The following is a 45,079-nucleotide window of genomic DNA, read 5'->3' as shown; positions in this document are numbered from 1 at the left end:
ATGAAGAGCACAAACTTTTTTTATTTTGCTATATTATGGTAACATTTGTTTTAGTAGCATGTAATTTTCAAAACATAGAATGTAAGAAATATAGTTTTTAGTACATGATCTTCTAGCTTGATTATCTAATTTTATCTAAAGCAGATGATAACGTACTTACTAAGAAATCTAATTCATCCTGAGTAATAGATAATGGTGGAGAAAGTGTTAGAACGTTGTTATAACCGGCTACAGTCGCTCCATTTTTACCAATGATAACCCCTTTTTGTTTACAGATGGCAATTACTTCATTTACTAGAACAACATCTAATGGCGTCTTAGTTCTTTTATCTCCAACTAATTCAATCCCTATTAGCAAACCTCTTCCCCTAACATCTCCAACGAATGGATGATCATAAAGAAGATTTGCTAAATCTCTTACAACTGCTTTTCCTAGTTGCTTTGAGCGCTCAAATAATTGCTCTTCCTCCATTATTTTTAAATTTTTCAAAGCCAAGGCACAAGCTGCAGGATTACCACCGAATGTGTTTACATGTCTAAAATAATCATACTCTTCTGTTCCCTTAAACGCTTCATATATTTCTTTTTTTACTGCCGTAGCTGATAAAGGTAAATAAGCGCTTGTAATTCCTTTGGCCATTGTAATAATGTCTGGTTTTACATCTTCATGCATAAAACCAAATGCTTTTCCAGTTCTACCAAACCCACAAATCACTTCATCAACTATTAATAGGGCTCCATGTTTTTCACAAACTTTTTTGGCTGCTTTCATATAGCCTTCAGGTGGAATCAATACACCGCCACCTGTAATAATAGGCTCCATGATCATCGCCGCTACTGTTTCACTTAACTCCCAAGTCATTACTTTATCAATTTCTTTTACAGATTGTAAATCTTCTGGATCATGACCATTGTTTTCGTCACGATAAGAATCGGGTGGCGCTATATGAACAAAACCTGGCGCTAATGGTTCATACTTATATTTTCGTTGTGCCTGACCAGTTGCTGCTAAAGTACCAATGGTACTTCCATGATACGCTCGATATCTAGAAATAATTTTATAGCGATTATGTTGACCGTTTTGTTGATGATATTGTCTTGCTATTTTAATGGCAGCTTCATTGGCTTCTGATCCACTGTTAGAAAAGAATATCACATATTCATCGTTTAATAATTTGTTTAACTTTTCCGCTAACTTTATAGCAGGTATATGACTTTGACTTAAAGGAAAGTACGCCATTTCTTTCAACTGTTCATAGGCTGCATCTGCTAATTCTGTTCTACCATAACCTACATTTACACACCAAAGTCCTGCCATTGCATCTAAATATCGATTTCCTTCAATATCCGTAATCCATGCACCCTCTGCCTTTTCGGCCACGATCGTTACCTTTGGATTATACGGTTTCATTGAATGCCAAACGTATTGATCATCTTGCTTATGCAATGAATTTTCAGAGTTATTTAATTGAACCATTACACATACCTCCTGATTAATTTTTACTCTGTTCATCATGCTAATTAAACAATAAGTTTTTGAATGACCGTTTTCGAAAACATTGCTAACTATTAACAAAGATTTCTGCATTGTGCTCTAGAATGTTCACTTTCTCTTGGGAGGCAGTGAGTCCTAGGGCACACATAGTGTAGGATCTCACCTGTATCTTGTTCTCCTTCAAGATTCTTGCCCTTTACGCCCCAATCAACCGACTCCACTATTATTATTCAAGGACCGTAAGGAACAATGATAATTTAAAAGAACACAGCCTCTCAAATAATTAAAAAGGTTTACATTTAGAAATCAAAACGTGATGTAATCATTTTCTTTCTTGTATAAAAGTTCAAGCCGTCCTTTCCATTAACGTGTAGGTCACCATAAAAAGAATTTTTCCAACCTGAGAATGGGAAAAATGCCATTGTAGCAGGAACGCCTACATTGATACCGAGCATACCTGCGTCAGCTTCCTCTCTGAATTGACGTACGGCACTTGCATTGTTCGTATAAATCGTAGCTCCATTACCAAAGCGCGATTTTCGAATAATATCTAAAGCATCATCGAGACTATCCGCATGAAGGATGCTCAATAATGGACCAAAAATTTCTTCTTTTGCAATTGTCATTTCAGGAGTTACTTTATCAAAAATAGTTGGCCCTAAAAAGTTCCCCTCCTCATGCTCAGACATTTCCATTCGACCATCTAAAAGAAGTTCTGCTCCTTCTTCTATGCCTTTTTCAATGTAATTAATGATTTTTTCACGATGGTCTTTTCTGATAACTGGCGTTAATAGTACTTCTTCATCTAATCCATTCCCAATGACAAGCTCATTAGCTTTTTGCTTTAAAGCATGTAGTAACGGATTATTTTCACCTACTACAACGACAGCACTACATGCCATACAACGCTGTCCAGCACTACCAAATGTTGAACTCATAATATTTTGAACAGATTTCTCGATATCTGCATCCGGCATGATAACATGATGATTTTTTGCTCCTGAAAGAGCTTGAACTCTTTTACCGTTTGCGGCTGCTCTCTCGTAAACATATTTAGCTACCGGCTGAGAACCAACAAAAGAAATGGCTGAAATATCTTCATGATCGAGCAATCCATTTACTACATCATGTGCACCATGAACAACATTTAATACCCCTTCAGGTGCACCTGCTTCAGTAAACAATTCTACTAATTTATTAGCTAAGATTGGCGTTTTTTCAGATGGTTTTAGTACAAAGGTGTTTCCACATGCAATGGCTAAAGGAAACATCCATAGTGGTACCATCATAGGAAAGTTAAAAGGCGTTATTCCGGCAACTACTCCTAATGGATATCGAAACATTTCTGAATCAATATCCTCAGCAATTCCTGACAAAGTCTCCCCCATCATTAATGTTGGAGCGCCTGCCGCAAATTCTACGCATTCTATTCCTCGTTGTACCTCCCCGTAAGCTTCTTTGTACGCTTTACCATTTTCTTGAACAATGAGTTTTGCTAACTCTTGATGATTTTTAGATAATAAATAGTGATATTTAAATAAAATCCTAGCTCTCTTAGGAACAGGTACTTTTTTCCACGATTTAAATGCGTTTTTAGCAGCTGAAACAGCTAAATCTACATCTTCTTTTGTAGAAACTGGTACTTGTATTAACACATTGTCAGTTGCTGGATTAGGTACTTCAATCGTTCTTTCACAACTAGAACTTACCCATTTTCCATTAATAAAATTTCGCAAAATCGTTGTTTCATTACTTGTAATACTCATTGTTTCCCCTCCATTAAAATAAGTATTCTACATGTAAAAATTCTATTGTCATACATATATTATCTCTTTGAAACACTTTACTTTCATTAGACATTATGTAAAAAATGAGCCATAACTTACTGCACATATTGAAACAGCTATTTCATTATTCTTTTCATACCTATAATCTGATTATTAGGAGTCATATAATCATTTACTAATATCATAAATTCGATTGCTACTCTTTTTTCTTGTTGCATAAAATCATCTCCGAGCAAATTTTCAAGTTTTTGCAGGCGATGATATAGTGTTTGTCTTACAATATATAGTTTTTTAGATGTCTCTTGTTTAGAACCATTACACTCCAAATATGCTTTTAAAGTTTCTAATAATTTGCCATTATATTTGGAATCATAATCTATTACAGGCTGTAAATATTCTTTTACAATTTCCTTTAAATCAATATGTTTGTTCATTAACGAGATAATCCGATATAAATGTAAATCTTCATAGAAATAATGAATTTCTTTAGTAATCAATTTTTGTTGGATACGTAATGTTTCCTTAGCAGTTTGATAACTTTTATGAATATCAGTAAGTTGTTTAACTTTCATTCCAGCCCCTATTATTAACGTAGTGGTCTTTTGTTTCTTCACAAAATCAGACTCTTTTATATTGTCTATCGCTTTACGTAGTCTCTCTTTTAAACTGCTAGAATTCCTGTTGTTTAATAAAATAAATATTAATTCATTTCGTTTTTCCATCACAAAAACTGAAAATCCCTGCTGCTCGAAAATCGAACGAAAAAACAGTTTAACAAATGTAACATCTTTTGAAATGGTATCTTTAATCGTTGGATATTTAGCTATTAATACAACGCCATGTGTTGGAATGTTTTTCATGCCTTGGATGAGCAAGTATTCTTGAATATTTTCATTTGAATGCTCTCCTTCGAGCCACCCACTTAACCATTCATACTCTTCCGCCTTCTTTTTTTCACCAACATATAAATCACGAAGCAAATGTTGAGCTAATGCTGTTGAAGTACGATCCATAATCAAAAGTTCATACTCGCTAATAGGAATTTCTTTTGAGTAAATATACAGTTCAGCGTATTCCTGACCAAATAAATGAATGGGGGCCATCGCAAACAATGACGAATGATTGATATTTTCATTTTCTAAGTGATGTATTATTTTTTCTTGTTCTTGCAGACTTATTTCAGGCACAAACTCAAAATCATGATTTTTGATTTTAAAAATGATTTGCATATCTAATGAGGAAAAGACGAATTGAAGGATGTCATTATATGAATCAATAGATAGGAGACGTTTATTTAAATTCTGTGAGTAGTTTTCTAAATTTGATATCATCTGATATTGTTGGTTAATAATCAATGAATGAATATCTTGTGTGATTTCAACAAATGGTACTTCATCTTGAAAGATTATAATGGGAAATAAATGTTCATTGGCTAATTGAATAACCTCTGTAGGTATATTTGACATATATGTATCCATTTCAATACATAAACCAGCTGCATGATGATCGATTAGTTGCTCTACTACTGAATAGAAGGATGATTCATTTTCTTTCCAAGCAACACCGGTTGATAAGATTAATTCTTGACCATTTAACAAATTTTTAATATTCGTCACTTCAACGACATGCACCCACTTAACATTTCGATGAATTCCTTGTTTTCCCGCTACAATTAACGCACTTTCAAAATGCTTCCGGTTAAGTATTTCAGCAACTGTTAAAGTGGAGCGTTCTTTCATATGGTCTAACCTCCTTATGCATCAACTCTCTTCAAAAATCTATTTGTGATTTTTGAAGAGAGAGTATCCTTTTTTATAACACACTATCACCTTTCAATGAATGCGAGGAAAGTTGGCTTGTATTTCTGCAAGCATTGTTTCAAATTGCTTTTTATCAATAAAATCTTCTGCACCCCAATTTGCCAATATCCACGCAAATAATTCCTTTGGGGAGTTAAAGACTTCACCACTTGAATCAGATTTTCTAATCATATACCTGCCGTTATCTTCATCAATAGTTACTTCACATGGGAATGCATTGTCTTTTACTTGCAATAAAAACTCCATCCTTTCCCGCTCCTTTTCTATCTTTATTTATGATGTTCTGATTTATCCTTGTATAGTAAACTCGAAAAATATTTTCTTGCGTTAGCTGTTGTAATTTGTAAACTCTCGGTTTCTTGATTAAGAGTAAACTCAACATGTGACCCGTTCAAATTTTCAGTAACTTTGGAAATAACAAATCCTTTATCCAATAAAAAATCAATTTGTTCTTTCTCAGATTGGCATTTCGCATAATCTGACATATGCTACCTCCCATATATTTTAGTCACACGAATAATAAATGGTGCAGATGCTTTTCGATTAAACAGCAGGAGGTTCTTCACTAACACTCTTTTTCATATCTTCATCATCGATAATCCAATCTCTCCCTACGGAAATGCCTAAATACTTTTCATCACTCGGATCATCAATTTCAGCTTGCTTATATTTCTTAAACCACCAAAATTTAGCAAGTACATAATACATCATTGCACCAATGACAAAACCCACAACAAAGGAATAACTTGGTGTGAAATATGATACAACTGCACCAATAATCCACGAAATAAATCCTGCTAGATTAATTCCTCCCATATATCGAAACTGTCCGTGATTTTCATATAAGTCTGGCACATTAACTCGGCGTTTTCTTATTAAATAATAATCCGCAAATAAAATTCCTACTATCGCTGATAAAATTCCACCCACTATTAAAAGGAAAGGAATAATAACGCCAAATAACTCCCACGGTCTAACAATTGTTCCAACTACCCCTGCTGTTATTACACCAGCCCAAAACGGAAATTTTGGTCCACCAACATTCGAAAAAATAGTTGCCGCAGGCACTACATTAGCAGCTGTATTTGTAGACCATTGCGCTAGCACTATCATTAAGAGAAGAATAGCTAAAAAAATACCCGTTGATGATTCTTGTAGCGCAACGACAGGATCAGCATTTAACACTGCAATATAAGATACCGCACCTATAATAATCATAAAAGTCTGAGTTAATGGCATTGCGACAAGATTGCCATAGAGCGATCCTTTGTTACGTTTAAACCAGTTTTTCTCATTTCTTGGCACTTTTATAAAACGGGAGATTGATGGAATATCTGCACCAAGTGTCGCCCAAAATCCCATATTACTAAAGATAACAACTAAAAAAGCTGTAAAAGCTGCTCCTCCTGAAACAGTATTCTCAGACCAAGTCCAAATATCTCTTCCTTGTGTTGCAGCAGTATCTGATAAAGACATGTACATCCAAATAGAGATTAATAAGATAATAGGAGCTGCTAAATCGGCAAATCGTTCAATAGATTTAATACCTAAAGCAGTATTGATTAATTGAAAGGCTGCGAATAATAAATAACAAACAAACCAGTTATCAACACCCCATAGTATATCTAAAATCCCATTAATGGCAGTTGCTCCGAAGTATGTGTTTATCCCGAACCACATGGAAGCCGAGATCCCTCGAACAATAGAAGGAATATGAGTACCAACAGTACCAAATGGAGCTCGCATATAGACAGGAAAAGATAATCCGTGCTCAATACCAATATCCGCTATTAAGGAAATAAAAAATCCAATAGCTAAACAACCAATAACCGTTGCAAGAATAACCAAAGGCAATGGTAGAGATTGAACCCCAGCTCCTCCAATAGCAAAAGTAGCTAGAACAACTACCATTCCAACCCACATAAATGAATACCCTAGGGATGTAATCGTACGGTCCTTTTGTTGAATAGGATACAAATCAGGTGATTTCAAGTGACTCTTTTTCATAATGAACACTCCTTTTTCGGTTTATTTATTTTTTTTGCATTTATTCATAACCGAATCTCTTGATGTTTTGTTATTCATTCAAAGAAGGCAATAAGCTATAGTAAAGTAAGCCATTGCAGGAGTTGTTCAGATCAATGAAACATTCCAAATAGTTTGCTGGAATGAAAAAGAGTATTAAATCGATAATGTTTCGTTTTGATCCATAACAATTTCAGTATTGTATTTCGCTCTTTTCAAAAACTTACCTGAGCCAAGATTACCGACAAACTTTTTATCACGTACAACAAATTCTCCTCTAATAAGAACGGAGATTGGTTCCCCAGTTATCTTTAGTCCTTCAAAAGCATTGTAATCCACAGCCATATGATGTGTTTTTGCAGATATGACTCTTTCTACATTCGGGTCAAATATGACTATATCGGCATCAGATCCAATAGCCAATGTACCTTTTTGTGGGAATAAGCCAAATAATTTAGCAGATCTTGTGGCTATAATATCAACAAATTGGTTCAGACTAATTCTTCCTTTTTTAACGCCTTCAGAAAACAAAATAGACACTCGATCTTCAATCATCGGACCTCCATTTGGAATCTTTGAAAAATCATCTTTTCCTAAATCTTTTTGACCATTAAAATCAAAAGAGCATTGATCTGATCCAATCGTTTGTAATTGTCCACTTTTTAATGCATTCCAAAGAATTTCTTGGTGTTTTTTCTCTCTTAATGGTGGGGACCAAACGTATTTCGCTCCTTCAAATTCTGGTTTCTCTAGTGCGGTTATATCTAAAGTTAAATATTGAGGACATGTTTCTCCCCAAACATTAATCCCTTTATTTCGTGCTTCAGCAATTTTTTCCACTGCGTCACCACATGACACATGTACAACATAAAGCTGTGAATCAGCTAATGCTGTTAATTGAGCAGCTCTACCTGTGGCTTCTCCTTCAAGCTCTGGAGGTCTAGTTAAAGCATGATAAATAGGTTCAGTCTGTCCGTTTGCTAATGCTTTTTTTGTTAAATAATCAATAACGTCACCATTTTCTGCGTGTACCATAACTAAAGCACCTAATTCTTTTGCGGCTATAAGTGTTTTAAATAATGTTTCATCATCGGCTTGTAAAACATTTTTGTAGGCCATAAATACTTTAAATGAAGAAATTCCATCTTCTTCTAGTACTTGAGGTAATTCATTTAATACCTTTTCATTTATTTCACCTATCATAAGATGGAATCCATAATCAATAACAGCTTTTCCTTTTGCTTTCTCATGCCAAGTTTGAATAGAGTCTTTTAATGGTACCCCTTTATCTGTTAAGCAAAAATCTATGATTGTTGTAGTTCCACCAAAAGCAGCAGCAATTGTACCGTATTCAAAATCATCTTTTGTTACCGTTCCACCAAACGGCATTTCTAAGTGGGTATGAGGATCGACTCCCCCAGGTAGAATATAGCAACCTTTTGCATCGATCACTTCAGCATCAGTATCTGATAACTGAACACCTATACTATTAATTTTTCCATCAATAATTAATAAATCTCCCCGAAATGTATCTGTAGCTGTAACAATCGTCCCATTCTTGATTAATTTTTTCATCCATTCGTCACTCCTTTGTTATTTTGCAACGTCTGTTTGACATTCTGTTACTTGTAATAACGCCTTTTGTCGTTCATTCCAGGTCATAGGAGGTAGATCATTTACTATTTCTATCATTTCAATAGCACCATCAACAGGACAAACAATTGAACAAAGATTGCAACCTACACAATCTTCCTCTCTAACTTTCAAAACATTTCTTCCGTTTGCATCAACAAGCATATCAATACATTGATGTGACGCGTCTTCACAAGCAATATGACATTTATTGCAATTAATGCAAATATCATTATCAATTTTTGCTACAATATTATAATTTAAATTTAAGTTACCCCAATCAGAATATTTTGGTACAGATTTACCAATTAATTCAGTAACTGAGCTTAAACCTTTATCATCTAAATAATAATTTAATCCCTCTATCATATCTTCAACAATTCGAAAACCGTGGTGCATGGCAGCTGTACATACTTGAACACCTGTAGCGCCCATTAGTAAATATTCCACAGCATCTTGCCAATTGGAAATCCCACCAATACCAGAAATGGGAACGTTAATAAATGGACTTCTCGCACAGTCTGCTACCATATTAAGAGCAATTGGCTTAACTGCAGGACCGCAATAGCCACCGTGTGCTCCTTTACCAGCAACATGAGGAATTGTATTCCATGTATCAAGATCTACTCCCGCTAAACTATTAATGGTATTTATCATACTAATAGCATCCGCACCACCTTTTACAGCTCCTTCAGCTGTTGCAGTGATGTCTGTTATATTTGGTGTTAATTTCACAATAACTGGTGTCTTTGCTGCTTCTTTTACCCAATATGTTTGCTGTTCCACTAGTGAAGGGACTTGCCCTGAAGCTGACCCCATTCCTCTTTCTGCCATTCCATGTGGGCAACCAAAGTTTAATTCTAAGCCGTCAACACCTACATCCTCAACTCTCTTCACAATTTCATGCCATTTCTCTTGCTTAGGCTCAACCATCAAGGATGCTATAATAGCATGATTTGGATATTTTTTTTTCGTCTCATATATCTCTTTAAGATTAATATCTAATGGACGATCTGTTATTAATTCAATATTGTTAAAGCCAGCTACCTTCTTTCCGCTAAAACTTACGGCTGCAAAACGCGAGGTTACATTTAATATTGGGTCACCTAGAGTTTTCCATACGGCTCCTCCCCAACCTGCTTCAAAAGCCCTCTGTACTTGATAGCCAGAATTCGTAGGAGGTGCAGAAGCTAACCAAAACGGATTAGGAGATTTAATACCTGCCAGATTAATACTTAAATCAGCCATATCATCATCTCTCTTTCTTAGAAAATATAAGACTTTATCGTACTTTACCAGTAATCCTATAACTAATGCTCTTTATACATATATCTAAGATAACACTTTCATAGTAGAAAGCTTATCAATGGCATAAGCCACTTCCTTACCTTGCTGGGCGGCAGTAACGACCATCGCATCGCCATTTCCTTTACCAAAAATGACATCACCACAAGCAAATATTTTTGAATTAGATGTTTGCATTGTTTCAGGATTGTAATGAACAACACCATTTTTATGCGTTAGGCCTAACTGCTCTATTAAATCAACGTATCTCGACTGGCCTATTGCTTTAATGACTATATCAACAGGTAAAATATGTTCGGAACCTTCAACTATTTCAGGCTTTCTTCGACCATCCTTGTCTTCTTCGCCCAATGTCATTCGTAAACATTCAATTCCAACAACTTTTCCTACTTCAACTCCAATAATTCTCTTTGGAGCTGTTAACCAACGGAATTCAACACCATCTTGCTTGGCAAACTCATATTCAAAGTCATAGGCCGTCATTTCTTCTATTGTTCTTCGATACAAGATTTTTACATTTTCAGCACCTAGACGGACTGAACAGGTTGCAGCATCGATTGCCGTATTTCCTGCTCCAATTACCACGACTTTTTTCCCTACAAAATCTTTTGGGATTTGGCCACTTTTTGTTGATTTAACAAATTCAATAGCATCATGAATTCCTTCTAGGTCCTCTCCTTCAATCTGCAATTGAGGAACCGCAGACATTCCAACAGCCAAAACAATAAAATCATAATTTTGATCTAAGAATTCAACAGAGATATCTTCTCCTACTGTTGTATTCGTTACTATTTTTACATTAAGGCTTTTGACTTGTTCAACTTCCCAAAATGAAATGTTTTGTGGCAAACGGAAGGAAACAATACCAAATGTATTTAATCCACCAGCTTGTTCTTTTGATTCATAAATCGTTACACTATAACCTAATCTAGCTAATTCACGAGCTGCAGATAATCCCGCAGGGCCACCACCTATGACCGCAATATTCTTTCCATTGTTAGAAGCTCGTTGAAACAATTGCTGTTCATTGGTAATAGCCCAATCAGTAGCATATCTTTGTAATTTTCCTATTAATATCGGTTTTGTGGAGTCATTTAACACGCAAGCACCTTCACAGAGTTCTTCAGTTGGACAAACTCGTGCACAGCTTGCACCTATTGGATTGGAGGACATAATTGTTTTTGTAGATCCTAGTAGATTTCCTGAGGAAATTTTCTTAATAAATGTCGGTATATCAATACCTGTTGGACAAGCCCGTATACATGGCGCATCATAGCAATACAAACATCTAAATGATTCTTCATAAGCTTCTTGGTCAGTTAAACCAACATCCACTTCTTGAAAATTGCTTTCAAGATTAGTCAAAGAAATTCTTGCTTGATTCTTTTTCGTCAATGAGAACCCTCCCTTGGTCACTATTAGCCAAAATAACTCATCATATAATAAAGAATGAAAGTACTAGCATTATGGAAGTAATTCTGTCATTTCATTATAGGTTTCAGGACGTCTATCACGATAAAATTGCCATACATCGCGCACTTCTCGAATCAGTTCCTTATCCATTACTCCGATGATTACTTCATCTTTATCTCGACTACCAATGGATACTATTTTACCTCTTGGATCAACTAAATAAGACTGACCATAGAATTCACCCATATTCCATGGGGCTTCAAAACCTACACGGTTAATAGCTGCTACATAATATCCATTAGCTACTGCATGCGCAGGCTGTTCAAGCTTCCATAAATATTCAGAAGTTCCTGCTGTAGTTGCGGATGGATTAAAAACAATTTCTGCACCGTTTAGACCTAATAGCCTTGCACCTTCTGGAAAGTGGCGATCATAGCATATATACACCCCGATTTTTGCAAAGGCTGTATCAAACACTTGATAGCCTAAATTTCCTGGCTTAAAATAATATTTCTCCCAAAATCCATACCCTTCTTCACCAACAGCTACATGTGGAATATGCTGTTTACGATATTTTCCTAAATAAGAGCCATCTGCATCGATTACCGCTGCCGTATTATAATAGGTGGCAATTCCTTCTCTCTCATAGATAGGTAGAATGATAACAACACCTAATTCTTTAGCAAGTTGTTGAAACAGAACGGTTGTCGGACCATTTGGTATTTCCTCGGCTGCATCATACCATTTGGTTGTTTGTTCTGAACAAAAATAGGGTCCATAGAATATTTCTTGTAAACAAATGATTTGAGCCCCTTTTTCAGCCGCTTCTCTAACCATAGTAAGATGTTTTTCTATGGCCTTTTCCTTATGAACATTTACTGCCTCCTCTCCGTTAACATCATGAGAAGCTTGAATTAAACCAATCTTTACGTGATCTGACATGAAGTTCCCCCCTCAAAAAATCTCAATAATTGTCAAGAAATCCGTTTCAAACAAGCCTTTAATAAACAAGTTTATTCTAAAGAAACAGAAATCTCTTCATCATACTTTCATTGTACAAATTGACAAAATAGAAAACATTATACATGTTGTCAAATCATCTATAAATGAATTTTACCAAACTGTAAAACATTCATTTGGATATTTACTAGTAGGAAATACAACTTACTAACTGCACATGTAAACTTGTACCTTTATTTGTTTTTTACAAATTTAACATAGATAGTCTAAAAATTTTGTAGAATACAAACGAATAACAAATTCCTTTTAGGCATATATCATTAGCTAGTAATAACTCATCTCTACTATAATGAATGAATATTTATGAAACGAATCTTATTAAAATTTCTCGACAAGCTCTATTATTTCTGTCGAATACAAGTAACCATGCCATTTTCAAGGATAGGTTGAATTCTGCACCAAGGTGCTAACAGCTTACGATCCAATCACTCAATCTTTTTCTCACCGATATTACTCACCGAACGTACTGAAATCAGTCATTTACCCCAAAAAAGAGCCTGTCCCAAAAGTAACATGTGATGGGCATCCTCTAACTTTTTATATGATTTTCATTGTCTTGCTGATCTCAGACCAATGAGTAAAATGAATCGTTGCATAGGACAAAGCACTTAGTATTAGCTTTCTTTGAAAATAAATACTTTATCAAAACGGATCAAAAAATGGCGATTACATAAAGCGTAGGGGCCTCCAAAAAGTAATTCGAAATCACTTTTTGGAGGCCCCGTTTCAGTATTATTTATTTGTTTCTAAAAATTCGATTAGATTAAACATAAATTTATAAATCAGTGTAAGAGCACCAGCTATAGATAAATCTTCTTTAAAATCCTTCATATAGTCTAAAGTAATATTTAAATCCCATAATCCATCATTTTGACTGAATATTAAACCAAACATAGGTGCATCTCCGTGAAGGTTCGAAGATAAGTACTCTTTAATTTGCGTTTCCCATTTTTTAGGGAGCTTTAAACCAATCATGATGTTATATGTGCCAAACACATCATCCACTTCCAAAGAAACAGACTCAACGTTTACCATTTCCCACCAAATGGATTCTGTATATAAAAACTCTTTCTTATTTTGTTTAAAATAAGAAATTGGCTCTTGTAAAAATGATTTACCTTCTTCTGATAGAAAATTCTCTGATTCTTTATCACATCGTTCCATATAAGATTCTAAGAAACGAGTATTATCATCTAATTCTATTAACTTCATTTCATCGTGACCAATTTCACACATTAATTGATGATTTAATACGTAATCTTTTTCAATACTATATAGCTCAATAGAAGTAGGATTGCTATCTTCTTGCTTAGAAATGTTCAATTCGATGTATTTAAGTAATTTATCTTGTAGCATTCTTTATTTCCTCCAATATGTCTCATCTTTCAAAAGTGTTACCTAATTATTTATTCAACACCATCCTATAGCGTAATTTCAATATAAACTGGACAATGGTCGCTTCCTAAAATTTCAGAATGTATTTCTGCAGCAACTATCGTTGACTTTAGTCTTTCGGACAGAATAAAGTAGTCAATTCTCCAACCAATATTACGTTCACGAACCTTATTCATATAAGACCACCAAGAATAACATTCGATTTTTTCAGGATACAACGTACGAAAACTATCAATAAAACCTGAGGCCAACAAATTTGTCATCTTTTCTCTTTCTTCATCAGTGAAACCAGAATTCCCACGATTCGTTTTAGCATTTTTTAGATCTATATCTTGATGAGCAACATTTAAATCCCCACATAATATGACTGGTTTGACTCGATCCAACTTTACCATATATTCTCTTAATTGGTCTTCCCAATTTAATCGATCATGTAAACGTGATAAATCACGTTTTGAATTTGGTGTGTACACATTAATTAAATAAAATGTCTCAAATTCTAATGTAATAATCCTACCTTCAGGTTCATCTTCATAATCACCAACACCATATGAAACAGATAATGGTTTATACTTTGTAAATACAGCCGTACCTGAATATCCTTTTTTCTCTGCATAATTCCAAAATTGATAATATCCATCAAGTTCTAATGATATTTGGCCTTCTTGTAATTTAGTTTCTTGAATGCAGAAAATATCTACATCCATTTTATTAAAATAATCCATAAAGCCTTTTCCTACACAAGCTCTTAGTCCATTGACATTCCAAGATACAAGTTTCATATGTATACAATCTGCTCCCCTTATTTTTAGCTAATAACTCTTCCTATTTTACACAAAATTGACTCTAAAAAGAAGGATGTTTTCACCACATTGTGACTAGTGAATATAGATTGATTTGAATTCCGTTTCAAGATGCATTTTATATTCACTGAACTAATTTATAAATCAAAATCTTTTAGAATAAAGTGAAAATGAAGACTGAACATTTTTTTAATTCACTTTTTTATTATGCTCAATTATGAACTTTCAAAAATATACTTATTAATAATCAAAATGAAATAGAAAGAGTTACTCCTTACTATCATACCTTTTCTTTTTCAATCATCCAAAAAAATATGCCTCCTTTAATTAATAAATTTTTTAAATCATTCACACATAAAATGTCTATTTCTAAAAATGAATAATAACACTGAAAAATGATTTATTATGTAATATTTTAATAACAAGATCAATGTATGTAAGGAATTATTTCTGTTTTCTGGAACAAAGCCATATATTGGACGTGATTTATATAGAGGAGTAAACTGTATTAGTATAATAAATAATTGGAGTTTTTAGACTTTTCATCATAAGGGGATGTCACTTTTGCGTTATATTGAAGTCGGAAGTCGAGAGTATTATCAAACTTTGTTAAGCATGCTGCTGGGAAGCTTAGTAACGTTTGCCATTTTATATAGCCCACAACCACTCATTCATACGTAATCGAAAGAATTCCATATTTCGCCGTCTACCTCTAGCTTTACGATATCACTTCCCACAATAACTATGGCATTTACAATGCTTATTGTTTCTGTATTCTCAAATGCCTGGGGTCGTAAGCAAATTATGATGGTGTCTCTGCTAGCTACTTCTTTACTTAGTATCGCATCAGCCTTCAGTCCTTCTTTTCACATTCTCCTTTTATTTCGATTTGCTGAAGGAGTTGCTCTCGCTGGATTTCCAGCAATCGCAATGACCTATTTAAGTGAAGAAATTTCCCCTAGAAGCATAGGTAGTGTGATGGGAGTATATATCGCTGGTTCAGCAATTGGAGGCTTTGCTGGAAGAATGATCACAAGTGTATTTACTGATTTCTTTTATTGGCATACTGCCATTTTAGTTTTAGGTCTTTTTAGTTTAATTTGTGCCATTTTATTTATACTCTTGTTACCAAAGTCAAAAAACTTTGCAAAATCCACTGTATCCTTTACGAATTGGATCGTTGGGAATAGAAATGCATTAAAAAATCCTGGCTTACTTTTTCTATTTGGAATGGGTTTTTTATTTTTAGGATCTTACGCATCATTGTTTAACTATATTGGTTTTCCATTATCAGAAGAACCCTTTAGTTTATCTCAAACTGTAATTGGTGCCCTATTTATTTTACAGTTAATCGGTACTTGGAGTTCTATTTTCTTTGGTAAATTAACCGCTTCACACTCTAGAGCAAAATTAATGAGTTATGCAATCATTTTACTTATTATAGGTGTTATATTAACTCTCTCACAAAACTTATTTATTGTTCTCATTGGAGTTGTTCTTTTTGTTTGTGGTTTTTTTGCCGGACATAGTTTAGCAAGCGGATGGGTTAGTTCGATTTCATCTGTTAAATCTAAAGCTTATGCTTCATCACTATACTTATTTTTCTATTATTTAGGTTCTAGTATCGTTGGATGGTCAGGAGGATTATTTTTAGCTAGTTTTGATTGGACAGGTGTGGTATGTATGATTTTGGGGATCTCATTACTTCTTATTTTCTTATTAATACAAATAACAAGATCTCTTAAAAAAGTAACTGCAAAAGCAGAGACATTTTACAAACATGTATATAAATAACCCTGTTTTAACTACTGAAATAATTACCATTGAGTATTAGGTCTGTGAAGATTATGATTTTTACAAGAAAGGCAAATGTTTTCAAGAAGTTTTCAAATTTATTAGCAAAAACATTTTATCTTTTACAGTAACTATCAATTTGATACAACAACTAGGAGATTAAAACAAAATGGAGATCCCAAATAATGCTACATTAAATGAATTAAAATTTACAATGATGAAATACAAATTTGCTTTAGATGAAATAAATACAAAGCTAACTATACTAAATGAAGAATTTCAAATACTACATGATCATAATCCAATCGAACATTTAAAATCACGTCTAAAACAACCAAAAAGCATATTTAATAAGTTGAAAAGAAAAGGTCTAGAGCCCACCATTGAAAATGCTGAAGCCCATTTAAATGACATAGCTGGCATAAGAATTACGTGCTCATTTATTACAGACATCTATAGAATTTATGAAATGCTAAAAAATCAAGATGATCTAACGATTTTAAAAGAAAAGGATTATATCGCGAACCCTAAACCAAACGGTTATAAAAGCTTACATCTCATTGTTGAAGTGCCAATATTTCTAACAGATCGTACTGAGAGAGTGAAGGTTGAAATTCAAATACGGACAATTGCCATGGATTTCTGGGCAAGCTTAGAACATAAAATATACTATAAATTTGATAAAGAAGTACCTGATATTTTAGCTAATGAATTAAAATCAGCTGCTGAAACGATACACTTCTTAGATGACAAGATGAAAAATATTAAAGAAGATATGGATTACTTCAAAAAAATCGAAATGAAAATATAAAAAGGAAAAAAGATGGTGTTGAAAAGCTAAGCTTTAGAAACACCATCTTTTTTTACAAAATGAAGATTTGAGGCATCTTAAAGGTAATTTTTATTACTTTTCAGATGCCTCCTATTTTTCATTATTCAACAATATTTAAAATAGTTACCTTTTCACGAGACATGGATTCAATACTTCTTCTTATTCCTTGTGTCCCCATTCCTGATGACTTCACGCCAATAAATGGAAAATGATCAGGTCCACGTTCTGTACGACCATTTATTTGAACTGAACCTACCTCAAGCTGAGAACCGATAATATATGCCTTATTAATATCTTTTGTAAAGATACTAGCTTGTAAACCAAACTCAGATTCATTCGCTAATTGTATTGCTTCTTCATCCTCAGATACTCGAATAATTGGTAATACTGGACCAAATGGTTCTTCCCAAGCAATTCTCATTTCTGGAGTTACATGATCGAGAAGCGTTGGATGAAGTAAATTACCTTCACGTTTATTACCTGTAATTAGTGTAGCACCTTTTTCAAGTGCATCATCGATGAGCCCTTGTACGTAATCAGCTGATTTATCATCGATTAATGGAACTATCGTTTTATTTTCTTCTGGTGAACCAATGGTTAATTCCTCGACTTCTGGCTTTAACAATGATACAAATTCATCTGCTACATCGTTATGAATTAAAACACGCTTAATAGCCGTACAACGTTGTCCTGAGTATGAAAAAGCACCAGAAACCGTTTGTTTAACTGCATAAGGGATATCTGCATCTTCGCGAACAATGGCAGGGTCTTTTCCTCCTAATTCCATAACAAGAGGAACCATTTTAGCTTTTTCGGCAATATGTTTACCTGTACCGCTACCTCCAGTAAATGAAATCATATGAATACCCGGATGTTCTACAAGATAATCTCCGATTACAGAACCACGTCCTGTTACTAAGCTTAAAATACCTTTTGGTAAGTCGGCTTTATGCAAAGCTTCGATCATTTTAATTCCGCTAATGGCGCCTTGTGTTGCAGGTTTAAATACGACCGCATTTCCTGCCATTAAGGCTGGTGCAATTTTTGCTGCTGATAAGTTAACTGGATAGTTAAACGGTGCAATAGCAAGTACTACACCAAGCGGTACGCGATGAATCGTTGCAATTTTATTTCGATTTCCACCAACAAAATTCTCTCCTAAAATACTTTCACCTTGCATATGAACGGCTTCTTCAATTGTATATTGAATAAAATCCGCAGTACGTTCAACTTCTTTAATTGCATCATTATATGGTTTACCAACCTCTTGCATAATAGCAGTAGCAATCTCTTCTTTAGCCTTTAATAGCTCATCAATCCATTTATATAAATACGACGCACGATTACGAACTGTTAATTTAGCCCACTCTTTTTGTGCTTGATTTGCTCCTACGATTGCTTCATTTACTTCTGACTGAGTTATTGCTTGCAATTTACCTATTTCTTTTTTCGAATAAGGAGAAGAAATAGTAATCGTTTCATTTGATTCACTATTCACCCATTCTCCATTCAAATAAAAAGGATATGTACGATTCATGATGTTCCTCCAAATACTTTACTAAAAATACTATTTTGTTTAATATTTTTACACTTACTAACAAAATGCACTTATAAAAATACTATATAAAAATAGTATTCCGCTGATTATATCATTTTTTTTATTCTTTTCAAAAGTCTTTATTATTTTTAAATTATCTTAAAATAATAAATAATCACTAATCTTTTAATATATGAACGACTTGATCAATTGCTTTTTGGAGTTTTTGACTATTCCTCGTATACATCTTTTTAGCTTGTTCATTATCCGTACTTAAAGCAAACAATTCTAAATCAGCCTGACATTTTTTCATGGTTGCATATAATAAAGGTCTTTCTTGTGGCGAGGGAACCTTTATTTTATCATCAAATAAATCGACTGTTACCTCCCCATAAGAATTAACTTGCCCCAAAAAAACATTGTCAATTGTTACACCTAACTTATCCAATTCAGTTTTTAACCAATGACGACTTCTCCCTAAAGTTGCTAGTGGTTCATCCAAAATCTTCCCATCCATTATAACGGTTTGTGGCTCTTTTTCATTAGCAACCTTCATATGTAAGTCTTTTGCAGTGATTGGTCTGTATTCTTTTTTCAACATGACACTTAAATCTCCGGCTGCCTCTAAAGCGGCATATTCTACTTCGCCTATATCAAAAACGTCTTTGTTCCTTAGCATTTCAGAAAACTCATCAATGGTCATTTTTTCTTTCTTTAAATTATCTTCCAAAATCTTTCCGTCTTTTATGAAAACCGTTCCTTTTCCATCTACTAAATCTCTAAACTTTTTACTTTTTAATGATATTAGTCCAGCTATAAATGGGATTGCCGCTGTCACGACCATAGCTAAAATACCTAAAGGGATGCTTTGGTCAAGTCCGGTTACGACTTCTGCCCCAATATTTCCTATCGTTATGCCTGTTACATACTCAAAAAAGGAAAGTTGTGTTATTTGTTTCTTCCCTAATATCTTGGTAATAATCAACAACACTACTAGAAACAATATAGCCCTAAATACGACATCTAACCAATCGGGCACTATAATCACCCTCCTTACGGTTTAAAACCCTTTATATTGAATTTCTTCACGTTCCAATTCGCCTACTCGATTTTTAATATCTTCTACTACTTCCGTAACAGTTAACATACTTTCATGTAAATCTCTTGCCGCTTGTTCATCTTGCGTTTTTATAGCTAAACTAGAAAGTGAAGCAATAATTCCATTTAGGTTCGCTAAACATTGTTTCACATCAGATGCTATGGTCATGTTACCAACTCCTTATAGACATATTCTCGATGTTTCTCACATCTCAATTGATACCGCATGCGCAATACATGGAATTGTTTCATTTTGTTGAAATGATAACGGAGATAATAAAGCACCCGTTGCGGCAACTAAGATCTTATTAAGTTCTCCTTTTCTCATTTGATTTAGTAAATGGCCATAAACAACTGTTGCAGAACATCCTGCTCCACTAGCGCCCGCTAATACAGGTTGATCATCACGATAAATCATCATGCCACAATCCTTAAAACTATTATCAAATATTGGTGTACCATGTTTTTTGAATAATTCTAAAGCAATTTCATGTCCAATTTGGCCGAGATCTCCCGTGACGATTAAATCATAATAACTCGGGTCAACATTTCTTTCATGTAAATGGGCTTCAATTGTATCGACTGCTGCTGGTGCCATCGCTCCACCCATATTTAAAGGATCCGTCATTCCCATATCTACCACTTTTCCTATTGTTGCAGATGTTACTTTTGGTCCTTCACCATCATTACTTAAAACAGCTACTCCTGCTCCCGTAACAGTCCATTGTGCAGTTGGAGGTTTTTGTGCTCCATAATCATTTGGATATCGAAACTGCTTTTCAACTGCCGTATTATGACTAGAAGCCCCCGTTAAAATATATTTTGCTCCATTCGTATTTACGATATATGAACCTAATGCGAGACCTTCCATAGAGGTTGAACAAGCTCCAAATAAGCCGAAATACGGAAATCCAAAAGTTCTACATGCAAAGCTTGTTGGTGTGATTTGATTGATTAAATCTCCTCCAAGAAAAAATTCAATTTGTTCCTTCTGAAGACTTGCTTTTTCCATAGCTTTTTGACAAGCTTCCTCTAATAAAACTCGATGTGCTTTTTCATATGAATCTTGCTGTAACCACAAATCGGAATGAAGCAAATCAAAATCATCAGCTAATAAACCTTCTCCTTCAAACGGGCCTCCTACAGTACCAGTTGAGATAATAACGGGTTTATTTTCAAAAACCCACGTTCTATAACCCTTCTGCATGAAAACTTCACCTCACTTCATTATCAAATACTTTAATAAGGCCACTATAAAAGCGGAAAATACACCAAACAAGACAACAGACCCAGCTAATTTAAAAAGGTTGCCTCCAACACCTAATACAAAACCTTCTTTACGATGCTCAATAGCTGCTGATATTACAGCATTACCAAATCCTGTCACCGGCACAGCCGTACCAGCTCCACCAAATTGAGCAAGTCGATCATACACACCAAAGCCTGTTAGCAACATAGAAAGGAAAACCATTGACCCTACTGTGGGATTTCCAGCAGTCTGTTCTGTGAAATTAAAATAATACATATAAAACAATTCAAATCCTTGTCCTATTAAACAAATGAACCCACCCATTAAAAATGCTCGTAAACAGTTTTTTAAAATAGGTCTCTTAATTTCAATTTGTTTTTGGAGTATTTGATACTCTTGCTGTACTGGTGTTAAATTTTTCTTCTTACTATTGGACAATTCCTTCACACTCCAATATGTTGTACATTCAATATAGTATTTCGAAAAAGGTGTATTCATCCTAACACCTATAATCTTTTTTATTAAAGTCAGTTTAAATAACCAAACATCAGTATTTTCAAAAAGGAATAAAGGAAATAGGCTGGTAGCAATAACCAACCTATTTCCTCAAACTTTTTATTGTCTATATTGAGGCTCTTCTTCTTCCATTTGTTGAACACGTGGACTAAGCGTATCAACAATCGCTTGAGTTTGTTGTGCCGCATTTTGATAAAGTTGTTTTGCTTGTTGGTTATCGGTACTTAAAGCAAAAGTTTCAAAACTAGCCTGAGCACTTTTTAATTCAGCAAGTGTAGTCTTTACGTTATTAATAACGGTCATAAATGACGCCTCCTTCAAATGTTAACTACTCTGTTAGTATGAATGCTTTTACTTTAATTTATAATTACCATTTTTAGTTATAAATAAGGGGGTTCTTACAAATGAAGTGTCTACATAATAGCAGAAAGATTGAAGTTTGCTTAAAAAAAGCCATAATTAAAAAGCTGTGTCAAAAAAGGTGAATGCCTTTTTGACACAGCTTGCTTTGAATGAACGTATTTATTTTTCTGTTTCTTTAACAGTCTTACCATTACCTGTTGGATAAAAATATTTTGTTCTATCGATTTTTTTCAGACCGTCAGGCGTATAGAATCGTAATAAATCTCCATACATTACCTGGTCAGATAAATCTAACTCTTTTTGAACCTTGTCTTTTGCTGCTTTTATTTCATCATTTGATTCAATCGTCATTCCGGTAGCTGAATCATAGTACAAACCATTTATACTTGTATATTTCTCTGAAATAAAGTCTCCATTTCGAAAAGCCACTACGCCATCATGATTTTTGGAAAATAAATCTGTACCAAATTGGATATAAGATTTACTATCAATACCAACAAGATGAAGCAGTGTAGGTAACACGTCAATCTCTCCACCATAAGTATGATTAATACCACCTACTACACCAGGAACATGAATCATCAACGGAACTCTTTGAAGTTGTGCATTTTCGTATGGGGTAATTTCTTTATCAATGATTTCTTCCATAGCAGCATTATGATTTTCAGAAATTCCATAATGATCCCCATAAATAAGAACAATGGAATTATCGTATAGTCCATTTTGTTTTAATTGTGTAAAAAATTGTTGTAACGCTTCATCTAAATAATGAGCCGTTTGAAAATAACGATCGACTACACCGTCACCTGTTTCAGCTTTTGGAAAATCAATATCCTCCTCATCTAATACGAAAGGAAAATGATTCGTTAATGTCATTAAATGCGCATAGAAAGGCTGTGGTAAACTTTTCAACATTGGAATGGATTCCTCAAAAAACGGTTTGTCTTTAAGTCCGTAATTTATAGCATTACCTTCAGACATATCGTAATAGCTAGCATCAAAAAACTTATCTACACCAAAGCTTTTGTATATTTCATCACGATTCCAAAACGTTTTATAGTCACCGTGTAAAACAGCACTTGTATAATTTCCTTTTTGATTTAAGATTGCTTGAGCTGATTGATACGTATTTAATCCTTTTAAGGAATAAGCAGATCCTTGCGGTAATCCATATAAGGATGTATCTAACATCAATTCAGCATCAGAAGTCTTTCCTTGTCCAGTCTGATGAAAGAAATTATCAAAATACGTTACTTGCTTACCATTTACTAGACTATTTAAAAATGGTGTAACTTCTTGACCATTTAATTTATAGTTTATTAAAAATGATTGAAAGGATTCTAAATGAATTTTGATAATGTTCATACCTTTTGCTTTTCCAAACATTTCTTTATTTGGTTCAGCATAATGTTCATCTGTATATTCTTTCACCTTATCTGTATCAGGAGCACTAGCAAGTGCACGTTGGCCTGACGATTTAACTGCTTGAATACCATCATAAACACTATAGTTATAAACACCTAAGTATTTAACGATATACGTACGATCAAATGTTCTTGAAAGTAACTGTGGTCGATCAACTTCTGCAAGACCAATATTTATCATAAGAACAATAACACCTAGAATGAATATAAAACCTGATTTTTTACGCGATACTCTTTCATTTGACCAAGATTTGAAGCTCCATTTAAGAACTCCCATAAGAAAGATAAAGTCAACCCAATAAAAGATATCATGCCAATGCATACTTCCTGTAATACTTCCACCCATATTGCCAAGATTAGATGTTTGAAAGATAGTTGGCCATGTAAAGAAATCATTGAAAAAACGATAATACAAAATATTTGTATATAAGAATAAGCTTAATACAAAATAAGCAATCATTATATATATTCCAGTACGCTTAGAGCGACTTATCAATAATATTAAACCAAAAACGATAATAGCTGAACTAATAGGATTCATCATTAATAAAAACGATTGTAGTGCATTTTTAATGCCAAGGTTAAATTCAACTTGATATGAAATATATGTTTTGACCGTAAATAGAATGATTGTAAGCCAAAAGAATATCATTTTCTTTGATAGCTTATGAGTCATACTGTAAAGCGCCCCCTCTTAACAAAACAGTTGCAAATGAAACTGTGCATTACTTGACCTTATCCTTGCACTTTAATGTCTTAAAGGATTAGATAAAGTTCATGGTATCATTTTACTCTCGTATGATTTGGTTGGCAAATATTTATGTTAAAATTCTAAATTATAATAATTTTTTACTAGAAAAAAACCATAATATATAAACTGAGATGGATGTATTCAATTATACTTTTTGTAGAACGCGATCATGAGATTGTGTAATTTCCTCCAATGAAAAGACTCTGCCATATTCATCCTTATATGCTATATGCTTTTGCTCAAACTTTGTTGGGCTATTAATACCCGCTGCAGCAGCTAAATTATATAAGCCTTCTCTAAGAGAAACAACATAATTACATACTCGGTAATGCTTTTCTTCTATATCTAAACCATTTTGCAGCTTACGATCAGTAGTAGCAACACCAACCGGGCATTCATTTGTATGACATTTCCCCGCCATAATACATCCCACACTAAACATAAATCCTCTTGCAATATTTACTAAATCAGCTCCCATAGCTAAAGCAATAGCTATTCTATCAGGTGTAATTAATTTTCCAGAAGCAATGATTTTTACCCGATCTCGAATGCCATACTGTTTAAGCATACTATCTAAAATAGGTAAAGCTGCATGTAGAGGCAATCCAACAGCATCTGCTAATTCTTGAACAGTTGCGCCCGTACCTCCTTCTCCTCCGTCAACTGTAATAAAATCTGGACCTGTTCCGCTTACTTTCATATAGTTAATCATATTTTCCAATGCTTCCATATCACCAACTACTATTTTTATCCCTATTGGTTTACCACCAACAGTTCTTAATTTTTCTATAAACTCAAATAATGATGGAACGTCGCTGAATTCTGGAAAACGATTTGGACTATCTATTGTTTTTCCAACTGCAACTAAACGAATGGCTGCAATTTCCTCCGTAACCTTTTCTGCCTCAACATGGCCTCCTCTTGCTTTAGCACCTTGTGCTAACTTAATTTCAAAAGCTTTTATTTGTTCTATTTGACTTTTCTTTTGAAATTCTTCCCATGAAAATTCTCCATTTAATTTTCGAACCCCAAAAAATCCAGGTCCTATTTGCATAATAATATCGGCTTTACCTTGTAAATGATAGGGCGAGATGCCTCCTTCACCTGTGTTCATCCACGTTCCTCCAGCTAAATGTAAACCTTTAGAAAGAGCTGAAATCGCATGATCACCAAGTGCTCCAAAGCTCATACCTGATTGTCCAATCAACCCCTTTGTTACGAAAGGTGTTTTGCATGTATACTCACCTATTACAATTGCATCATTATCCTTCAAATAATAAGGATCTATGACTTTTTCTTCTTGATGCTCCTTACGTAAAAATAGACCTTCATTATCAATTTTATAAATGCGTGTGTTGATTTTTTGTGATTGATCTACAGCCATTTCTTCCTTTAATTTAGGAAAAAGGGTATTTTTTATATAGAAACCGCTCTCATTGAAATTTCTTAGAGAACCAAATCCAACAAGTCGTTCTTTGTACTTTCCCGCCTTTACAACATCTTGATAATCCTTTCTAGAAAAAGGCTTTCCATCCGTATCATTATTAATTAAATACTGTCTAATCTCTGGACCAATTTGTTCAGTAGAATATCTAATTTTACCGAGAACAGGAAAATTTCTTAATATAGAATGCTGTTTTTGATTATGATCACGTATGTACAAATAAATAAAAATAAAAATAGGCATTAAAAAGAAAAAAGCAATAAAAATCCATAAAGCAATAACTAAATAATCAGTAAAACCCATATAAATCCCTCCAAACACTGCTGTTATTTTTCGCAAATGGCAAATATTACTATTTTCCATAAAATAGTTTTCCAACAAAATAATACCCTTTTTTAAAATCATACAAACATTTTAGTCGCATTGCTACGGCTTTTCTTTATATATATTATAAATGTTATAATAGTTCGAAATTTCTTCATTTTTTAACAAAATCTTAACTAGTCTATCGTGCGATACATCGTTATAATTATTTTATTAAGAAAATAATTATAATTTTAGATAGCTGTTTTCGAATAATTTGTTGCTGAATAATCATATAGGCTGTGTTGCATTCCACGCTTCGGGATACTCGCTTTCCTCTTGGCGGGCGGTACTCCTGGAGAAGTCTCGCACCTTATGTTCCAATCGACCTTTTGACGCTGATTTTATTCACCGAACATATCCATAACAACGTAAATGATTGACTGAGGCCATTTTCCTTTAAGTATCACGGAAAGTTTCTATCTACTAAGAAAAGCATCCTATCAAAACTAAAAAAGGAGAAATAAATGAAACTATCATTTAGTAATATCAAGACAAAATGTAAAATAGATAAATTGCTACAATACATTTTGAATACAGCTTTAATAGTACTAGCCATTACTTTATCCGTATTACTTTTCAAAGAGCTCTTTCTATTTATTCAACATGCATTTTTTAGCGAAGTTATCGAAGGGCAATACGCCTTATTTGAACGCATACTTACATTTTTTCTTTATTTTGAATTTATAGCGATGATCGTTAAATATTTCCAAGAGGAATACCATTTCCCTATTCGTTATTTCCTTTATATTGGAATCACTGCCATGATTCGTCTTGTCATCGTAGAGCATTATGATCCCTTTGATACACTACTATATACTTGTGCGATTTTAGTATTAATTATCAGTTATTTTATTTTCAACTCAGCTATGATTATGAAAAAGAAAAGTAAACTATAAAATTAAGCATATATAATACTAAGAAACTTATTACATAAGAAAAGGGGCCTGTGAGCAGTGATAAAATATCACTTTTCACATGCCCCAAAGCTTTATAGGGTTTACCTTAGTATGTGTATGTTGTTACTTACAAAAATAAACTGATTTTGCACACTTTTTCTAATAGATGTAATATTAGTATGGTTTAAAACTTACAAGAACCTTCTGAGCATCCATCATTATTACTGTTATTGTTAGTACCTAATACTTGAATTGGTTTTTGCTCACTTTCTTCTTCCCATACCTTTTCTAGCACTTGTAAAAACACTTCACTTGTTTGAGCTCCTGAAACGGCATATTTTTGATTAAACACAAAAAATGGTACACCTTGGACGCCAATACTTCTTGCTTCATTTTGATTGTTCTGAACCTCTTCACTATATGTGCCTTCTTCAAGAATTTTCAAAGACTCTTGTTCATCTAAGCCTATTTCAGCTGCTAGTTTAACAAGTACATGATAATCACTAATATTTAAGGAATCTGTAAAATAAGCATGCAGTATTCTTTCAATCATTTCATACATTTTCCCATGTTTATTTGCATAATGACTTAATCGATGAGCAGCAAAAGTATTTGTAAGAATCATAGTATCAAAATGATAATCTAAGCCTAATTCCTTTGCCTGAGCAGCAATTTGTTTCGTGAATCCTTTCGCTTGCTCATAAGAAACGCCTTGTTTTTCAGATAGAACAGTATAAATATCTTTATCGATTTCTTTTGGTGAATAGGGATCAAGCTGATAGCTTTTAAATGAAACCGTTACTTTATCCTTATGATTAAATGATTGTAATGCAGATTCAAAACGACGCTTTCCCATGTAACAAAACGGACATGCAAAATCCGACCATATTTCAACGTTCATATTTCCCCCTCCAATTTATAGGTATTATATGACATTATATATGGTCGTTTATGCATTTACAAAAAAATTGATTAGGAAGTTCATTAATCGTTTATGTTTTACACTAGTTGTATTTCTCATAAACTTGACTATCAATTAATTGCAACTGGTATTGTTTGATTAATTGAACTAAAAGTTCGCTATAAATTTTTTCTCCTTTTTCATTCTCTGCAGTACTATAATTTGCATTATGTAATGACATAGCCTGCTCTAAATACGTTTTTGATTCAAATAAACCATGTTTTTTATACCTTGGATTATCCATTAAAAAAACACCATGGTCATTAATTGAATCTGTTATAGAATCATATACTCTAAACTCTGCTTTGATTTCTTTATCATAAAATTCATTCGTATTTAGACTTGCTGTTTCACCATTCCAATTATGTCCTTTTATCCCGAAAAGATTTTTATATTCGACTGCAAGCTTAGAGCGTCCCCAATCTGATTCGAGTATAGCTTGAGCAATAGTAATGGAAGGTAGAATTCCTGTTTTCTCAAAGTTTGTTTTGGCGGCATTCTCAATACTGGCAATAAACTTTTTGTGAATACTATCTTCTGACATTCTACTAGTAAAAACGCCTTTTTTATCAAAATACGTTTTATATAACTCTACTGTTTTTAACTGTTTATTTGAAAAATGAAGTGAATTTGTCACATCATCTAGTGATTTAACAATATATTTATCGTCTTGTTTTTCAATGAAAAGATTCACAGTCTTTTCGATGCTATCAGTTGATACATCCATTAAGTCATGTTCTGCTGCTATAACTGAAGCGACATTTTTCCAATTTACTTGAGCTTTTCCTTTGCTTTTTTCATCTACGGTAGTTGAAATGTACTTCATTGTTTCTATTGAAATATTGATCTTATTCTCATTTTCAAAAATATTCCATGCAACGATTAGTACTAATATGATAGTAATTGGCCATATTATTTTATACTTTTTCATGTTCTCACTCCCTATCAGACTACAATTCATATTTTCTTTTTTGTGAGAATATGATTCTTTTATTATATATTTGCTTAAAATTTTTATAATACATCAAAATCTATTGTATATTCTTCCACTCCGGGAGGTAGTTTATATTATTCTTTACTTACATTAGATAGATAGCTATACCAATAATGAATTAACCATATATCGCTTCATTAATCATATCTCCTATTTTTTAAGATTTTCTTAAGGTTATTTTATAATTTCCTTAACTTGTAGAATTTCTGCTACAACCCTATAGTACCGAGTTTTTGTTACAATAGTTTAACAAACATATAAAAATCCTTTTCCTTATAAATTTCATGAGTGATCCATCTGTAAAATGAGCGTATGTTACAGATGGATTCCCATTCAAAATATGTGCTTAAAATAATAGTCATATGTTTTTCATCATCAGCAATTAAAATATTCAATATGTTACATCCCTTTGATCCTTGTATCTTAAATATAAAAAATAAATATCACAGCAATGTTACATAGCGTTTAGTATATTTAGATTACTATCTCCTTATACATTGATTATCATGCTTTAGAAAGACTTTAATAATTTTGCTTCTCCCCAATCTCAATTCATTTAGAATAAATGTAAGCAAAAAGCAATCCATTCAACAAAGAATAGATTGCTTTTTGCTTAGTGTTCTATATGAAATTTTGTTGTTTTAGATAGTGGTTCATTAATTTCAAATATTTTGCCACGTAAATTTGTAATACCAAACGATTCTAGACGAGCTGTGTGCTCTTTCAAATATGCCTTGGCACTTTCTTGATCTGTAAATAAATAAATGCCTCCCGCTTCTTTTGTGTCGGAATTTTCAGTCCATATTTTCCAGATTAAACCTGGTGCTTTAGCTAAATGTTTAGATAGTTCAGCATAAGCCTCAGTCATTTCTTGACCAAAAGGTCCTTCTACTGGAAAATCAATTTGTAATATAATTTGTGACATATATGATTTCCCCCTATTCATGATGCTATAATATCATTGTACAATATTGACAACTTTAATTATATTTTGAAGACTTAAGATTAAGTCTCACATCTATTTGAGAAGTTTATTAAATACCGTATTTAATGAAGGAGCACAAAATGGAAAAGACAGCAATTTTACTAGTTAATTTGGGAACACCCGATACACCTGAGCCTGCATCTGTAAAATCTTATTTAAAAGAATTTTTAAGTGATCCACGAGTAATCGACCTACCTAGAATACAATGGTTACCCATTCTTCACGGAATTATATTACGAGTTAGACCTAAAAAGTCCGCGAAGTTGTATCAATCTATATGGACGGAACAAGGGTCACCTCTTTTATTGAATAGCCAAAAACAACAAGATGCACTTCAAAAAAGATTTAATTCTAAAAATATTCATGTTGGCTTAGCTATGACTTACGGCAATCCATCTATTGCATCTGAAGTAGAAAGACTTCATAAAATGGGAATCAAAAAATTAATCGTTTTACCATTATTCCCTCAGTATTCTTCTACTACTACTGCATCTGTTTGGGATCGTGTTGTTTGTTCTTTAAGTAAATCGAGAGATATACCAGAACTAATATTTGTTCGTGATTATCCAGATCATCCATTTTTTGTGAAGTTTTTAACAAATCGTATTCAAACTAGCATTGATATACAAGGTAATCCTGATTGTCTAGTCTTGTCTTATCACGGGATTCCACTTAGATACGCAGAAACAGGAGATGATTATCCTTCAAGATGTAGAAAAACAACAGATGCGATACAACAGCATTTTCCAAATTTACATATAATAGAAAGCTTTCAATCAAAATTCGGTAAAGAGCCCTGGGTTGAGCCTTCAACAAGCGACACATTAATACAGCTAGCGAAAGAAGGGTATAGGAACATCATGATTATGGCACCTTCCTTTACAGCAGATTGTCTTGAAACGTTAGAAGAATTAGAAGTAGAGAATAAAGAGTTATTTTTAGATGCTGGTGGACAATCTTATCATTATATACCAGCCGCTAATGATGATCCGTTATTTATCGATGCACTAGAAGATATTGCGATGTCATACGTATAAATGGACAACTGCTAAATTATCCAGCCAATTCATACATGGTTATATAAAAAGGTTTCTAAAAATGTTGTTTTTTAAAAAAATTCGGTGAAAAAATATACTGTAAAAGGTCGATCGGAGCGTGAGGTGAGACCAAACGAGTACCAAGGAAAGCGACCTTCCTGGAAAAGAATTCAACACAACCCAATATTCGCAACTTATTCATATGCAACAAAGTAAACGAAAACAACATAATAAAAAGAGTCTATATAGCAGTTTGTTACACTATTTAGACTCTTTTTTAACGATTAATTATCATTAGTAATCCCATTTAAAATCATATCGACAAAAATATCGGTTATTGACTCTTCAGACATTCTACCATCTGGCTTAAACCAATAATACGTCCAATTAGCAATACCTAGTATTCCAAATGTCAACATTTCTGCATCAAGGCTTTCTTTAAATTCACCATTATTGATTCCTTGATTTATGAGAGTTTGATAGTTTTTACGGAATTGGTTTCTTTTTACTTTTATTTCTTTTAACTGAGAGTCCTCAATATTTCTCATATCACGAAAGAAAATACGAGCACTTCCTCTTTCATTTTTGATACTTTTAATCTCTATAAGGACGAGCTGATAAAGTTTTTCCTTACTATCCAAGGATGGATTATCTAACACAACTTGCTGTTGTTCAAGTTGTGTTTCTATATAAGACATGCAAATATCACCTAAGATTTCTTGCTTACTATTATAATAGTAATAGAAGGCACCTTTAGTGACACCAATTTGTTTTGTAATATCTTGAATGGATGTTTCTTTATATCCTTTTTCACCAAATAGATCGATACATGCCTCTAATATTTTGTCTTTCATACGTTATTCCTCACATTTGGATCAATTTTCCTCTTATTATATCATATTAAAGAAAAATATTTTCTTTGATTACATCGCTGTCATACCACCATCTACAGATAAAATTGTACCGGTAACATAATCAGAAGCAGCAGATGCTAAAAAGAGCGCAGCTCCTTTTAAGTCATTCTCGTTGCCAAATCTTTTTAAAGCTGTTCCTTCAAGAATTTTATCTCCACCTTTTTGTATCAACACCTTTGACATCTTTGAAGGGAAGAACCCAGGAGCAATAGCATTTACATTGACACCCCGTGGACCCCACTTCACTGCTAAGTCTTTTGTAAATGCAACAACAGCACCTTTACTTGCTGTATATCCAATTGTATCCATTAATTTAGGATCAGAGCCTTTTATACCTGCTACAGAAGCAATATTAATTATTTTTCCAGATTGCTGTTCAAGCATGACATTTCCAACAGCTTTCGACATTAAAAATGTTCCAGTAGCATTTACATTCATGACTTTTTCCCAAGCTACTAATGGCATTTCCTCAGCTGGCGCTCCCCATGAAGCTCCACTATTGTTTACCAATATATCAATTCTACCAAAGTGTTCTAATGTTTTGTTTACAACCTCTTTTACATCAACTGGTTCTGTTACATCACATTTTAATGCTAAAGCTTCAATTCCTCGATCATTTAATTCCTTAGCAACTTCCATACAAGCTTCCATAGATCTGGAACAAAGAACAACCTTCGCCCCGGCTTCCCCTAACCCTTCAGCAATTTGTTGCCCTAATCCACGACCGCCACCGGTAATAATAGCTACTTTATCTGTTAAATCAAATAACTGCTTCACATTCATTTGAATTCCTCCATTTATTGATATTTTTGTAGTTCATATTTTGCAACCGCTCGGCGATGAACTTCATCTGGCCCATCTGCTAAACGTAAAGTTCGTACATTGGCCCAGCTTGATGCTAAAGAATAATCATCACTTACTCCAGCTGCACCTAGCGCTTGTATAGCACGATCGATAATTTTTAATGCCATTGATGGTGCTACTACTTTGATCATAGCAATTTCCGATTTCGCATGCTTGTTACCAACAGTATCCATCATATAAGCTGCTTTAAGAGTTAATAGTCTAGCTTGTTCGATTTCGATTCGTGCATCTGCTATCCATTCTTGAATAACGCCTTGCTGCGATAATTTTTTCCCGAAAGCTGTTCGATCTTGGACTCTAGTACAAAGATCCTTTAATGCTCTTTCTGCAGCACCAATAGCTCTCATACAATGATGAATACGCCCAGGTCCTAGTCTTCCTTGTGCAATAGCAAAACCTTTGCCTTCACCCCAGATGATATTTGAAGCCGGTACTCTAACATTTTTATATTCTATTTCTGCATGTCCATGTGGAGCATGATCATAACCAAATACAGGTAATGCTCTTTTAATGGTTACACCAGATGTATCCAAAGGCACCAAGATCATAGATTGTTGTTCATATTTATTAGCATTTGGATCATTTTTCCCCATTACAATAGCAATTTTACAACGAGGATCATTTCCACCTGAAGACCACCATTTAGTACCGTTAATCACATATTCATCTCCTTCACGGACGATACTCGTTTGTATGTTTGTAGCATCTGATGAAGCAACATCAGGTTCGGTCATTGAGAAACATGATCGAATTTCACCATTTAATAGTGGTTTTAACCATTGCTCTTTTTGTTCTCTTGTACCGTAGCGAACGATTACTTCCATATTTCCTGTATCTGGAGCATTACAATTAAATACCTCTGGAGCAATGATGGATTGTCCCATTATTTCACATAGTGGTGCGTACTCTACATTAGTTAAGCCCGCTCCATATTCACTTTCTGGTAAAAATAAATTCCATAGACCAGCATCTTTTGCTTTTTGTTTCAGTTCTTCCATAATTGGAGGAACACTAGCAAAGCGATTGGCTGGATCAATTTGCTCTTCATACACTTTTTCATTTGGAAAAATATATTGTTCCATAAAAGTATTGAGCTTAGCTTGAAGTTCCTTCACTTTATCAGAATAATCAAAATTCATTATTTGTACATCCCCTTGTATTTGTTATTATCAAAAACTATAGTAACCTTACCCATAAAATAATTTATTCTGCAATAATACTTTTTTCTTTTGATAAAGAAGCGACAATTGGTAATACTCCCTTATTCACAACATGTTTTATTTCTTGATCAAAATGAAGATGCTCTAACATTCTACCAACTCGACTTGATTTTACGATCATTTCCGCCTTATCAGACGTATTTTGAAAGAAAAGTAGAGCAGCACGTGCTGAGTCTGAAAGCTCGAATTTTAATGGATTATTTTGAATGAGACAATCTAAAAAATAGCCTGCCCCATAAAAATCTTCGATGCAAAAATGATTAGAGGAACCTGAGCACACAATGACAATCGTTTCATCTATGTGTGTTTTGTGAATATGGTCTGCTATTGCTTTCCCGTTTAAAAGCGAACAGATATACACTTTTTTAGCTGAGGAACAGTTATTAATAGCAACCGTTCCATTTGTTGTAGAAAGAATCATAGTTTTATCTTCTAATAAATCAACCAATTGTAATGGATTTGGATCTAGAAATCCTTCAATTGTTGTACCTTCATATTCTCCAACAAGTAAAAAACTACTCAAATCTCTTCCTTTAGCCTTTTGTTTCGCATCTCTTTCATTTAATACTGGGATTACTTCTTTCGCACCATAATACAGTGCTGTTACAATCGTTGATGTGGCAAGTAACACATCAAACACAACAGCAATCTTATTATCTTCCATCTTTTTTTGATCAATTTCTTCTTTTTTTAGGAGAAGATGTACTTTTGTCATAAAATTCTCCCTTCACGATATCTTAAAATGGCTTGACTGAAATATCATTTGCATGTTGAATGATACTATTAATTGTTACGTCTAACTTTGAAAATCTCGGATCATTCGTTTGACCTTTTTTATAACGATAATAGATTTGCTGACAAATCACTGCTAGTTTAAAATAGGCAAAAGTTAAATAATAATGAACCTGACTTACATCACGACCACTTTTTAGACTATATTTGTGAATAAATTCATCTCTTGTAAAAAAACCATTCATAGTAGTTACAGAAGGTTTACCTAATCCGTATTTGATTAAATCCGGATCATCACTTTCCGTCCAATAACTTAAGGCAGCACCTAAATCTGCTAGTGGATCACCAACAGTAGACATTTCCCAATCAAATAAACCTATCATTTCACTTAAATCTTCAGAAAACATCGCATTATTTAATTTGTAATCATAGTGGATAATAGTTGGTGCTAACGATGTAGGTAAATGATTAGAAAGCCAATTTTGTAAGTCTGCGATACCTTTAATCTCATCTGTTTTTGAACGTTCATATCTTGAAATCCAACCATTCACCTGACGTTCCATGAAACCTATAGGTTGGCTCATATCTCCTAGCTTAGTGGATTGATAGTCTATGTTGTGAAGTTGTACAAGATGATCAACCATATGTTCTGAAATAGATTGATTTATTTCTTTTGTTGGATGAATATTCAAAGGAAAGTCTGTATCTAAAACAATCCCTTTTTTTCTTTCCATAACAAAAAAATGACTTCCTACAATTTTCTCATCCTCACAATATAAATACGGTTTTGGGGCAATCTTAAAATAAGGATAAAGCTCAGTTAGAAATTCAAATTCTCTTTTCATATCATGCGCTTTTGGCGCAATAGGTCCATGTGGTGGTCTTCTTAACACTGCTTCCCAGTTACCAATCTTTAAACAATAGGTTAGATTGGAGTGTCCTGCTCCGAATTGCTCAATCTGTAATTCATCGTCTGGTAAATCAACGATTTCTTTCCGTAAAAAATGTTCTAATACATCAATTTCTAGTTCTTCCCCATGTCTGACTGGTTTTGTATCACTATTTTGCATTCATCTCTCTCCCTATCCCATTTGATTTCTAACTAAACGGTTAGTATGTTGACGGTAAAAAAATAGCAGTAACACATATTTCAATTTAACCAACCATACTGTTAAACAAAAACACCCACGTATTACTATTTTTATACATTTTCGACAATACTTAGCAAACTCCTTCTTTTTTTATAAAATATTTTTTAAAAATACGTTAATTATTTTTGTATATTGCTAATAAGACAGCAGAGGATATTATTTCGAATATGGAAGCTAAATTATTTGGCGAAGGATAAGCAATCTTCATTTAATCGAATAGAAAGAATAGTACATACATATTAATAAGGCTTCTTAAATAACATTATTTAATCAACATCTTCCAAATTTAAAACTACTTTTACTCCGATAATAGATAAATGAAAGGATATATCATTGCTTCCTACAATAACTGAATTAACTGGCTTTGGTTTCAAACCCCATCCCCACATTTTTACAAATTTTTTCTTTAGCTACAGTAAATTGTGCAAGCGATATTCATACATTCAGTTGATGGAAGCGAAGAGTGGCGACTCCTGTGGGAAAAGCGGGATAGTCGAGACCTTGGAATGAGCGAAGCGAAGGAAGCGGCTCGTCCCTGCTCGCGGAACTCAACGAGCTTCTATAATACTTCAAAAAAACACCGTTAAATCATAATAGATCTAACGGTGTTTTTTAATTATTTGTACTATCATTTATTCAGCTTATTCTTTATCGTTTCTTTTACTTCAGCGATATGTTTCATTTTATTATCCCAGCATGCTTGACTTAAATCAACTGGATACTCTTCTGCATGTAAAGTACGTTTATACTCATCCCATAAGTAGTTTAAATTATCTTTAACAAACGCTTGAATTTCCTTCAAATCAGGACATTGATAAACAAGATTTCCATTTTCAAATATTGTATGATGGAGCTCTCTCGCTTCAAAATTTGTTACATATTTACTGATAAACGTGTGTACTGGATGGAACATTTTTAAAAACGTTTCATCTTGAGGATTTTCATTTTCTAACGTAATATAGTCGCCTTCTGATTTTTGATCATCTATGTTTATGATACGGAACACTCTTTTAAGACCAGGAGTGGATACTTTTTCTGGATTACCACTAATCTTAATTGTATCTAACATTTCCCCTGTTTCAGATTCAATGGAAACCATTTTATAAACAGCTCCTAAAGCTGGTTGATCGTAAGCAGTAATAAGTTTCGTACCAATTCCCCATGTATCAATTCTAGCTCCTTGTGCCTTTAACTGATGAATAGTTAATTCATCTAAATCATTAGAAGCAATAATTTTAGCATTTGGAAAACCTGCTTCATCTAACATTTTTCGAGCTTTCTTAGAAAGATAAGCTAAATCTCCACTATCTAAACGAATTCCTAAGAAATTAATTTTATCGCCTAGTTCTTTGGCAACTTTAATTGCATTAGGGACACCTGATTTTAGCGTGTCATATGTATCAACTAAAAATACACAATCTTTATGACGACGGGCATATTTATGAAAAGCAGTATATTCATCACGATATGCTTGGATAAGTGAATGTGCATGTGTACCTGATACTGGAATTCCAAATAGTTTTCCAGCTCTAACATTAGATGTAGCTTCAAATCCTCCAATAAATGCAGCTCGAGTTCCCCAAATAGCAGCATCAAACTCTTGAGCTCTTCTAGTACCAAATTCCATCGCCACATCGTCACCAATGACCTGTTTAATTCTTGAAGCTTTCGTAGCAATTAATGTTTGATAGTTCACAATGTTTAATATAGCCGTTTCAATTATTTGAGCTTCTGCTAATGGAGCTTCAACTCGAATTAACGGTTCATTCCCGAATACTAATTCTCCTTCTCTCATTGACCGAACTGTTCCCGTAAAAGTCATATCCTTTAAATAATCTAAAAAATCTTCCTGATATCCCAGCTCTCTTAAATAATCAATATCCGTTTTTGAAAAACGAAAATTCGTTAAATAATCGATCACTTTCTCAAGACCAGCAAATATGGCATAACCATTTTGAAACGGCATTTTTCGAAAGTATACTTCAAACACCGCTTTTCGATTATGCATATTATCTTCCCAATACGTTTCAGCCATGTTTATTTGATATAAATCTGTATGTAGGGCATAGCTGTCGTCAGCAAACTTCTGATTCATTAAATAATCCTCCAAAATTATGCATGTTCACATATGATATACATTTATTATGTTACAAACTTCTTATAAATTATAATATATTCTACATTTTTTCTGTAGTCTAACAAATTTTAAGTTTTTTAAGTAAAATACACTTTGTGAGTTTTTTGTGAAAAATAAGATTATTTTAACGAATCAGGTATCAGATTGTTTTTGTAAAGCGCCGCTATCATATTTAAGATAAATTGTGGGATTCGCTTCGGAAAGAAACGTTTATTATAATAACGAAAATAGGCAGTTCTGATATCATTCCATTGCTGACAATTCTTTTCTTGTTTAAATCTAGCTACATCTATAATTTTTACTTTGTTATCTGCTGTAATCAATATATTCCTTAAATGAATATCAGAAGGATTTAAACCAACCTGTACAGCTAAAGATAAGATATAATCAACATCCTGAATTTGTTCTTTACTAATCGTAATTCCTTTATTTAAGCAATCAAATAAAGTATGTCCATCCACATACTCCATAACAATATAATTTGGACCATATTCATAAACAGTTGGATAGTATGGTATATGAGCTAGTAATTGATAAATTTCTGCTTCTTCTTTTGCAATATTCATGAATCTAGGAGGAAATACTTTAATTACTTTGTTCGTATCTTTTATTCTAAATACACAAGCACTTCTACCACTTCCAATATGAATCAGGTCTTGATGATATTGTTTTACCTGGATTCTTCCATACGATTTGTTCTTAAACTTTACACTTTTTGAATATATATTACTTTTCAAGAATATACATCTCCCTATGTCTTAGACATACAATTTCTAATCTACTTAAAAACGCAAAAAAGACCTTACCAAACAAATGGTAAAGGTCTCGCAAACAACATTTTTGTGTTGCCAGCATAGCCGAGGATATACCTGTATTGACGACTAAACTGTTATAGCTACTCCCCTTTAAAAGGATAAAGGCTATATAAAATTATTAACAGAACATGAAATATTGATAATTCACTGTATATTATATATTATAAAATTTCTTTACATGTTGGTCAATGGATTTTATTTATGATTTTTAACAAAAAAAGGTCATACTGATTTCACGAGAACAAGCTACTCATATAAGGATTCATAAATAAATTGTTCGGATCTAATTCTTCTCGTTTTTCTCTAAACTCATTAAATTTTGGATATAGCTCCATTAATTCTTCTTTCGATTTATGATGCATTTTCCCCCAATGAGGTCTACCTTGATATTTCTGCATTATAGCTTCCATATCTCGGAAGTATGTCTCATAAGGCATACCTTTGTACATATGAAAAGCAATATAAAATGAATCTCTTTGATAAGAAGGGCTAAGCCAAATATCATCCGCTTTAACCGTTCTGCATTCTATAGGAAAATGCACTTTATATTTACGCTCTTCAATTGTAGCTCGAATTTCTTGTAAAGCATCCTTAGCGAATTCTAAAGGGATACAATACTCTATTTCTCTAAAGCGGACTAATCTTGGGGTTGCAAATAGTTGATGACTTTCTGCAATGACTTTTGTAGAAGAAACACCTACTGCCGAGAATTTACTAATATAAGAACTAGTCTTAGGTATTAGTCTACTTGTTTCTGACAGTACATAAAATAAATAGTTCTCTATTAGGAGATTTTTACAATTATGAATGGTTAATTTTTGTGGTTGTTGATCTGTAATATTCATCGTTTTAATTTGCACTAGATCTGAAAAAGGAAAGATATAGCATTCAAAATGTCGATTTTCATAAATATATCGTTCGAATCGAGTGTATAACTCCGAAAATTTCACCTTTTTACTTTCATATGCATAGACCGGACTTTTAATTATACGGAGCTTCACTCTTACTATAATTCCAAACATGCCTAAAGAGATCAACGATGCATTAAAAAGATCTGAATGGTTTTCTTCAGAAAATACCATGATTTCTCCCTGAGCATTTACAATCGTCAGTTCTAATACCTGAGAAGGAATATTTCCAAACTCAATTCCAGTACCATGTGTTCCAGTGGATATAGCTCCTGCAATGCTTTGAACATTAATATCCCCCAGATTCTCTTGAGAATATCCCTTTTTTGCAAGTTCACTTCCAATATTGAAAAGTCGCGTTCCTCCTAATACAGTTACTATCCCTTCCCTTTCATCAATGCTTTCTATACCACTTAATTTATCCAAAGAAATTAGGTAATCGTTTGTAGCAACTAGTTTCGTAAAGGAATGTCCTGCGCCGACCACACGTACATTTCGATTTTCTTTTGAAGCTTGTTTAACAATCGTACAGACATCTTCAATGGATTCTGGATAAAATGTAATATTTGGTGTACCGGTACTTGTATCTGCCCAATTTCTCCATTCTTGATTCGTTACAGAAAGCATACACCATTCCCCCTATATGTCTTAAAACGATCAATAACTGTTTGCTCAGAAAAAACGACGATCTCATTAAATCGTTCACATATTTCTCCTGACTTAGCTGCTCTAAATACAACTGCATCACCAATTTTTAACGTATGATTTTGGTAAAACACAGGTGTTTGAACTTCCCCTGCCCCTTCTAAAGGAAGTAACTTCCCTCCCCCCGGATAGATAGGCTGCGGTACTTTATCATTACCTGCTGGGCCCGAAGAAACATATCCTCCACCTAAGCAAGTAACAATATTCGCCGTGGGCTTACGCACAATTGGTAAAGCATAGAATAATGACGGGGAATATTTAAAATTATGATAATAATCAAACAATAATGGTGAATAGAATCCAGAACCAACCGTCACTTCTGTGATGAATTCTTCTTGACAAGTTGTCTCTAAACTTCCTGTACCACCACCGTTTACTATTTCTAAAGAAAAACCATCTTTTGTTAAAAAATCCACAACTGCACGTCTACGATTTTCAATTTTTTTTATAGATTTCTTTTTTAAATACGAAACTAGAGTGTTTTTCATAAATTGAGAAGGCATCTGATCCCCTACACCTGCAATCTGAGCTTCATAGCCCATAATACCTTTCAGACATAAATAATCGGAGTGTTTGATTTTCTGGGCCATTCTCACAACTTCATCAGCATTTTGAATAGGTGAACGTCTTACACCAAAATGTAAGCCAGCAAATTTTGTACTCATATCGACATCGATACATAGCTTAAATGATCCGTTTACTTTTTTGGCAATACGATCTAAATGTTCTAAATGATCGATACTATCCACCATCAAAACAATACTAGCACTGCTCTTTGCAATAAGAGACAAAGCCTCTTGGTCATAACAAGGATAGCCTAGTAAAATATCATCTATTCCTTGCTTTTCTAAAAAGATTGCTTCATGAGGGCTGAAACACATCACTCCTTGAAATATAGGATTGGAATGGAGTATTCTTTGAATCACAGATAGTGAACGTAATGATTTTGTTGCAATTCTAATCTTTTTACCATTTGCTTTAGCTGCAATTTGTTGACAATTATCATCAAACGCATCAATATCTAATAAAAGTGCAGGTAGAGAAAGCCCTTTCAAATTTTCTCTGGACAGCAAGTATTTCACCACATTTCGTAAATAATTGAACATAATATGTAAAAATAATTAAAAGTACATATTCTACAAAATTTTACATTTTCCTTTTTTTGTTTAAAATTGTTTCATTCATCAGATCAGGGATATCAAATGAATCTCTTTTTTTATTCTATAGTCCTTTATTCTCAATAAGAACATTACGAGTAGAAATTTAGCACTTAAATCGTATTTTTCTATCAAGTATATAAAATTTACCTACTTGGATGTGGATTTAGAGTAATTTTTTAAAGGTATATTTAACATCCATAAAAAAAGAAGTAGGCTCTAGTCCTACTTCTTTTTTACATGTAAATTATTCTTCCCAAACTTTAACTTCTTCCATAATTGTACCTTGTCTCATATTGTAAACTGGCTCAAGACTAGAAGTTACTTGACCAAATACTGTATGTACTCCATCTAAATGTGGTTGTGGATCGTGTACGATGAAGAATTGACTTCCACCTGTATCTTTACCTGCATGTGCCATTGATAAAGCACCTGAATTATGGATATGTGGATTTCCTTCTGTCTCACATTTAATTGTGTATCCAGGACCTCCAGTGCCATTTCCAATAGGGCATCCTCCTTGACTTACAAAACCAGGAATAACTCGGTGGAATTTTAGACCATTATAAAAACCCTCATTTGCTAGTTTCTCGAAGTTAGCAACTGTAATTGGAGCTTCTTGAGGGAACAAATCGAATTCAATTTTGTCACCAGTGTTTAATAAGATGTATCCTTTTTTAGACATGTAGGAATCTCTCCTTTATTATTATTCAGTTGAATTATTTATTTAGATAACACAACTCACATTAGTTTAACACATTTCTTCTTTTCCGACAAAGAAGACTATTTAAGAAAATCATATAATGTTCAATAATTCACGAAACAATATGATAGACTATCTTTTCACACTTCTATATAATTAGCTAGGTAACTAATTTAGTGACATTTTAACATATAATGGAAAGGAAGATCATATGTCACAATCTCATAAAGAACTAATCCATACTCTGAATCAAGCAGCCAGACAATTAGCTAAATCATTTAATGAACAATTCGTATCATCTGGTTTATTTATCGCTCAATGGACTGTACTTCGATATCTTCAAAACCATGGTCCTTCTACACAAATTCAAATGTGCAATTATTTAAAAGTGGAAGCACCATCTCTAACGCGCACATTAAATCGAATGGAAAAGCAAGGTTTAATTATACGCAAGGAAGGTATAGATCGACGAGCAAAAGAAATCCATTTAACACCTTTGGCTTTAGAAAAAATACCCGAATGGAAAGAACAAGTTGATGACTTTGAAAATCCAATTTTCGATACTTTAACAGCTGAAGAAATGGAAACAACCATCAAAGTATTAACAAAAATCGTTTCTGCTTTACAGAAACAATAGAAAAATTGGAGTTGAAATTAATGAACAAGGAAAAAATTTGGACGAAAGACTTCACTAGTCTATGCTTTAGTGCATTTTTTATATTTTTGCCCTTTTATGCTTTGCTAACGGCTTTGCCGTTTTTTGTTTTAGATGAACTTCACGGTGCTAAAGAATCAGTTGGATTAGTTATTTCTGCATTCTTGTTAGCAGCGGTATTAATCAGACCATTTGCTGGAAATTGGCTTGATTCCATTGGACGAAAAAAAATCTTAACTATTGCTCTTATTCTATTATTTATAGCTACAGCTTTATATTTAGTTGTTCATACTTATGGAGCTTTATTAATATTACGATTTGTACAAGGAATAGGATTCGGTTTAGCAACAACTGCGACTGGAGCTATTTCTGCCGATCTTGTTCCTGCGAGTAGACGTGGTGAAGGAATAGGTTATTATGGGATGTTTATGAGCTTAGCAATGGTATGTGGACCATATCTTGGCCTTACGATTATTCAAAAGTACTCTTTTACTTTATTATTTGCGATTTGTGTTGTGTGTGCCATATTCTCTTTTTTATTAGGTATCATTGTAAAAATTCCAAAATTCGAAACAAAGAAAGTTGAAAAACAAAAATCCTCTTTAAAACTTAGTAGCATATTTGAACTATCTGCTATTCCAATTTCCGTTGCCGCCATGGTTTTAGCTTTTTCTTATAGTTCAATTCTTTCATATGTTTCATTATTTGCTACTGAAATAGGATTAGCAGATATAGCTGGAATGTTTTTCGTTATATTCGCGATTGTCACTGTACTCTCCCGCCCATTTACTGGAAAATGGTTCGATTTATACGGAGATAGCAAAGTCATCTATCCTGCTCTTGTTCTATTTATGATTGGAATGGCTGCACTAAGCTTTACAAGCAATGCCTTTATTTATATGCTAGCTGCCGGTATTATCGGACTTGGTTATGGCGCAATTGTACCAAGTTTCCAAACCATCTCAATTCAATATGCAGCACATAACCGTCGTGGGATGGCAACAGCAACCTATTTCATCTTCTTTGATAGTGGAATTGGAATTGGAGCGTATTTAAATGGTATTCTATCTGCCAAATATAGCTATCAAACGATGTATATCATTTGTTCTGCAATGATATTGTTTACCATCCTTCTGTATTATGCTTTATATGATCGTCGTAAAAAGCATATACTTGAGCAAAGTATGAAACATGTTGAAGCTTAACTAATTAGCTATGAAAATAGAAAAAAGCAAATGACTTGTCTTAACTAAGTCATTTGTCTTTTTTTATTTGTATATCCATATGGAATTAAATTTAATTGGAGCGGATGAAGGGAATCGAACCCTCATCATCAGCTTGGAAGGCTGAGGTTTTACCACTAAACTACATCCGCATATATAAATATGTAATGGCGCGCCCGAAAGGAGTCGAACCCATAACCTTTTGATCCGTAGTCAAACGCTCTATCCAATTGAGCTACGGGCGCATTCTAATGGTGCCGAGGACCGGAATCGAACCGGTACGGTAGTCACCTACCGCAGGATTTTAAGTCCTGTGCGTCTGCCAGTTCCGCCACCCCGGCATTGGAACTGTTGTCCTTGCTAACAACAAAAATAATAATATCATCTCTTCTGTAGATATGCAATAGCTTCAATTAAATTTACAAAATTTAAATTTTTTATACCACCATCAGATGATTAATATTTTGAAATGTAGCATCTTTATCCTCTACACTTATTGATATATAGAACGAAAGAAGACTTATAAAGCGCTTAATATCAGCTTATTTTCAAAATAAAAATACACACAAAAACAACACACACATTCATCAAAAAAGGGTTCTTTTTCAAGTGTTGGGGTAGAGAACTTTTCTCTGCCCTTTACCCTATAGAATTGCCTATTGATTTATATTGGTGATGAAGCAGAATACAGGCTCTAAAACGCGAAAAATTTCTGAAGCCAAACGCATTTCTTTTCATTACTTTCGCTAAGTTATTTAACCCTTCTAAAAAACCATTTGAGTAATCAATGAAGAAGCGATTAAGGATTTCAGTCTCCCAGTTCCGGTATGTTTGAATGGTCTTTTTCATTTCTGAGATACCACTTCTCTCCACTTTCTCATAAAACTTATGTAAACCTATTTTAATTTCCTCCATTACTTCCGGACCACCCATTTTAGCTTCATAGAACCATT

The 45,079-nt window shown here is 33.6% G+C and carries 40 protein-coding genes and 3 tRNA genes; 6 read left to right on the top strand and 37 right to left on the bottom strand.

The genetic code is table 11. The annotated features are described in order from the left end of the window. Window positions 1-121: 121 nt before the first annotated feature. From BN349_RS07200 to BN349_RS07145, 12 genes are all read right to left on the bottom strand, one after another. Window positions 122-1,477, bottom strand: coding sequence for an aspartate aminotransferase family protein (locus BN349_RS07200; RefSeq protein ID WP_019241611.1), 1,356 nt, complete (start codon window positions 1,475-1,477; stop codon window positions 122-124). Between the two features lie 317 nt (window positions 1,478-1,794). Further along, window positions 1,795-3,261: a CoA-acylating methylmalonate-semialdehyde dehydrogenase gene (locus tag BN349_RS07195; RefSeq protein ID WP_019241610.1), complete on the bottom strand. Its 1,467-nt coding sequence runs from the start codon at window positions 3,259-3,261 to the stop codon at window positions 1,795-1,797. A 137-nt stretch (window positions 3,262-3,398) separates the two neighbouring features. Further along, window positions 3,399-5,021 (bottom strand): PucR family transcriptional regulator, encoded by a 1,623-nt coding sequence (locus tag BN349_RS07190; protein ID WP_019241609.1) that lies wholly within the window; start codon window positions 5,019-5,021, stop codon window positions 3,399-3,401. Between the two features lie 93 nt (window positions 5,022-5,114). Continuing rightward, a complete protein-coding gene (locus BN349_RS07185) occupies window positions 5,115-5,348 on the bottom strand; it encodes a hypothetical protein (RefSeq protein ID WP_019241608.1) in 234 nt (77 codons plus the stop codon). Between the two features lie 23 nt (window positions 5,349-5,371). Then, complete coding sequence (locus BN349_RS07180) at window positions 5,372-5,587, bottom strand: hypothetical protein (protein WP_019241607.1); 216 nt, start codon at window positions 5,585-5,587, stop codon at window positions 5,372-5,374. Between the two features lie 58 nt (window positions 5,588-5,645). Beyond that, the gene (locus BN349_RS07175; protein ID WP_019241606.1) at window positions 5,646-7,109 is read right to left on the bottom strand and encodes an NCS1 family transporter; all 1,464 of its coding nucleotides are present in this window, start codon (window positions 7,107-7,109) and stop codon (window positions 5,646-5,648) included. Window positions 7,110-7,283: 174 nt separating this feature from the next. Continuing rightward, complete coding sequence (gene hydA / locus BN349_RS07170; RefSeq protein WP_019241605.1) at window positions 7,284-8,702, bottom strand: dihydropyrimidinase; 1,419 nt, start codon at window positions 8,700-8,702, stop codon at window positions 7,284-7,286. A gap of 18 nt (window positions 8,703-8,720) precedes the next feature. Next, a complete protein-coding gene (preA, locus tag BN349_RS07165) occupies window positions 8,721-10,007 on the bottom strand; it encodes an NAD-dependent dihydropyrimidine dehydrogenase subunit PreA (protein ID WP_019241604.1) in 1,287 nt (428 codons plus the stop codon). Between the two features lie 84 nt (window positions 10,008-10,091). Further along, window positions 10,092-11,459 (bottom strand): NAD(P)-dependent oxidoreductase, encoded by a 1,368-nt coding sequence (locus tag BN349_RS07160; RefSeq protein ID WP_019241603.1) that lies wholly within the window; start codon window positions 11,457-11,459, stop codon window positions 10,092-10,094. A gap of 69 nt (window positions 11,460-11,528) precedes the next feature. Then, window positions 11,529-12,419: a nitrilase-related carbon-nitrogen hydrolase gene (locus BN349_RS07155; RefSeq protein ID WP_019241602.1), complete on the bottom strand. Its 891-nt coding sequence runs from the start codon at window positions 12,417-12,419 to the stop codon at window positions 11,529-11,531. A gap of 810 nt (window positions 12,420-13,229) precedes the next feature. Further along, the gene (locus tag BN349_RS07150; protein WP_019241601.1) at window positions 13,230-13,853 is read right to left on the bottom strand and encodes a hypothetical protein; all 624 of its coding nucleotides are present in this window, start codon (window positions 13,851-13,853) and stop codon (window positions 13,230-13,232) included. A 65-nt stretch (window positions 13,854-13,918) separates the two neighbouring features. Beyond that, on the bottom strand, window positions 13,919-14,674 hold the full coding sequence (locus BN349_RS07145; protein ID WP_019241600.1) for an exodeoxyribonuclease III: 756 nt from the start codon (window positions 14,672-14,674) through the stop codon (window positions 13,919-13,921). A gap of 717 nt (window positions 14,675-15,391) precedes the next feature. Between BN349_RS07145 and BN349_RS23560 the strand changes: the two genes are divergently transcribed. Beyond that, the gene (locus BN349_RS23560) at window positions 15,392-16,489 is read left to right on the top strand and encodes an MFS transporter (protein ID WP_081591195.1); all 1,098 of its coding nucleotides are present in this window, start codon (window positions 15,392-15,394) and stop codon (window positions 16,487-16,489) included. A 169-nt stretch (window positions 16,490-16,658) separates the two neighbouring features. Then, the gene (locus tag BN349_RS07135; RefSeq protein ID WP_019241598.1) at window positions 16,659-17,300 is read left to right on the top strand and encodes a GTP pyrophosphokinase; all 642 of its coding nucleotides are present in this window, start codon (window positions 16,659-16,661) and stop codon (window positions 17,298-17,300) included. Between the two features lie 121 nt (window positions 17,301-17,421). Here the strand turns inward: BN349_RS07135 and BN349_RS07130 are convergent, their stop codons facing one another. The 8 genes from BN349_RS07130 to BN349_RS07095 all read right to left on the bottom strand — a co-directional run bounded on the left by BN349_RS07130 (window position 17,422) and on the right by BN349_RS07095 (window position 26,006). Continuing rightward, window positions 17,422-18,858 carry an NADP-dependent glyceraldehyde-3-phosphate dehydrogenase gene (locus tag BN349_RS07130; RefSeq protein WP_019241597.1) on the bottom strand — a complete coding sequence of 479 codons (1,437 nt, stop codon included), beginning with the start codon at window positions 18,856-18,858 and terminating at the stop codon, window positions 17,422-17,424. A 178-nt stretch (window positions 18,859-19,036) separates the two neighbouring features. After that, window positions 19,037-19,897: a DUF421 domain-containing protein gene (locus BN349_RS07125; RefSeq protein ID WP_019241596.1), complete on the bottom strand. Its 861-nt coding sequence runs from the start codon at window positions 19,895-19,897 to the stop codon at window positions 19,037-19,039. 21 nt (window positions 19,898-19,918) lie between these two features. Continuing rightward, on the bottom strand, window positions 19,919-20,125 hold the full coding sequence (locus BN349_RS07120) for a DUF1657 domain-containing protein (RefSeq protein WP_019241595.1): 207 nt from the start codon (window positions 20,123-20,125) through the stop codon (window positions 19,919-19,921). Between the two features lie 36 nt (window positions 20,126-20,161). Continuing rightward, a complete protein-coding gene (spoVAD, locus tag BN349_RS07115) occupies window positions 20,162-21,163 on the bottom strand; it encodes a stage V sporulation protein AD (RefSeq protein ID WP_019241594.1) in 1,002 nt (333 codons plus the stop codon). A 12-nt stretch (window positions 21,164-21,175) separates the two neighbouring features. Then, window positions 21,176-21,643, bottom strand: coding sequence for a stage V sporulation protein AC (gene spoVAC, locus BN349_RS07110; RefSeq protein WP_026089216.1), 468 nt, complete (start codon window positions 21,641-21,643; stop codon window positions 21,176-21,178). Between the two features lie 177 nt (window positions 21,644-21,820). Beyond that, the gene (locus BN349_RS07105; protein ID WP_019241592.1) at window positions 21,821-22,024 is read right to left on the bottom strand and encodes a DUF1657 domain-containing protein; all 204 of its coding nucleotides are present in this window, start codon (window positions 22,022-22,024) and stop codon (window positions 21,821-21,823) included. Window positions 22,025-22,243: 219 nt separating this feature from the next. Continuing rightward, the gene (locus tag BN349_RS07100) at window positions 22,244-24,184 is read right to left on the bottom strand and encodes an LTA synthase family protein (RefSeq protein WP_019241591.1); all 1,941 of its coding nucleotides are present in this window, start codon (window positions 24,182-24,184) and stop codon (window positions 22,244-22,246) included. Window positions 24,185-24,404: 220 nt separating this feature from the next. Then, complete coding sequence (locus tag BN349_RS07095) at window positions 24,405-26,006, bottom strand: FMN-binding glutamate synthase family protein (protein ID WP_019241590.1); 1,602 nt, start codon at window positions 26,004-26,006, stop codon at window positions 24,405-24,407. Window positions 26,007-26,533: 527 nt separating this feature from the next. Between BN349_RS07095 and psiE the strand changes: the two genes are divergently transcribed. Then, window positions 26,534-26,965, top strand: a complete 432-nt coding sequence (gene psiE, locus BN349_RS07090; protein ID WP_019241589.1) for a phosphate-starvation-inducible protein PsiE — start codon at window positions 26,534-26,536, stop codon at window positions 26,963-26,965. A 184-nt stretch (window positions 26,966-27,149) separates the two neighbouring features. On the opposite strand, the gene BN349_RS07085 is transcribed toward psiE, so the two are convergent. From BN349_RS07085 to BN349_RS07075, 3 genes are all read right to left on the bottom strand, one after another. After that, window positions 27,150-27,866, bottom strand: coding sequence for a DsbA family oxidoreductase (locus tag BN349_RS07085; protein WP_019241588.1), 717 nt, complete (start codon window positions 27,864-27,866; stop codon window positions 27,150-27,152). Window positions 27,867-27,969: 103 nt separating this feature from the next. Next, window positions 27,970-28,857 carry a glycoside hydrolase family 73 protein gene (locus BN349_RS07080; protein ID WP_019241587.1) on the bottom strand — a complete coding sequence of 296 codons (888 nt, stop codon included), beginning with the start codon at window positions 28,855-28,857 and terminating at the stop codon, window positions 27,970-27,972. Window positions 28,858-29,533: 676 nt separating this feature from the next. Then, window positions 29,534-29,845 carry a monooxygenase gene (locus tag BN349_RS07075; protein ID WP_019241586.1) on the bottom strand — a complete coding sequence of 104 codons (312 nt, stop codon included), beginning with the start codon at window positions 29,843-29,845 and terminating at the stop codon, window positions 29,534-29,536. Window positions 29,846-29,985: 140 nt separating this feature from the next. Here BN349_RS07075 and hemH point away from each other — a divergent pair, with 140 nt between their 5' ends. Next, window positions 29,986-30,942, top strand: coding sequence for a ferrochelatase (gene hemH / locus BN349_RS07070; RefSeq protein ID WP_019241585.1), 957 nt, complete (start codon window positions 29,986-29,988; stop codon window positions 30,940-30,942). Window positions 30,943-31,226: 284 nt separating this feature from the next. Here the strand turns inward: hemH and BN349_RS07065 are convergent, their stop codons facing one another. The 10 genes from BN349_RS07065 to BN349_RS07015 all read right to left on the bottom strand — a co-directional run bounded on the left by BN349_RS07065 (window position 31,227) and on the right by BN349_RS07015 (window position 42,230). Further along, complete coding sequence (locus BN349_RS07065) at window positions 31,227-31,796, bottom strand: TetR/AcrR family transcriptional regulator (protein WP_019241584.1); 570 nt, start codon at window positions 31,794-31,796, stop codon at window positions 31,227-31,229. Between the two features lie 69 nt (window positions 31,797-31,865). Then, window positions 31,866-32,639: an SDR family oxidoreductase gene (locus BN349_RS07060; RefSeq protein WP_019241583.1), complete on the bottom strand. Its 774-nt coding sequence runs from the start codon at window positions 32,637-32,639 to the stop codon at window positions 31,866-31,868. A 14-nt stretch (window positions 32,640-32,653) separates the two neighbouring features. Beyond that, on the bottom strand, window positions 32,654-33,859 hold the full coding sequence (locus tag BN349_RS07055; RefSeq protein WP_019241582.1) for an acyl-CoA dehydrogenase family protein: 1,206 nt from the start codon (window positions 33,857-33,859) through the stop codon (window positions 32,654-32,656). Between the two features lie 64 nt (window positions 33,860-33,923). Next, window positions 33,924-34,655: a 2-phosphosulfolactate phosphatase gene (locus BN349_RS07050; protein WP_019241581.1), complete on the bottom strand. Its 732-nt coding sequence runs from the start codon at window positions 34,653-34,655 to the stop codon at window positions 33,924-33,926. A 22-nt stretch (window positions 34,656-34,677) separates the two neighbouring features. Next, window positions 34,678-35,742: a phosphotransferase family protein gene (locus tag BN349_RS07045; RefSeq protein ID WP_019241580.1), complete on the bottom strand. Its 1,065-nt coding sequence runs from the start codon at window positions 35,740-35,742 to the stop codon at window positions 34,678-34,680. A 709-nt stretch (window positions 35,743-36,451) separates the two neighbouring features. Further along, the gene (locus BN349_RS07035) at window positions 36,452-37,918 is read right to left on the bottom strand and encodes a nicotinate phosphoribosyltransferase (RefSeq protein ID WP_019241578.1); all 1,467 of its coding nucleotides are present in this window, start codon (window positions 37,916-37,918) and stop codon (window positions 36,452-36,454) included. 161 nt (window positions 37,919-38,079) lie between these two features. After that, window positions 38,080-38,697 carry a protein kinase domain-containing protein gene (locus BN349_RS07030; protein WP_019241577.1) on the bottom strand — a complete coding sequence of 206 codons (618 nt, stop codon included), beginning with the start codon at window positions 38,695-38,697 and terminating at the stop codon, window positions 38,080-38,082. Window positions 38,698-39,008: 311 nt separating this feature from the next. After that, window positions 39,009-40,310: a D-arabinono-1,4-lactone oxidase gene (locus tag BN349_RS07025; RefSeq protein ID WP_019241576.1), complete on the bottom strand. Its 1,302-nt coding sequence runs from the start codon at window positions 40,308-40,310 to the stop codon at window positions 39,009-39,011. Beyond that, window positions 40,298-41,458: an alanine racemase gene (locus BN349_RS07020; protein WP_034293828.1), complete on the bottom strand. Its 1,161-nt coding sequence runs from the start codon at window positions 41,456-41,458 to the stop codon at window positions 40,298-40,300. The genes BN349_RS07025 and BN349_RS07020 overlap by 13 nt, the downstream gene beginning before the upstream one ends. 334 nt (window positions 41,459-41,792) lie before the next feature. Further along, window positions 41,793-42,230: a peptidylprolyl isomerase gene (locus tag BN349_RS07015; protein WP_019241574.1), complete on the bottom strand. Its 438-nt coding sequence runs from the start codon at window positions 42,228-42,230 to the stop codon at window positions 41,793-41,795. 229 nt (window positions 42,231-42,459) lie between these two features. Between BN349_RS07015 and BN349_RS07010 the strand changes: the two genes are divergently transcribed. Both BN349_RS07010 and BN349_RS07005 read left to right on the top strand, forming a co-directional pair. Continuing rightward, a complete protein-coding gene (locus tag BN349_RS07010) occupies window positions 42,460-42,885 on the top strand; it encodes a MarR family winged helix-turn-helix transcriptional regulator (protein WP_019241573.1) in 426 nt (141 codons plus the stop codon). Between the two features lie 20 nt (window positions 42,886-42,905). Continuing rightward, entirely contained in the window at window positions 42,906-44,108 is a 1,203-nt protein-coding gene (locus BN349_RS07005; protein WP_019241572.1) for an MFS transporter, read from the top strand. A 96-nt stretch (window positions 44,109-44,204) separates the two neighbouring features. Here the strand turns inward: BN349_RS07005 and BN349_RS07000 are convergent. The 4 genes from BN349_RS07000 to BN349_RS06985 form a co-directional block, all read right to left on the bottom strand. Then, window positions 44,205-44,278: transfer RNA gene (locus BN349_RS07000), tRNA-Gly, on the bottom strand. A gap of 16 nt (window positions 44,279-44,294) precedes the next feature. Then, a tRNA-Arg gene (locus BN349_RS06995) sits at window positions 44,295-44,371 on the bottom strand. A 7-nt stretch (window positions 44,372-44,378) separates the two neighbouring features. Next, window positions 44,379-44,467: transfer RNA gene (locus BN349_RS06990), tRNA-Leu, on the bottom strand. A 298-nt stretch (window positions 44,468-44,765) separates the two neighbouring features. After that, window positions 44,766-45,079, bottom strand: a 314-nt coding sequence (locus BN349_RS06985; protein ID WP_019241571.1) for an ISL3 family transposase, incomplete at its 5' end; no start/stop codon positions are given.

Origin of the sequence: Bacillus sp. AP8, from assembly GCF_000321185.1 — a bacterium.
GTDB classification, from domain to species: domain Bacteria; phylum Bacillota; class Bacilli; order Bacillales; family DSM-1321; genus Bacillus_AD; species Bacillus_AD massilioanorexius.
Note: the sequence above shows the minus strand (reverse complement) of the source record. Positions and strands in the feature narration are given on the sequence as shown.

Bases quoted from the DNA above. Each gene is read 5' to 3' on its own strand.
- BN349_RS07200 (WP_019241611.1), bottom strand. From the start codon at position 1,477: ATGGTTCAATTAAATAACTCTGAAAATTCATTGCATAAGCAAGATGAT.
- BN349_RS07195 (WP_019241610.1), bottom strand. From the start codon at position 3,261: ATGAGTATTACAAGTAATGAAACAACGATTTTGCGAAATTTTATTAAT.
- BN349_RS07190 (WP_019241609.1), bottom strand. From the start codon at position 5,021: ATGAAAGAACGCTCCACTTTAACAGTTGCTGAAATACTTAACCGGAAG.
- BN349_RS07185 (WP_019241608.1), bottom strand. From the start codon at position 5,348: ATGGAGTTTTTATTGCAAGTAAAAGACAATGCATTCCCATGTGAAGTA.
- BN349_RS07180 (WP_019241607.1), bottom strand. From the start codon at position 5,587: ATGTCAGATTATGCGAAATGCCAATCTGAGAAAGAACAAATTGATTTT.
- BN349_RS07175 (WP_019241606.1), bottom strand. From the start codon at position 7,109: ATGAAAAAGAGTCACTTGAAATCACCTGATTTGTATCCTATTCAACAA.
- hydA (WP_019241605.1), bottom strand. From the start codon at position 8,702: ATGAAAAAATTAATCAAGAATGGGACGATTGTTACAGCTACAGATACA.
- preA (WP_019241604.1), bottom strand. From the start codon at position 10,007: ATGGCTGATTTAAGTATTAATCTGGCAGGTATTAAATCTCCTAATCCG.
- BN349_RS07155 (WP_019241602.1), bottom strand. From the start codon at position 12,419: ATGTCAGATCACGTAAAGATTGGTTTAATTCAAGCTTCTCATGATGTT.
- BN349_RS07150 (WP_019241601.1), bottom strand. From the start codon at position 13,853: ATGCTACAAGATAAATTACTTAAATACATCGAATTGAACATTTCTAAG.
- BN349_RS07145 (WP_019241600.1), bottom strand. From the start codon at position 14,674: ATGAAACTTGTATCTTGGAATGTCAATGGACTAAGAGCTTGTGTAGGA.
- BN349_RS07135 (WP_019241598.1), top strand. From the start codon at position 16,659: ATGGAGATCCCAAATAATGCTACATTAAATGAATTAAAATTTACAATG.
- BN349_RS07130 (WP_019241597.1), bottom strand. From the start codon at position 18,858: ATGAATCGTACATATCCTTTTTATTTGAATGGAGAATGGGTGAATAGT.
- BN349_RS07120 (WP_019241595.1), bottom strand. From the start codon at position 20,125: ATGACCATAGCATCTGATGTGAAACAATGTTTAGCGAACCTAAATGGA.
- spoVAD (WP_019241594.1), bottom strand. From the start codon at position 21,163: ATGCAGAAGGGTTATAGAACGTGGGTTTTTGAAAATAAACCCGTTATT.
- BN349_RS07105 (WP_019241592.1), bottom strand. From the start codon at position 22,024: ATGACCGTTATTAATAACGTAAAGACTACACTTGCTGAATTAAAAAGT.
- BN349_RS07100 (WP_019241591.1), bottom strand. From the start codon at position 24,184: ATGACTCATAAGCTATCAAAGAAAATGATATTCTTTTGGCTTACAATC.
- BN349_RS07095 (WP_019241590.1), bottom strand. From the start codon at position 26,006: ATGGGTTTTACTGATTATTTAGTTATTGCTTTATGGATTTTTATTGCT.
- psiE (WP_019241589.1), top strand. From the start codon at position 26,534: ATGAAACTATCATTTAGTAATATCAAGACAAAATGTAAAATAGATAAA.
- BN349_RS07085 (WP_019241588.1), bottom strand. From the start codon at position 27,866: ATGAACGTTGAAATATGGTCGGATTTTGCATGTCCGTTTTGTTACATG.
- BN349_RS07080 (WP_019241587.1), bottom strand. From the start codon at position 28,857: ATGAAAAAGTATAAAATAATATGGCCAATTACTATCATATTAGTACTA.
- BN349_RS07075 (WP_019241586.1), bottom strand. From the start codon at position 29,845: ATGTCACAAATTATATTACAAATTGATTTTCCAGTAGAAGGACCTTTT.
- hemH (WP_019241585.1), top strand. From the start codon at position 29,986: ATGGAAAAGACAGCAATTTTACTAGTTAATTTGGGAACACCCGATACA.
- BN349_RS07065 (WP_019241584.1), bottom strand. From the start codon at position 31,796: ATGAAAGACAAAATATTAGAGGCATGTATCGATCTATTTGGTGAAAAA.
- BN349_RS07060 (WP_019241583.1), bottom strand. From the start codon at position 32,639: ATGAATGTGAAGCAGTTATTTGATTTAACAGATAAAGTAGCTATTATT.
- BN349_RS07055 (WP_019241582.1), bottom strand. From the start codon at position 33,859: ATGAATTTTGATTATTCTGATAAAGTGAAGGAACTTCAAGCTAAGCTC.
- BN349_RS07050 (WP_019241581.1), bottom strand. From the start codon at position 34,655: ATGACAAAAGTACATCTTCTCCTAAAAAAAGAAGAAATTGATCAAAAA.
- BN349_RS07045 (WP_019241580.1), bottom strand. From the start codon at position 35,742: ATGCAAAATAGTGATACAAAACCAGTCAGACATGGGGAAGAACTAGAA.
- BN349_RS07035 (WP_019241578.1), bottom strand. From the start codon at position 37,918: ATGAATCAGAAGTTTGCTGACGACAGCTATGCCCTACATACAGATTTA.
- BN349_RS07025 (WP_019241576.1), bottom strand. From the start codon at position 40,310: ATGCTTTCTGTAACGAATCAAGAATGGAGAAATTGGGCAGATACAAGT.
- BN349_RS07015 (WP_019241574.1), bottom strand. From the start codon at position 42,230: ATGTCTAAAAAAGGATACATCTTATTAAACACTGGTGACAAAATTGAA.
- BN349_RS07010 (WP_019241573.1), top strand. From the start codon at position 42,460: ATGTCACAATCTCATAAAGAACTAATCCATACTCTGAATCAAGCAGCC.
- BN349_RS07005 (WP_019241572.1), top strand. From the start codon at position 42,906: ATGAACAAGGAAAAAATTTGGACGAAAGACTTCACTAGTCTATGCTTT.